This is a genomic window from Deltaproteobacteria bacterium (assembly GCA_016235345.1).
Lineage (GTDB): Bacteria > Desulfobacterota > Desulfobacteria > Desulfobacterales > Desulfatibacillaceae > JACRLG01.
In genome coordinates, this window is the sequence record JACRLG010000020.1 from 57,672 (window position 1) to 115,342 (window position 57,671).

A 57,671-nucleotide genomic window follows, 5' to 3' on the forward strand; every position below is an offset into this window, starting at 1 on the left:
GCCCTTGAATCTTTCCGTGGTTGCCAGGGTGAAATTGGCCACGGTCTGCCCGCTCTGGGTTGTGCGGGTTTCCGGGTCGCGCCCCAGGTGCCCGATAAGGATGACCTTGTTTACGCCGTTTGCCATGCCTTCCTCCATGTTTGGTGTGTATGGCTTTTGTACCGATTTCAAATCCCTGTGTCAAGAACGCTTGAAGACGAAAGTCCGCAGTCGGCAGCAGGCAGTGAAAGACGATGAAATCCGGGCAGGTCAGGCATCGAGGCTGTTTGCACGCTTCGCGTTTTCAGGCTTGCTTCAAAAAACGCTCCTTTTCGCTGTAAATACACCCGCAATACTGCTGGCGATAAAGGCCCAGGCGCTTGGATTCTGCTATGCCCTCCTTCCATCCAGTCCTGAAATCGGCGTAATGAAAGGGGACCCCGTATTCTTTGGCAACGGCTTCTCCGGTTTCTGCGATCAGCTCGTGTTTCTGGAACCTGCTGTACAAAAGCGTGGTGGAAAAGGCGTCGAATTTGCCGTGCCGGGCAATCGCCGCCGCCGCCGAAAGCCTTAAGTGGTAGCAGAACCTGCACCGGTCAGCCTCCCGGAAAGCAATGGCGCGCAAAAAACCTTCGAGATCGTACTCCTTCTGATAAATCACCTTGAAATCCGCCAGTTGCGAGAATGTATCGAGCGCCTCGCGGCGTTTTTGCATCTCGGTGAACGGATGGATGTTGGAGCCGTGGAAATAGCCCGTCACCTCGTGACCTTCGGCCCTCAACACCCCAAGCGGGTAAATTGTGCACGGGCCGCAGCAGTTGTGGAGAAGGATTTTCATGAACTTGAAGTCCGTTTTCAGACAGGATTCAACCCAAAAGAGCGGGATTCAGCGCAGAGGCTGGCTCCGGGTTGTCCGAAAAAAAGGATTCGGCAGCCCAAAGGGCGTCTTCGAGGCTCCAGGCGGTTTTCACCATAATGTTCAACGTGTGGCCGAAGGCGAAGTCCGCCGCCATGTAGCCCGCCACGGTCTTGAAGCGATTCATGGCGGGCCTGGGATCGAAATTTTCCGCGCACAGGGTCGCGAACCGCTTAAGGGCCGCAAGGTGCTCGCCTCCGTTTGGCGTATAGGCCCCGGTCATCTGGGAAAAAATCCAGGGCCGCACCGCAGCCAGCCTTCCTATGGATACTCCGTCGCAGCCTGTCTGATCAAGCATCCTTTGGCAGTCATCAACGCAAAACACGTTGCCGTTTCCGAAGACCGGTATGGAGACGGCCTTTTTCACGATCCTTATATAGTCCCACTTGGGGGGCCTTGTGCGGAGGTCCGGGGCGGTTCGAGGATGAAAGGTGAGCGCGTCGGCCCCCTTGTCCTCAAAAATCCGCGCAAGGTCAGCGGCCTTTTCCGGGTTGTCCTCCCATCCTGTGCGGAATTTCACGAAAAGGGGGATGGAGATGGCCTTTCTCACCGCCGCCACCATGGCCCCGGCCCTTTCCGGGTCTTTGAGAAGGGCCGCGCCGCCGCCTTTTTTGGTGATGGCCGGAGCCGAGCAGCCGAAATTGAGGTCAACCCCGAAAAAGCCCTCCTTTTCCATTCGCGCTGCGGCCCGCGCCATCAAGTCAGGGTCGGCCCCAAGAATCTGCCACACGAGACGCGGCTTTTCATCCTCCCGCCAGCGGAAGACCCTGCTGGTTTTCGGGTTTTCGTTGGGCAGCGACCGGCAGGATGACATCTCCGAAAAGGCTATTCCGACACCGCCGTATTCGGCGGTAAGCCGCCGGAACGCAACGTGGGTTATGCCCGCCATGGGAGCCAGAACCAGGCGGCTTTTGACCACCCTCCCCCCTATCTCAAGGGGCCTGTTCAGAAAATCCGCCAAATCCATCAATTTTTTTCCATAAAAAAGGTGGCCGGGCTTGTCTCCACCCGGCCACCGGAACGCTCGGTCCAAAAACATTTTATAGCTGGCTATCAATCAAGCCTTTCCCAAAACGATGAAATGCAAGGAGAGCGAGGAGCCAACGAGCAAGCGTACTGAAAGTACGTGGCGGAGTTGGCTTTGAAGCTCGACACAGCAGTTCGCGTTTTGGGGAAGGCGACTACACAGGCACAATCCAGTTGAACGGGTCGCTGGCCCGCCCATACTGGATGTCGGTAATGGCCTTGTAGAACCTGTTGGCCACCGGCCCCACGGAGCCGTCGCCGATCTTTATCACCTGGTCCTTGTACCGAAGTTCGCCCACCGGGCTGATGACTGCTGCTGTGCCGGTTCCGAAGCACTCGTCCAGTTTTCCCTTGGCGTGGGCTTCCATGACCTCGTCTATGGAGATGCGGCGCTCGGACACCTTCATGTTCCAGTGGCGGGCGAGTTTTAAGACCGAGTCGCGGGTGACGCCCGGAAGGATGCTGCCCGAAAGGGACGGGGTGATCACTTCGCCGTCCAGCACGAAGAAGATGTTCATGGCACCGACTTCTTCAACATAGCGGCGCTCCACTCCGTCCAGCCACAGGACCTGGGTGTAGCCGTTCTCGTGGGCCTTTTCGCCGGCGTAGAGGCTTGCCGCGTAGTTGCCTGCGGTCTTGGTCTCGCCCACTCCGCCCGGCACGGCCCGCACGTAGCTCGTGGTGACCCAGATTTTGACGGGCGCGAAGCCCTCCGGGTAGTAAGCGCCAACGGGCGACAGGATGATGAAGTAGGTGTAGGTGAAGCTCGCCCGCACTCCCAGGAAGGGGTCTGTGGCTATGATGGTGGGGCGGATGTAAAGCGATGTGCCTTCCGGGCGGGGCACCCACTCGCCCTCAAGCTCCACCAGTTTTTTGAGGCATTCGAGTCCGAAGGCCTCGTCTATGGGCGGAATGCAGAGCCTGCGGGCCGAGTTGTTCAGGCGCTCCAGGTTAGCCTGGGGCCTGAAAAGCTGAATCCTGTTTTCCGCCGTGCGATAGGCCTTGAGCCCCTCGAAAATGGCCTGGCCGTAATGAAAAACCATGGTGGAAGGGTCCATGGAAAGGGGGCCGTAGGGGGCGATCCTGGCGTTATGCCAGCCCTTTTCCTTTGAATAATCCATCAGGAACATGTGATCGGTGAAATAGGTGCCGAACCCGAGCTTGTTCTCATCGGGGCGATTTTTGAGGCTTTGTGATTTTGATATTGAAAGGTCCATTAAAAAGCTCCTTGGTTGTTGACCGTTAGCGGATTTACGCTATTTCCATCATATCGAACCGGACCGTTAAAGAGCGGGTGGGGGAAAAAATTTTACCCGCCACAATTTTCAAGTCGCAGCCCGCAAGCGTTGCGGCAAGATGAACCGGAGAGGAGTCACCCTGTACGATCCGTCCCGAGGCCGACACGAACTCGAAAAAGCCCTCGTATCGCTCGGTGACGGAAACCTCCTGAACCGGGTCCCAAACCCCTACAGTTGCGGGTGAAACAGTGCCGAAGACCCACACCAGGGCTTTTTCAACGCCTTTTTCCAGGGCGAATCGCGAAAGGCTTTCCACCACGTCGCTTCCCCTGGGGATGGCTTCGGAAAAAATCCGGCCTGCCCTTGCGGAATTTTCAAGGGCCTGCGGCTGTATTTTTATTGCAGTGTCCATAATCTTAACTAAATAAACCTGTCCGACGTTTGAATCAACAGGAATTTTTATGGATAATGAGCGGATTTTCAGAACGCGGCCCGGCCAAGATCAGGATTTCACCGCCGTAATGACCGACTGGGTGCCGAACATGAAGCGCCTCACGTTGACGACCCTAAGCCCCGCCTGCCCCATCACCTTTGAGAGGGCTTCCGTGGAGAGAAAATTCTGCGTGGTTTCCGGGAGATAGGTGTAGGCCGACCTGTTTCCAGAAACAAGGCTTCCAAGAAAGGGAATGACGTACTTCAGATGAACCCTGATGAAGGGCAGAAGCGGGGAATCGGGCGGGGGGGAGGTTTCCAGGCAGACCACCCGGCCCCCGCGCTTCAGGACCCTGGCCTGCTCGGAAAAAGCCGCGAGCGGGTCCGGCACGTTCCGCACAAGGTAGCCCGACGTGACCGCGTCAAAGGATTCGTCGGCAAAGGGAAGGGCCGTGGCGTCGGCGAGCACCCAGCTTATGCGCCCGGCCCCCGGCCTCTTGCGGGCGATGGCCAGCATCTCCGGGGAAAAATCGGCGCCGGTGATGGCGGCTTCGGGCCAGCGCCTCAAAAGCTCAATGGAGATTCCCCCGGTTCCGGCCCCGGCGTCAAGGACGCTTCCCCCCTTGGGAGGGGCCGCCATTTCCGCCACGCACCTTCTCCAGGATCGGTCTTGTCCAAGGGTCATGAGAAGGTTCATCAGGTCGTAATTTTTGGATATGCCGTCAAACATGGCCCGGACGTCTTCGGGCCTTTTTTCGATCTTCATTGCGCCCCTTTCGGGTGATTCGTCAGGCGATGGGAAAAACCGCGAAAATCACCACGCCCCACACGCTGTGGGAAATAATGAGGGCCGGAACGCGCCCCAGTTTAAGGAACATGAAGCCCCAGAAAAGCCCGGCCACCACCGCCGCTCCCATCAGCATGAAATTTTTGGCGGGCAGGTTCACCAGGGCGTAAAGGGCCGTGGCGAGTGCTATGCCCTTGTACGGGCCAAGCCGCTCCATCAGGTTTTTCTGGAGGAATCCGCGCCAGTAAATTTCCTCGCAAGGACCGGTCACGAAAAGCAGAATCGGCAGAATGAGGCCCGCCCCGGTTCCCTCGCCCTTCTGATATAGCCCGCCCACCTGGATGTCCGCGAATGAAAAAAGAAGCCTGGACACGGCGTTTCCAGCGAAAAAGATGAAATAAAGGGCCGCCGCTGAGGCGAGTCCCCACAGGAGGTCCTTTTTGGTGAAGGCGAACCACTGCGACGGCCTTTCGCCGAAATACGCAGCAAGGCAGGCCAGGCACGCGGCGGAACATGCTATCTTGATCCAGAAATTTCCCAAGGCCACGTAAAATGAGAAAAACCAAAGAACAGCCGCCACGGCCACGCTGGCGGCAAGAACGAGGCTTGACGGGGCCTTTGAAGCGGAAGACTTTTGAAGAGCAAGCGAAACCATCGGAAAAACCCCGAAGAACGTTCCAGGAAAGTTACCAGGGGGAAAGGTTTCCAACTTTTGTCGCATCGCGTCAACGAAATTTTACCCTGGACGGATTTATGGGGAATTTTCCGGAGAGGCTTTACGATGTGACGTCAATGATCACGTCGGAAGTGTCCAGAGGCCCGTGCATCAATAGATCAATGGCAACATGGGCCGCCTTGGCCTCCTGTGGAAAGACGAAATCCAGCGAGGTCATCTGCCTCAAGTTTTCCGCAACGCGGGTGATGAGCATGGCAAGGTCGCCCTCGGCGATCCGGGCGTTTTTGGCGGTTTCCTCCCAGCTTTTTCCGCTGGCCCAGTCGTAGACGGCGGCGGCGGGCCAGGGCGAGAGCGAGCGCACGGAAAAGCCCCGGCTCATCATGAGGTCGGTCAAAGGCGTCAGGCCCTCCACCAGCCTGTTGTAGGCCACAACGAGCTTTTTGGGGGCGTCGCCCGCGCCCGGACCTTCCTCCATCTCCTTTTCCTGCACGAAAACAGCCACCATGGCGGCCAGGATGCGCGGATCATTCTTCGGAAGAAGGTTTTTCCTGAAGCACTCGCCGATGAAGAGCGGAAGGTCCACCCGGAGCCTGCTGGCCCAGATTCCGTCCTCGGTGAGCCTGTCGTCCGGCCCCACGTAGGAAAGCTCCTTCAGAAACTCCAGGTGCCGCAGAAACTCCCTCCACAGGAAATTCGGGTTGGCGGCGTCCCTGTACCAGCCGAGACGCTTGTCCTTGGCCTTTTTTTCCCTGTCCATCAAAAATCGCGCGAAAGACTGGTCCAGAACGATGTGTACGTCCTCAGGAGTGTGGGACAGAAGAAGGTTCAAGACCATTGAAAAATCGATCTTGAGCCTGGATATCACGGGCCCCGCCCCTGCCGCCACCAGGGCCCCCACGCGCTCCAGGTCCATGTGTGCGCCCGGAACCATGAGGGCAAAACCAATGCTGTCCAGGCCCCTTCGGCCCGCGCGGCCCGTCATCTGGTGGAACTCGGTGGGGGTTAGGGGCATGAACTCCATGCCGTTGAACCTGTCCGAGTTGAAGATCACCACGGTCCTTGCGGGAAAGTTGACGCCCGCCGCCACCGTTGAGGTTGCGAAAACGGCGTCCAGGAGCCCTTCCTCCATCAGTCCCTCAACCACCAGTTTCCAGGCAGGAAGGTGCCCGGAATGGTGGGCCGCCGCAGCGCAGGAGGTGAGAAAGGACACCTGCTTGTGGCCCGCAAGATGAGGGTTGCGCTCGAACACACCAGCGAGGCATTCTTTTATGCGGCGCTGCCTTTCGGGGTCGTACAGAAGGGATTCCGGGCACTGGGTCAGGGCCGCGTCGCAGTCTTTGCGGCTTTTCATGAAAAAGATGGCTGGCAGAAGGTCGAACTCGGAAAGCACCTTCAAGACGTCCCGGACCGGCGGAAGCCCGCGCGAAAACTGGAATCTGCGTCTCTTGTAATCCTGGTTGAAGGCGGAGACCTTGCGGTCCAGGCCACCCAGGACCTTCAAGCCCTTCATGGAGGACAAGGGAAGAAGCTCACCCGAAGGATGCAGGAAAAGGGGAATGAGGGGCACCGGCCTTTGGGTTTCGGCCACCACCACGCAGGGCTCCTGCCTTATTCCGGAAATCCAGCCCGCGTAATCGGCGGCGTTGCCTATGGTGGCCGAAAGCAGAAGCAGCCGCACCCTCTGTGGCAGGTAGATGAGGGTCTCCTCCCACACCACGCCCCGGTCCGGGTCTGAAAGGTAGTGGGCCTCATCCATGACAACCAGGTCAAAGGCGAGGTTTTTTCCCTGGTGCATGGAGTCATAAAGCTGGTTGCGCAGAATTTCGGTGGTGCCAACTATGATGGGCGCGTCGGTGTTTTCCTTGCGGTCTCCCGTGAGGATTCCCACCCTGTCCGGGCCGAATATGCGCCCGAACTCTATTAGCTTGCTGTTGGAAAGGGCCTTCAAGGGCGAGGCGTACCATGCCCTGCCGCCCTGCTCCAGGATGTGTTCCAGGGCTTTTACGGCTATCCAGGTCTTTCCGCTTCCGGTGGGGGCGGTGACCAGGCAGTCGCTTTCCCGCACGGCCTCCACGGCTTTGATCTGAAAGGGATCGGGAACGAATTCGCACGCTTCGGGAACGCCGATTTTCGAAAAGGCGCGTTTCAAGCGTGAATCCGCAGAAGGTTTTACCACGGGACAGATGAATCTTGACATAAGGCTCCGTTATCATATGTAAAAGGAAAGCCTTCATGCTCTCCTTCGAATTTTGGGCAGGCGCATAATCACCTGTAACGCCATAGAATAACACGTTTGACAACAGGAATCAATGACGCCCGCCCCGGTGCAAAGCCTCATCATGCGAATAGTTTGAAAGTCCCTTGATTATTTCTTGATTTCCGTCATTCAAAATGCCAAATAAAAAGTTTGCGATGCAGACAGGCTCCGGCTTTCACGACAGGAACCAAAACCCTCTCCTGGCCGGGCATCGCGCAAATCAGGGCAACCGAATTATCCGGCCTTGGCGGCCCGACCCATATTTTTTGCAACAATATCGGATAACTTAACGTTTCAGCTTTTTGAAAGGCGGACTTAAAATGGCGAAACTGGCGGTCAATGTGGATCACGTGGCCACCCTCAGGCAGGCGCGCGGCGGAGTTGAGCCTGACCCGGCCACTGCTGCCATGATGGTGGAGATGGCCGGGGCCGACGGGGTGGTGGTGCATCTGCGTGAAGACAGAAGGCACATTAACGACCGGGACGCGCGGCTCATCCGGCAGCTTGTGAAAACCAAAATGATACTGGAAATGGCCGCGACTTCTGAAATGCTTTCCATTGCTGCGGAGCTGAAACCCCACCAGGCCACCCTGGTTCCGGAAAAACGCCAGGAGATCACTACCGAAGGCGGCCTGGACCTTCACGCGAACAAAAAATCCGTGGAGGAGGCCATCGTCTTTCTTCACGAAAACAGCATCCTGGCGAGCCTCTTTCTCGATCCCGAACCGGAGGCCATGCGCACGGCGGCAGCCATAGGCGCAGACATAGTGGAGATTCACACCGGCGCTTTCTGCGACGCAAGGCTTCCCCAGGACAGGGAGCGCGAGCTTTCGAGAATCGCCACGGCGGCCAAGATCGCCCACAAGTCCGGGCTTGTGGTCCACGCGGGCCACGGAATCGGCTACCAGACCATTCAGGATTTCGCGGGCATAGGCGAGATAGCCGAGTTCTCCATAGGCCACTCCATCATATCCCGCGCGGTTTTCGCAGGGCTCGACCGGGCGGTGAAGGAAATGTTGAAGCTGGCCCGAAGGGTATGACCGAAAAGGCGTAATCCATGCACCTTGCCACGGCTGCTGAAATGCGGGAGATGGACAAAAAGACCATCGGGGAATTCGGAATTCCCGGGTGCGTCCTCATGGAGACCGCCGCCCGTGGGGCTTTTGGAATGCTTTTGCGCATGAGGCCCGACCTTGCCCAAAAAAGCGTGGCGGTGGCCGCCGGAAGGGGCAACAACGGCGGCGACGGATTCGTCATGGCCCGGTGCCTGGCCCAGATCGGCGCGGACGTCAGCGTTTACCTCCTTGCGGAAAAAGACGAGGTAAAAGGCGACGCGGCCCTCAATCTGGCGCTTCTTCCAAAGATGGGCGTGCCGGTTTTCGAGGTAACCGATTCCGCAGCCCTCTCGCGGCTTTCGGGAGCCATGAGCCTTTGCGAGGCGTGGATAGACGCCCTTTTGGGAACCGGGCTGAGTTCTCCGGTCAGCGGCATTTACCGGGAAATGATAGAATTCATCAACTCCCGGAAAAAATTCGTTTTCAGCGTGGACGTCCCCTCCGGCCTTTTTTCGGACACGGGTGAGGCTGACGTCTGCATAAAAGCCGACGCCACAGCAACCTTCGCACTTCCCAAGGTTGGGCTCTGGGTGGAGCCGGGCGCGTCCCTTCGCGGAATAATGGAAGTCATCGACATCGGCATCCCCACGAGCGTAGTGGAGGAAGTCTCGCCCAGGCATTTCCTGGTGGACCTGGATTACGTGAAGGCCATACTCGTCAAGCGGGACCCATGCGCACACAAGGGGACCACCGGCCACCTTCTTGTGGTTGCGGGCTCACCCGGAAAGACCGGAGCCGCCTGCCTTTCGGCACACGCGGCCCTGCGCGCCGGGGCCGGGCTTGTCACCCTGGCCGGCCCGAAATGCCTGAAGCCGGTTTTTGAGATAAGGGTGACAGAGGCCATGACGGAGGGCCTTTCCGAGACCGACCAGGGCAATCTGAATGAAAACGCTGCGGACGAGGTTCTGGCGCTTCTTGAGGGGAAAAAATGCCTGGCCCTGGGCCCCGGCCTGGGCCCCGGCCTGGGAACCGCCCCGGAAACCGCCGGGTTCGTGGCCCGCGTGGTGGCCGAAAGCCCGGTTCCTGTGGTCATCGACGCCGACGCCTTAAATGCCCTGGCCCTTGATCCCACGGTTCTAAAAAAGGCGAAATCAGCCGTAATCATTACTCCCCATCCGGGGGAGATGGCGAAGCTTAGCGGCTCATCGACGGCTGACGTCCAAAGGGACCGCATGGGGACGGCCCGGAAATTCGCCACGGAATACGGTGTGACGGTGGTGCTGAAGGGCGCTGGCACGGTAATCGCCCTTCCCGGAGGAAAGGTCGGCGTCAATTCCACCGGAAACCCGGGCATGGCCTCCGCCGGAATGGGCGACGCACTAACCGGAATCATAGGGGCGCTCATCGCCCAGGGATACGAGCCCCATGACGCAGCCTGCGCCGGTGTCCATCTCCACGGGCTTTCCGGGGACATCCTGGCAAGGGATAAGGGGCCATGGGGCTTTCTTGCCTCCGAGGTCGCAGACGCCCTGCCCCGCGCCGTCAAACTGGTCTTCGGGTGAGGCTCATGGACCCGGCAACTGCGGCAGGCCGCAGAGTCCTCACCCAAAGCCCGGAAGAAACCCGCGAGGCCGGAAGGGCGCTTGGAGAAACGCTCGCCCCCGGAACCGTGCTGGCCCTGGTGGGCGGCCTTGGGGCGGGCAAGACCTGCTTCGCCCAGGGGCTTGCAGTTGGACTTGGGGTCGACCCGGAGGTGGCGGTCACAAGCCCCACCTTCACCCTGGTGAACGAGTATCCGGGGCGGGTGCCTTTTGTTCACGCCGACCTCTACCGCCTGGAAAACGCGGCTGAGCTGGACACCACGGGCCTTTTCGACGGCCAGGATCCGGACTCGGTAACCGCCGTAGAATGGGCGGACCGGGTGGATGAGGCCCTTTTAATGGCTGACATGGTGGTAAGTTTTGAGATCACCGGCGAGACCAGCCGGGCTCTAACCTTTATCGATGCCGGTCGGGATATGTTCGATCTGGCGGATGACCTGGATTTTTTCTGATTGAAAGCCCCGGATTGATCTATCGGGAAGTCCCCGACGGAGCAGTACCGGAAGTGCAGTGTAACTCAAAGGGTTTCACCAAAAACGAGGTAACGCCATGAGTCTTGTGGTGCAAAAGTACGGCGGAACGTCAGTGGGCGACATGGTGCGCATCCAGAACGTCGCAAAAAAGGTGGCCGCCACCTTCGATGCAGGAAACGATGTGGTGGTGGTCCTGTCAGCCATGTCAGGGGTGACCGATCACCTGATCCAGATGGCCGAGGTCATAACCGAAAGGCCGGACCGCCGGGAAATGGACGTCCTGGTGGCCACCGGCGAACAGCAGACCGTGGCCCTCATGGCCATCGCTCTCAACAACATGGGCTATAAGGCGCAGTCCCTTCTTGGCTACCAGGCCCAGATACGCACGGACAGCGTCTGGTCCAACGCCCACATCACCAGGATCAACCCGGACCCCATCAGGGAACTTCTGGCCCAGAAGAAAATAGTGGTGGTGGCCGGGTTTCAGGGTGTCGACAAGGAAGGCAACGTGACCACCCTCGGGCGGGGCGGCTCGGACACCTCGGCAGTGGCCGTTGCCGCCGCAGTAAGCGCTGACGTGTGCGAGATATTCACCGACGTCAAAGGGGTCTATACCGCAGACCCAGGAGTGGTTCCCAGGGCCAGGATGCTCAAAACCGTAACCCACGACGTTATGCTGGAAATGGCCGACCACGGGGCCAAGGTGCTCCAGATACGTTCGGTGGAATTCGCCAAGAAATTCAACGTGCCGGTTCATGTCCGGTCGTCGTTCTGCGATGAGGAGGGCACCATGATAGTGAGCGAAAAAGAAGGCATGGAATGCATGGTGGTGGAAGGCGTGACTTCCTCCAAAAAAGAGGCCCGCGTAACGGTCACCAAGGTGCCGGACCAGCCCGGAGTAGCATCAAAGATTTTTTCGGCAGTGGCTGACATCGGGGTCTCGGTGGACATGATCATCCAGAACACCCGCTCCGGCAACCTCACGGACATCACCTTCACGGTGCCCCGCACCGAGTACAAGCGCACCATGGAAGTGGTCCGCAAGGTCGCGTCCGAGGTCGGCGCGGAGAGCGTGGCCGGTGACGAAAACGTGGCCACCGTCTCGGTCATAGGCGTGGGAATGCGCACCAACCGGGGAGTCGCCGCGAAGATGTTCGACACCCTGGCCAAGGACGGCATCAACATCATGATGATCTCCACCTCCGAGATACGGATCACCTGCGCCATAGAGGAAAAATACTCGGAGCTGGCAGTTAGAAGTCTTCACACCGCTTTTGGCCTGGACGCCGTCCAGGAGGCGTGACCTGGAGGCGTGAAAGCGATGAAATGCAAGGCGCGCAAGCGAGTGGCGAGGGAGAGTACGTTTTTGTACGTGACCGAGCCGCGAGGCGACGTGCGAACGCTGCCAGTTCGCGCTTTCACGCCTCCAGGACGAGGCTTCGATGAGAAGGGTGGAGCGACGATCGAAAAAATATGACGTGATGCGCTTCATCGGGTTTAATACTTCACAAGAACCGGTCTATCCTCATCTCTCGATCGGACAATGAATGGAAAAGGCCGAAAAACGTTTTCGGGCTGAGTCAGTGGCCGAGCCCCTTGGCGGCATTGCCGATGGGGTGACCGATCTGGAACTGGCTCTTTTTTTCGAGACCGTGGAAACCGGCCTTTCGCAGGAGCAGGAGGAAAGAATCGCCGTTCCGGGCCTCACCTTCCCCCGCCAGGAGGAGGTTCTGGCCGTCCACTGGCACCCAGAACACGTTCCGCTGAATCTCGTTTCAAGGCGCATGGACACCATGTTCCCGGCGCGCCGGGAGGAACTCGTCATCCCCACCCAGCACAACGAGATAATGGAATACGGCGACTATGCAGGAGTCGAGGTTGATTGCTACTCGCGGGGCTTCAACCAGAAGGTCCAGCTTCTGCTGCACTTTCAAAAGGAGCGGGTGAAGGACGCCCCGGTGCTGAAATCCATGCTCGCCCACACCTTCCGTTACCGGGCGACCCAGCTCTTCGATCTGATACACGCCATCACCCTGCCGGACGCCATCATCGTCAGCAAGGCCGCTTCGGAAACCGGGGCCACGCCGGTAATAGTGGATTTCACGCGGGCCATGGTGAAAAAAATCGAGATCATGCTCTCCGAAAACTGGGACCGGGTGCCCAAAGAAGCCCTGAAAAACAAGCTGTTGCCCCACTATTTCAGCCGGTTGAAGCCGATCTACGGCAAGGCTCCAATAGAGCGGGCCGTCAATTTCATGCGAGCGGTAAAGATGGGGGTCAAGGCCGGTTTCAGCCTCCAGTATTTCTACCGCACAAGCGAAATCATAGAGGAGGCCAGGAGCCTTGGCGGCGGCGTGGTGATACCACACCCGGAGCAGTTCTGGCCCATACTTCTGGCCGAATACGACGTTGACGGCTACGAGGTGTGGAATCCCCAGTCAAGGCGCTACACCGACTTTCTGATTTCCGTGGTGAACGAAAAAAACAGGAAATGCGGGATTTCCGGAAAAAGCATCCTCATATTCATGGGCGATGACACCCACATGGGGGAAAAGGTGCTGGACCCCGCCCTCGCCAATCCCGAAAAAGCCTTGAGGGAGGTGGGAGTCCAGCCAGCCTGGGACGACCTCATGATAAGAAAAAAACTCATACTGGCGGGCATGGACAGGCCACGGGTCATAGCCGAGTACAAGGGGCGGCTTGCCATCGACAGGCGGGAGCCTTCCCCCTAACAGGCTGTCGAAAAACGCGATCCGCTGTGTTGTGCGTCAAAGCCAATTCCGTCACGTACTTTTAGTACGCTTGACTCATTGGCTTTTCGCACGCCTTGCGGCTCATCGTTTTTCATCAGCCTTTATAATTCGAGTTTTCAACAGGCTGTTAAAGGAAAAATTGCATGGCGGAAAAAACCAGTTTCACCTTCGAATCCTTTCAGGACGCCCAGAGCATAAGGACTTTCCTGGAAAACCTGACTGAAGGCATTGCTTCGGGCAGGATTTCCTTAGCCTCCGGGGAGGAGAAAATCGATCTCGCCCCCGGCGGTCTCCTGTACTTTCAGGTAAAGGCCAAAAAGAAAAAGGACGAAAGCAGGATATCCATCAAAATAGGATGGAAGGATTCCGCCCCCGCCGGAATCGGGGCCATAACGATATCATCCTGAAATCCGAATGCTTTACCCAAAAGCTGCGCAGAAGGTCATAATGGTCACCTTCGAAGGCATAGAAGAAAATTTCCGCTTTATAGTGATCGAGGTTCAGAACCAGGTGGAGGCCGCGTTCCGCTACCTGACGAGCCCCGATGAAGACGACTCCCTGCGTCGGCGCATCATCGAAAAAGACGACTACATAGACAATTTAAAAACCATCATAGAAAACAAGTGCTTCACCCTCATCCACCGGGAACGCGGCCTTGCCCGCCGTGAAGTGGACCGCATCAGGAGCATTCACATAATCTGCGTCAACCTGGAGCGCATAGCCGATTTCTGCGTCAACATGGTGCGCCAGGTCGAACACTTAAGGGAAAGGGACTTTCTCGGCTGCTTCTCCTACTCGGAATTCTTCACCCAGGCCATAGACAGCCTTTCCAGGCTGCTTCCGGCCTTCCAGCGCGGAAACCTGGCAGGGGCTCTCTCAATCTGCAAGTCGGAGGCGATCCTAGACCGGCTCTACAAGGAAAACTTCGACAGGGTCATGGCGAAGCTGCGCCGGGGAGACTGCGTCGAAGACCTCATAACCATCCTCTTCATCTATCGCTACCTGGAAAGGGTTGGCGATTCCCTCTTAAACATCGGGGAAGCCATCCTTTTCGTGATCCTGGGGGAAAAAATAAAGATCGAGCGGTGGGACGCCCTAAGGCAGACCCTGGAAGACGCAGGCCTTGCCGAAACCCTGTCCCAGGGGGACTTCGAGGCCGTGTGGGGCACGCGATCCGGCTGCAACATAGGCGTGGTGGGCAGCAGAACCTTAAGAGGCGGGGACGGCGAAAACACCCCCAAAATCTACAAGGAGGGCATGGTCCAGAAAATAGAGGCTGAAAGGGACAGCCTTTTACGCTGGAACGGCTTTCTTCCAGGCCTGGCCGCAACCGTCTATAATTTCAGGAGATCCGAGGACAAGGCCGCCCTTTTGGTGGAATTTCTGCCGGGCAGGACCCTGGACGAGGTGATACTGACGGCTGACGACAGAACCCTCTCCACGGCCCTCACCAGGCTTCAGCAGATACTTAGGATAGTCTGGGAAAACTCCAAGAAAAAAGAGGACGTGGCCACTGATTTCGTGGAACAGATAAAGAGCAGGCTGAACGCGGTAACAAGCATCCATCCACATTTTTCCAGGCCGTCCTTCTCGGTGGGAAGCGCCGCAGCCCCCTCGACCGGCGAGCTTCTGGAAAGGCTTAAGCGCGTTGAGACGGAGCTTTCGGCGCCCTTTTCCGTTTTCATCCACGGCGACTGCAACATAAACAACCTCCTGTACAACGAGGAAACCGAGGCCGTACATTTCATTGACCTCTACCGGTCAAGGCAGTACGATTACGTCCAGGACGTATCGGTCTTTCTCGTGTCCAACTTTCGCATCCCCCTTTTCGACACGGTTCTGCGCAAAAGGCTGGACCGGATAATAACCGGCTTTTACGGTTTCGCCACCACCTTCGCCCAAAGAAACGCGGACCCCACCTTCGAGGCGCGGCTGGCCTTGGGCCTTGCCCGGTCCTTTTACACTTCCACGCGGTTCGAGCAGAACGCGGCCTTTGCCCGCAACATGTTTTTGAGATCGCACTTTCTCCTGGAAAGGCTTCTGGCTCATTCTGGCCCCTGGGAGGACTTTTCACTGCCGGAAACCATTCTCCATTACTGACACAACCGGCCAGTCATGCCTGTAAATACGCCAGGGCCGGGGTAAATCCGAGTTTATCGGTACAAAACTTGCATTATAAATGGCGTGGCGATTCAGGAAGGACTCCCGACCCAGGCGGCGTTGGAGGAGTTTTTCGCCAAAGCCTCAGCCACACCGGGAAAAATCCATGAAAAAAGGGTTGCGCATAGGGGTTGTGGGAACGCCCGGAGGCTGGTCCTCCGAGCTTCTGGCCGATACCGTGGAAAGGCGCACCGGCTTTCGGCTTCTGATCGAAATGAAAAAGGCCAGGCTGGAGCTTCCATCCGGCAGGGTGCTTTTCGGTGACCACGATCTTTCCACATTGGATGGACTCATTGTAAAAAAAATTGGCGCAAGGTACTCGCCCAACCTTCTGGACCGCCTGGAAATTCTCCGTCTCCTGGAGGGAAGGGGCCTGCCGATTTTTTCCGCGCCCTCAAAAATCATGAGGGTGCTTGACCGCCTAAGCTGCACGGTTACCCTGAGCCTGGCGGGGATACCCATGCCGCCCACCACCATTACGGAAGACCCCGTCATGGCTGCGGAAACCCTGAAGCAATACGGGGAAGCGGTTTTAAAGCCCCTTTACACATCAAAGGCCAGGGGGATGGTGCTTTATCCCCAAAACGGGCTTTCGGCCCGCGAAACCATAGAAAATTACAGGCGGGACAACACGGTAATCTACATCCAGAAAAAAATTGATCTGGCGGGAAAGGACCTTGGCGTGGTATTTTTAGGTGGCGAGTACCTCACCACTTATTCCCGTGTAAAATTATCCGACGCGTCCTGGAACACCACCACGGAATCGGGCGGGCGCTATGCGTCCTTCACGCCCGAATCCGAAATAATAGCCCTGGCGAAAAAGGCCCAGGAGCCCTTCGGCCTTTCCTTCACCTGCGTTGACGTGGCCCTTGGGCCCACCGGCCCATGCGTGTTCGAAGTTTCGGCCTTCGGAGGCTTCAGGGGAATGGCCGAAACCAGCGGCATGAACGCCGCAGAAATATTGACCGACCACTGTATAAGCATGATCACCCGAAATCACTGATCCGGGCCGCGCCCTGCTCTCCCCCAAAAGCATCCGCCCCGTCCGGAACAGGCCAACAGAGGGTGCATTTGCGGCTGACCCTGACTGATACTCACTATATTACCGGGAGCGCAATTTATTTCCATTTTTAGTTTTCCCGAAAATGACGGGGAAGGAAGACTGTGGCATTTCTTCCTTTTGCCGGATTCCTTAAAAAATGGAAAAGAACCATGCTCCGCTTAATATGCCCCGCTTTGCCAGGCAGCCATTCAACATGCTCCAAAAGGGGCGCTTCATAACCACGCCATCCGGGGATCACGAAAACCTTTCAGCACTTTTTGCGGGCTTATAAAAAAATCGAAGAGGCATCCCATGATAGCGGAAAACATGGATTACATCTTCTTCGTTTACGGCCTCGCGTTTCTTATGCTGGCCTTTCTTCTGCAAGAAAGGCCAGCCGGAATCGAAGCGCCCTTTCCGTGGCTGTGGCTGTCGGGTTTCGGGCTTTCGCACGGCATCAACGAATGGCTGGACATGCTGGCCCTCTCCACGGGGGATTACCTTTGGCTTAAAATCGTAAGGCTTGCGGTGCTTGCGATTTCCTTCATCCTTCTTTGCGAGTTCGGACGCCGGGGCGCAATGTTCCAGGGCGTCAGGATGCCGGGGCCCTGGATTGTGATGCTTCTGGCTGCGGCTGGGGCTATGGGGGCTTTATTGGGCGACTCCGCCGGCGCAAACGCCGGGTTGCGGCACGCCTTGGGCCTTCCGGGCGGAGTCCTGTCCGGCTTGGTGCTGTGGAGGATGGCAAAAAGCGCCTCAGGGGCGCAGAGCAAGGCGTTTAAAGTTTCGGGGGCGGGCTTTTTGGTTTACGGCCTTGCTACGGGGCTTGTAGTGCCAGACGCGGGCTTCTTTCCGTCCTCGATTTTAAACCAGGAACTGTTTCTGGAAACCGCCGGTTTTCCCATCCAGATCATAAGGGCGGTCTGCGCCGCCACGTGCGCCACGGCCCTCTACATCGCCCTTAACCCGCCAGGTGCCCAGGAGGAATCATCCCGCCCCTGGCGCTGGAGCATACCCGCCATTCTTCTGGTGCTCCTTTCCACCGGATTCTGGGCCGTAAACCGCCAGGGCGAACTGATTGATCGTGAATCGCGCCAGTCGCTTCTGCACCAGGCGGCTGCCATCGCCAGGACCATAAATCCAGACCGGGTAAAAGCCCTTTCGTTCACCATAAAAGACAAAAAAAGAAGCGAGTTCCAACGTCTGCGGGCCTACATGGTGGCCTACCGCCAGGCAATAGACTGCCTGGGCATCTATACCATCGCCTTACGGGACGACAAGCTGATTTTCGGGCCGGAATCCTACGATGAAAAGGACCCGATGGCCTCTCCGCCCGGCACGGTTTACGTACAGCCGCCAGCCAGAACATGGGGTATTTTCAGATCCGGCCAGGCCTTCGTCCATGGCCCCTACACGGACGAGTACGGGACTTTCGTCTCGGCCCTGGCCCCGGTCAAGGACCCCCGCGACGGCAAGGTTCTCATGGTGGTCGGCCTCGATATAGACGCCTCCGCATGGAAGGCATCGGTGATGCGGCACCGGCTCATGGCGATTCTGGCGGTGATGTGCCTTGCGACGATATTACTTGCGGGCGCATGGCTTTTTCAGATGCGGGCCCTGATCCCGCCCGAAAAGCAGGGGTGGCTGAGACATTTCGAGGTCTACTTGCTGGCCGCCTTCGGCTTGGCGCTGACCGCCACAATGACGTTAGTGATGCATTCCCAGGAAATCCGGTCGCACAGGGATATTTTCGCACAACTCGCCGAGAGCGACGCCATACGAGTGACGAGCATGTTCCAGAACTTCCGGGACCGTGACCTGAAATCCCTGGCGGGTTTTTTCGAGAGAAGCGATTTTGTGTCCAGGGGCGATTTTCACGGGTTTTCCAGCCACATATATCAAAAATACTACGTGGCGGGGATAGGCTGGGCTCCCCGTGTGCCTGTAATCCAAAGAGCCGCTTTCGAGACCGGAATCAGAGATGCCGACATCTACGATTTCACGATCTTCCAGAAAGACCCATCCGGCAGGACAAACCCCTCGGCCATGCGGGGCGACTCCTACCCCCTGCTCTACGTGGAGCCCTTCGACGAGGCCAGGAGCGCAATAGGCTTTGACCTCACCACGGAACCCGCAAGGTGGCGGGCTGTTTCAACCACGATCAACACCGGCATGGCCACGGCCACCGACGTAATCCGTCGGATAAGCAACAACGAACCCGCCATCAATATCTATGCGCCTGTTTACAGGGGCGAGGCCCATCATTCCGGACGCAGCAGCCCCGACAACACCCTTGGGGCGGTGTTCCTGACCCTTCGCATCAACGAGATGCTGAAGGATACGCTTGCAAGCCACGACCCGGAAAGTTCGGTGACCGTCGCTGATCTGATCCAGGTCAACTACGGAGACGACCCACAGCTTCTGGCGTCAACAAGCCCGATCAATGGCCGCCACAACGGCTCCGTCGCCCGTCCCGTCACCTGCGCCGCCATGAAGGCCCACGAAATCTGCATACTCCACCCGATATTCATGTTCGGGAAAACCTATGTCCTCGCCATTCAGCCGGGCCCGGCCTTCTCAGCCACCTATCCCAGGCGGGCCAAGTGGTCCACCGCCGTAACCGGAGTCCTGATCACGGCGCTTCTGTCAATCCTGGCGTCCTTTCTCACCATCAGGAGGGCCGACCTGGAAACCAAGGTGGCCGCCCGCACAGCCCAGCTTGCAGCCAGCGAGGCCCGCCTGGGCGCCACCCTGCGCTCCATCGGAGACGGAGTCATAAGCACCGATTCCAAAGGCAATGTAAGCAACTTGAACGCCGCAGCCGAAGCCCTCACCGGCTGGACCACCCTGGAGGCCAGCGGGAAGCCCATCACCGAGGTCTTTGTCATAGTATCCTCCCAAACCCGCGCGCCGGTGGAAAATCCAGTGTTCCGCGCCCTGGAGGAAGGCCGGGTAATAGGCCTGGCCAATCACACGGCTCTCATCGCCCGCGATGGCGCCGAAAAGCAGATAGCGGACAGCTGCGCCCCCATCAGGGATATGGAAGGCGGAATAATGGGCGCGGTCCTGGTTTTCAGGGACGTTACCGCCGAATACGCGGCCAGGGAGGAAATCAGGGCCGCCAACGAAAGGTTCCATCAGCTGGCCGTCCAGGGTCGAATAGTTGCATGGGAAGTTGACAGCAATGGGCTTTTTACCTACGTCAACCCGGTCGTCGAGACCGTCCTGGGTTACAAACAAGAGGAAATCACCGGAAAGCTGCACTTTTACGACCTGCATCCCGAAGCCGGGCGCGAGTCCTTTATCGAATCGTCGTTCAAAATATTCGATCGCCAGGCTCCCTTCCGGGACCTGGAAAGCCGTGAGGTCACGAAGAGCGGCCAGGAAATCTGGATATCCACAAGCGGCTTTCCCCTGTTCGACCATTACGGGGTCTTTATCGGCTTCCGGGGCGCCAACATAGAAATCAGGCCGAAGCCGAGATACTGCGGAGCCGGGAGCAGTTCATGCTCGCGGTTGACGGGTCCAACGACGGCATATGGGACTGGAACATAAGGGAAGGCAGCCTCTACCTTTCCCCCAAGTGGAAGCGAATGATAGGCTACGAGGACCACGAGCTTGACAACACCTTCGAATCATTTGAAAAAAATCTGCACCCCGAAGACAGGCCCTACGTTATGGGTTACATTGAAAGGTATCTGCGCGGGGATTTCCAGCTGTACAGCATAGAATTCCGATTCATGAAAAAGGACGGGGATTACCTGTGGATTCTGGCCAGGGGCGCGGCTCTTCGAGATGATGAGGGCAAACCCTGCCGCATGGCCGGTTCCCTCACCGACATCACCGAGCGCAAGCGGGCCGAGGCCCAGCTCATAGAAGCCAACCGAAGGCTTGAGGCCTCCACCGACCTGGCCCGGAGAATGGCCGAGAAGGCGGAAGCGGCCAACCAGGCAAAAAGCGAATTTCTGGCCAACATGAGCCACGAAATACGGACGCCCATGAACGGGGTGATCGGCATGACCGGCCTTCTCCTGGACACGGATCTCAACCCGGAACAGATCCAGTACGCCCAGATAGTGCGCACAAGCGGAGAGGCGCTGCTTGCGCTCATAAACGACATCCTGGACTTTTCAAAGATAGAGGCGAAAAAACTTGATCTGGAGCACCACAACTTCGACCTCCGCGAGACCCTTGAGGACATCACGGACCTCATAGCCGTGAAAGCCCAGGAAAAGGAGCTGGACATTGTCTGCCTCATAGACCCCAAGCTGCCGCTCAATCTGAAGGGCGATCCGGGTCGCCTTCGCCAGATACTGGTCAACCTGGGTGGAAACGCCGTCAAGTTCACGGACAGAGGCGGGGTGACCATCGCGGCCCAGCTCGACCACGAAGAGGGAAACCGGGTCGGGATTCTTTTCTCGGTCACCGACACGGGCATAGGCATACCATTTGACAAGCAGGCCAATCTCTTCAATCCTTTTTTCCAGGTTGACGGGTCCACAACCAGGCGCTTCGGCGGCACGGGGCTTGGGCTCGCCATCTCCAGGCAGCTTGCGGAACTGATGGGCGGAGCGATCGGGGTGTCCAGCGAAGAGGGGCGCGGGGCCACATTCTGGTTCACCGCCATTTTCGCAAAACAGGCGGGGGTGGCGGAAAACGAATACGCTCTCGATGTCAACATAGCCGGGGCCAGAATCCTTGTGGTGGACGATCACGAGGTCAACCGGCTTCTGGTCACCACCCTCCTTGCCGGCTGGGGCTGCCGTTTCCAGGAGGCTACGGGCGCGGGGGAGGCCATCACCCTGTTAAACCAGGCCATAAGGGACAACGACCCCTTTGACGCGGCCCTCTTGGACATGCAGATGCCTGAAATGAGCGGCGCAGAACTGGGCCATAGGATCAAGATGAGCCCCCAGTTGAGGGCGACCAAGCTGATAATGATGACCTCCATGGCCGAGCAGGGCGACGTCCGAAGGCTCACCGGCATGGGCTTTGCGGGCTACCTCACCAAGCCCCTGCGCCAGTCCCTTCTCAGGGAATGCCTGGTAATGGTCCTCGGACGCCAGGAAAGACCCCAGGAATGCATGGCTCCCGTTCAGGAAGCCGCCTCCGAAAGCCCCGCCACCGCCAGGAAACAGGCCCGGATTCTCTTGGTGGAAGACAACGCAACCAACCAGCTTGTGGCGCTGAAGATTTTGGATAAATTCGGCTACCGGGCCGATGCTGTGGGCAACGGCAAGGAGGCCCTGGATGCCCTTGCGGCCATGCCTTACGACCTGGTTCTGATGGACTGCCAGATGCCCGAAATGGACGGTTTTGAAGCCACGCGGGTTATAAGAAGCTGGCGGGGCGAACCCGGAACAAAGATGGACCAGCAGGCGATTTTCAAGGATCAGGTTTCGCGCATACCCATCGTGGCCATGACCGCTCACGCCATGAAGGGCGACCGGGAAAAATGCCTGGATGCCGGAATGGACGATTACGTCAGCAAGCCCGTCAATCCGCGTGACCTTGCCCAGGTCATCAAGCGCCGCCTTGCAAAAACCCGCGCGGCGCATCCGGCTTTTCAGCCGGCCCCGGATTTCCATGAGGCGGATCAGGCCCCCCCCAAGGATTACGACAGGCCGGGTTTCCTGGCCCGCATCATGGGCAAGGAGGATCTGGTAAAAACCATTGCTGACATCTTTCTTGGCGACATGCCCGTGCAGATCGAAAGACTGGCTTCCGCGCTTTTGGCGGGCGATCTTCCGGCAGCCGAACAACAGGCCCACAAGATAAAGGGAGCTGCTGCGAACGTGGGGGGGGAGGCTTTAAGGTCCACCGCCCTTGAAATGGAGGCTGCGGCAAAGGCTGGCGACGCAGAATCCCTGAACCTTTTGATGCCTGAGTTGAAAAAGCGCTTCAACCGCCTGAAAGAGATCATGGAAAAGGAAAACCGGGATGAGTGAAAGCGCTCCTGTCCGTTCAATTCCTCCTTGCGAAAAACCTGGTAAAAGATGTATAATGGCCTTTCCAATAAAAGGATTCCGCCATGAAAGCCCTTATTGCGGAAGATGACGCCACGAGCCGCGCCCTTTTGACCGCGATTATGAAAACATGGGGCTACGATCTTTCGATCGCCGAAGACGGCGGCAAGGCATGGGGGCTCATGCACCGGCTGGACGCTCCCAAGCTGGCCCTCATAGACTGGAACATGCCGGAGCTTGACGGACTTGAGGTGATCCGCAGGATCAGGTCCCTGGAAACCCAGGAACCCCCGTACATCATCCTTTTGACTGCCAGGAAAGAAAAGGGCGACATAGTTCTTGGCCTGGAGGCCGGGGCCAACGACTACCTCGTCAAGCCCTTCGACCACCAGGAACTGAAGGCCCGGCTGAACGTGGGACGCCGAATGGTAGAGCTTCAGTCGTCCCTTGTGCTTAGCATGAGAAAACTGGAAACGGCCCTTGCCGACTTGAAAACCCTTCGGGGCATCATCCCCATCTGTGCAAGCTGCAAGAAAATCCGCGACGATACGGGCTTTTGGAACCAGGTGGAGGAATACATCCGGGACCACTCCGAAGCCCGGTTCAGTCACGGAATCTGCCCGGACTGCATGAAAAGGCTGTATCCCGATGTCTCGTGGGAGGACGCGGAGGAATCGAAATGACCGGCGAAACGGAAAACGGGCGCTCCCCGCTTGTGGCGGTGGTAAACGACGACGCAACCCAGCGCAACATGCTGATCGGGCTCATGCGTCAAAACGGTTTCGAAACACTGGCCTTTGAAGGCCCGGAGGCGGCCTTTGCCGGAATGAGCCACAAGTCGCCGCCGGACATCATAATCACCGATCTTTACATGCCGGGAATCGACGGCTGGCGCTTCTGCCGGCTTTTGCGCTCCCCGGAGTACAAGGCGTTCAACCGCGTCCCTATTCTGGTGGTTTCCGCCACCTTTTCCGGCGAGGAGGCGGCCCAGGTAACCGCCGACACAGGGGCGGACGCCTTCGCCATTATGCCGCCTGACGTTCCCCACCTCCTCGCCACGGTCCACAAGCTCCTGCGCGGCGAAACCGAGGGTTACAGGCCTAGGGTTTTAATCGTCGAGGACAGCAAGGCCCTTGCGCAAATATTGCAGCACACCTATAACACCCACGGCTATCAGGCCCGGACGGCTGCCTCACTCAGGGAGGCCCTGGAAACCTTCCGGCAGGCCGACTTCGACCTGGCTCTCATCGATTATTACCTTTCGGACGGGCACGGAGACACGCTTCTTACAACCTTTTCGTCAATCAGGCCGGATTGCGTCTGCATAATGATGACCGCAGACCCCGACCCCGGCCTGTCCCTGGGCTGGATGAAAAAAGGGGCCTCCGACTATCTGCGCAAGCCCTTTGATCCCGATTACCTCATGGAGGTCTGCGCCCGCGCCCGAAGGGAGACGGCCCTCCTGCGCGTTGAACACATCCTGGAACGCCGAACCCTGGAACTGAGGAAAAGCGAGGCGCTTCTGGCCTCGACCCAGCGCCTGAGCAAGATAGGCGGATGGGAATTCGACGCAAGGTCCCAGACCATGTCCCTCACCGAGGAAGCCCTGCGCATCCACGGCCTTGAACACAAGGACTTCACCTACGGCTCCAGCGATCACCTGGACAAGACCCTGGCGGGCTACGAACCGGAGGACCGGCTCACCCTGATGGAGGCTTTCACCAGATGCCTTGAGTCGGGTGCGCCCTACGACATGGAATTTCCCTTCACCAACGCCATCGGGCAGAAACTCTGGGTGCGAACCGCAGCCAGCGCGATAATGGCGGACGGCATAGTGACAAGCGTGTCGGGCAACATAATGGACATAACCGAACGGAGGCAGGCCGCAGAGGAAAGAGCCAGGCTGGAGGAAAAGATCAACCAGGCCCAAAGGATGGAATCCATAGGCCGCCTTGCCGGCGGGATGGCGCATGATCTCAACAATCTTCTCATGCCCATACTTGGCTACGGGGAAATACTCCAGGGAGAGTTCGACCTTGACGACGAACGCAGGCAGTTCACCGACGAGATAGTGAAGGCGGCCCTGCGTGCAAGGGATCTGGTGCGCCAGCTTCTGGCCTACAGCAGAAAGCAGATACTTGAATTCCGCCCCATAGACTTAAACAGGCTCATCACGAATTTCGAGTTCATAATCAAACGCAGGCTGCCTGCAACCATCAATCTCAATTTCGCCCTTGCGCCCAAACTCCCCCACATTGCAGGCGATGGAATCCAGTTGGAACAGGTGATAATGAACCTTCTGGAAAACGCCAGGGACGCAATGCCGGAAGGCGGCCAAATCACCATAACCACCGGCCAGACCCAGGTTGACAAGGAAAAGGCGGCATTCCACGGCATACAGCCCGGCAGTTACGTCATCCTTACGATAGAGGACTCAGGGACAGGAATGGACGCTTTGACCTGCGCCCAGATTTTCGAGCCCTTTTTCACCACCAAGGAGCAAGGCGCCCGGTCCGGCTTAGGCCTTGCCACGGCTTACGGAATAGTGAGGCAGCACGGCGGGAGCATCTGGGTAAACAGCGAGACAAGCCGAGGCTCGGTCTTCACCTGCCTTTTTCCGGTAACGGAGGAAAAAAACGGAGAGGAATACCCGGCGCCAAGACCCCAGGCCAAATACGACGAGACGATACTTCTTGTGGAAGACAACCCGCAGGTGAGAAACCTTACCAGGGCCATTCTTTTAAGGAAAGGCTACACGGTGCTTGCGGCCCATAATGCGGAACACGCGCTTTCCATGATGGAAAATCATGAAGGCGAGATTCACCTTTTGCTCACCGACATGATGATGCCGGGAATGAATGGAATCGAGCTTTACGGCGAGCTGAAAAAGAAGGCCCCTGGCATAAGGGTGCTCCTGATGTCAGGTTACGCGGCGGGAGTTTTCGATCCCGACAACCAGCCCGAAATCAGGCTCGATTTCCTGCAGAAGCCCTTTCCCCTGGAAAGCCTGGAAAAAAAGGTGAGGGAGCTTTTGGACAGGCAAGACGCCTGAACCCTGAAAAACCGGAACCGTTCAGGCGGCCTCGTCCAGAAGCCTTCTCACGAGGTTGGTGAAATGGTGCAGGTCCAAAGGCTTGAACACGAATTCCTTTATTCCCATTGCCACGAGATCGTCGCTGGCCACACGGTCCTGGTAGCCGGTGCATATCACCACGGGCATGGAGGGTTTGATGGTCATCACCCTCAAGGCCAGTTCATCGCCCGTAAGGTGGGGCATGGTCATGTCGGTGATGACCATGTCGTAGGCTTCGGGTTTTTCGGTAAAGGCCTTAAGGGCCTTTAAAGGGTCGGTTTCGGCCTGCACCCTGTAGCCCAGGCCGGTGAAGGTCTGGCGTATGAGGGCTGAAATCAGCGGGTCGTCATCCACGAACAGGATGCTTTCCGAACCCCTTGGCATGGGAGTCGCCTCCACCACCACGGGAGCCGCGCCCTCCCCTTTTTCCACCCTGAACAGAACGGTGAACGAGGTTCCCCGCCCCACCTCGCTTTCCACCGATATGGAACCGTTCACCCCCTCAACGATGCCCCGCACGATGGCCAGTCCCAGGCCGGTTCCCTGGCCCACCTCCTTGGTGGTGAAGTATGGATCGAAAATGCGGTCCACCACGCTCTGCTCAATCCCCACCCCTGTATCGGCAATTATGAGGGCCGCGTATCGGCCGGGCTCTATGTTTTTGGCCCTGGCCTTTTCTTCGGTTACCGCCACTTCCACAAGGTCCACGGACAGGACCCCGCCCTTTTCGGCCATTGCATGACCGGCGTTGGTGCAAAGGTTCATCACCACCTGGTGTATCTGGGTGGGATCGGCCATTATCCTGGCCCTGGTCTGCAGATTGGTTTCTATTTCGATGGTGGAAGGAAGCCCGGACCGGATGAATTTGACCACCTCCTTGACTATGGGCTGCATTTCGATAACAGCTCGGCCCTTCTCGGTCCTCCTGGTGGAGGAAAGCATCTGCTGAACAAGGTCCCTGGCCCTGTTGCCGGCGTTCAAGATGGCCTTGACGTTGCCGTGAACAGACGAGCCGGGGGTCAGGCGGGGCAGCACCAAATCCGCGTAGCCGATGATGGAGCACAGGATGTTGTTGAAGTCATGGGCTATTCCCGCAGACAGTGTGCCGATGGCCTCCATCTTCTGGGCCTTGCGCAACTGGTCCTGCATCTTCATCTCTTCGGAAAGGTCCTGGGCGGTTATTGTCCAGGCAAGCGGGCCGCCCGATTCGTCCTCCACGATGCTTGCGGACATGCGCGACAAAAACTCGCCGCCCGCTCTTGTTGAGTGCTTTACAAGGGCCTCGGACCGGCCCTCCTTCGACAGCCTCTCAAGAAAGGGGGACATTTCGTCCGCATAGGCCTCGGATGAGGCAAAATCGCTCAGATGGCTGCCTTCAACCCTGTTTTCCGGCCATTGGTGCATCTGTGCCCAGGCCCGGTTGGCGAAAACGATCCGACCCGAAAGATCGGTCACGGCCACGCCGTCAAGGGCCTGGTCCAGGGCCCGGCCAAGAAGCAGAAGTCTTCTTATGCTTTCATGCCGCCTGGTGATATCCTGAAATATGAAAAGGATATTCCCGTTTTCCTCCTCCTGTGAGGGCACAAGGGTGAAACGGGCCTCCACCCGGTAGCGGCTGCCGTCGCTGCGGATCATTTCATACTCGCGGGTGAGAACCGCCCGGCTGCGCCTCAACTCCTCGACATCTGCGAGGGCTCTCCCCCTCGATTCCGGGGCTATCCACAAAAAACCCTGGGAGCCCAGAACGTCCAGCTCGCTTTCATAGCCGCCCATGGCCAGGGCCTGGGAGTTCACGAACAGGATGCCGCCGTCGTGATCCCAAAGGGCTATGCCGTCAGGCGAGGCCTCCACCAGTACCCGGTAGCGGTCTTCGCTTTCGCGCAGCGCACGGGTCTTCTGGGTCAGCATCTCGGACATCTGGTAGGCTTTTTGCTCCTTTTGGGCCTCCAGTATCTCTTTTTCATCCCCTTCCTTCTTGTCTGTCACCGCCTTTTGAACGGTTTCCAGCACCGTTTCCTTGGAAAAGGGCTTGTAGAGATATTCAAAGGCTCCTGAAAGGAGGGAATCCTTGACCGTATCCAGGGAAGGGGCGCCGGTCATCATTATAACCCTGGCGGTGGGAGACAGGCTTCTGATGGCCTTTAGAAGGTCCACTCCGGAAATGCGGGGCATGACGATGTCGGTGAGCACGACGTCGTAGATGTTTTCACCCAAAAGCTCCAGAGCGGATTCGGCGTCCTGGGCCGTGTCCACCTCGTAACCCTCTTTTTTGAGAAAGGAGGCCAGGGTGAACCTTATGCTTTTCTCGTCATCCACCACCAGTATGCGGGCCATGTATCACCTCTCGCGCATCCGCGATTCGATCCTGAAGCGCTCAAAAAGTCCGGCCATGCTTTGAAGGGCGATTGGGTTTCGAAAACCCGGACTTTAAACTTTTTAACCGATAAAACACTATGTTGTAGGCCAAGCGCCATGGCGGGCCACCGGGAGTCCCGAAGGCCTTTAATGGCTTTTTCGCGGACCCGTTAAAAATTGCGTGAAACGGAAAAAATGAAGAAAAAAAGCAGGCGCCGGATTTCAAAAACCGATGCAGCTCTTTCCGGCGGAAGGTTTAAGGAAGGCTTACGACAGAAATTTTTTGGTCACCATGCGCGAGAAGGAGCGCAGCTTGGAGTACTCGTCGTTTTCCCCGGATTCGTTGTTCTCCAGGTATTTGCGCCTGTAATCCAAAAGCGCCACCAGGTTTTCGACCGGTAGGGCGAAGCTGACGTATCCCTTTTCCTCGAATATTCCCGCCTCCCTGATCTTGGCGTAATTCTCCACCAGCTTGCAAAGGCTCTGAAAGGCCACAACCTTGTCCATTCCTTCCGGGAGAACCACGATTATTTCAAACTCGTAGAGCTGCTTTTTTTCGTTGTACCGCTTTCTGCCGGACTTCTTCTGTTCGGTTATGGTGGAAAGGCCCAAAAATGCCCATGTGACGATGTTGAAATCGTCAAATTTCGAATACAGGCGTGGACGCACCTTTTCTACCTCGTCGCCCTTCCAGTATGCATCGCTCATTTCAGTTGCTCCTGCGGCCATGAATTGAATGGCATTTTTCAAAAATCAAAGGTGTCGGAAATGGGTTCCCGAGTCTGCTTGCGCCCCTTGGAACGAACGGTGAAATCCCGCTTAATGAAAACGGAAATCTCGCTTCCCGTGGTGCGTTCCTTGGCTGTGATCTCCAGGCGGCCCTCCCGGTTGATGATGAACACGATTTCCACCGGCGCGCGCACAGGAAGGCCTTTTGGAAGCTCGAAGGTGGCGTAGCCCAGAAGGCGGCCGAACTCGATGGGCGCCCATTCCTCGGACGAATCGTTTTCCACGATCTGGACCACCACGACCTTCTGGTTTTTCTCGCTTGTGTGGAACAGGCGGCGGACGCTTACGGGAGTCTCGGTGTTTTTCAGTACGAGGTTGACTATTCCCTCCTCCTCATCCCGGTTTAGGGCCACCACGCCGAAGCTCTTGCTGGTCACGTCCACAATGTCCACGAGGCTCTTGCGCACGGCGCTTTCGCTGTAGCCGCTCTTCTCGGCCAACTCCTTCGCCACATCCTGGGTGATGCGCTCCAGGTCCTCCAGGGTTACCTCAACCTCGTCGGCGGATCCTTCATGTCCGGCAGCTTTTGCGGCAGAAGCGAAGGCTCCAAAACCCGGCTGCGCGTTTCCGGGCGCCACATGGCCGCCCAATTTTTCGGAGATATTGCCTTCAACCAGAAGTTTCCAGCCGCAAACAGCGGCCCCGCACACAATGGCCTCGTCCGGGTTGTAGAGCCTGGGCTTCTTGCCGAATTCCCGGATCAGACGCTCGTTCACCTGGGGCATCCTAGATGAGCCGCCCACCATTATAATTTCGTTTACGCCGTAATACCCCTTTTTCCTGGCCTCTTCCAGCATTGCGTGGGTGAGAAGAACGGTCCGTTCCAGAAGGTCGCGGGTCAGGTGCTCGAAGGTGCTGCGAGCTATGGTGAAGCGCTCCCGCCGCCCCCCATAGGTGACCGCCACGTCGCAGTTCTCCCTCTGGGACAGCACCTTCTTGGCCCGCTCGGCAGTGGCCACCAGATCCTGGCAGGTCACCGGGTCATCCAGGATATCTTCCCTTATCCCGGTCTTTTGCGAAAACATTTCAGCCATGTAAGCGGCCAGGCGGTTGTCCCAGTCGTTTCCGCCAAGCTGGTGATCGCCTCCGGTGCAGATGACCTTGACGGATTTATGGTCGATATCCATCATGGTCACATCAAAGGTTCCGCCTCCCAGGTCATAGACGAACACGACGCGCTTCTCGTCGCTTTCCAAAAAACCGTATGCGAGGGCCGCAGCTGTGGGCTCGTTCAGGATGTGGCGGACGTTGAGGCCTGCCAGCTCCCCCGCCTGCCGTGTGGCCTCCCTTTCGTTTATACCGAAATAGGCCGGGCAGGTGATTACTACATCCTTAATCTTTTCCCCCAGGGTGAGGGCGGCGTCATCCACCACCTTTTTTAAAATGAGCGCCGAGATTTCCTCAGGCCTCCAGGCCTTGCCCCTGTTTTCAAAAAGAAAATCAGGGTCTCCCATGGAGCGCTTGATGAAATTCACCACGTCGTCGGGACGGGTCAGGATGAACTCCCTGGCGGCGTCGCCCACCACGACCTGATCACCGTCAAACAGCACCACGCTGGGCGTGGTGCGCTTGTTTTCGGCGTTAAGCGCCACCACTGGTTTGCCGTTGGCGTCCACATAGGCGATGGCCGAAAACGTCGTCCCCAGGTCGATTCCATATATGCGTTTCATAGGCCCGGTTTTTCTTCCTGGCGTTAGGGGCATGTTAAAAAATTACTGTTACATTCGGCTGCGGGTGCGATATTCATTTCCTCCGGTTCATCACGCTTCTTATCATCTGGCTCACCTTGTCCAGGGTGGGCGGCTTGCTCACAACGCTGTCCACGTACTGGGCCGCGCCCTGCTCTTCCAGCATCTGGGCGCTCCAGCCCGAAAACATTATCACAGGCGTATCGGGCGAGGCCCCCTTGATGGCCATGGCCACCGCGCGTCCGTCAACCTCCGGCATTCCCATGTCGGTAATGACCAGGTCAAAGGGCCTGCCCGATTCGATGGAGGCTGCAAAGGCATTGATCCCCTGGGAGCCTCCGGCGGCCACCTCCACCTCGTGCTCCAGTGTTTCCAGTATCTGGCGCATGACTTCCAGGACTTCGGGCTCATCGTCCACGTAGAGGATTCTGTGGCGACCGTCGCCTTCCTGGGACTTTGCTGCGGGAGCCTTGAGGCTTTCGCCCGGAATGGGGAAACGAAGGCTTACCGTGGTTCCCCGGCCCTTTTTGCTTTCTATGACGATCTCCCCGCCGTGGCGATGCATGACGCCGTAGGTGACCGCAAGGCCCATGCCCGCGCCTTCCTTCCGGGTGGAGAAAAAGGGCTCCAGGCAGCGCTCCATGGATTCGGCGTCCATTCCGGTCCCGGTGTCGGAAACGGAGAAGACCACCTGATCCTTCTGCCTCGAAAGGCCCACCTTGATCTCGCCGCCCCTCGGCATGGCGTCCACGGCGTTTATAAGTACGTTGGTCATGGCCTGGCGTATCTCGGTGTCATTGCCCACGATGAGGGGCATCTCGGAATCCAGGTCGGCGGTGAGATTAACCTTTACGCCGTTTCTTTGGGGCATGTCCTTCCAGTAGGGCCGAGTCATTTCCAGAACGTCCCTTGCCAGCTCGGATATGGAAACCGGGGGCATTTTCTCGTTGGACCCAAGTTTTCTGGAGAACTGGTCGAGCCTAAGCACCATGTTGCCGATGTCCTTGCCGCTCTCCCGGATGATTTTCAGTGACCTCCGGGCCTGCTCGGAAAGTCCCTTTTCCGAGCGGATCAGCATGTCGGCGTAGCCCGTGACCGGGCTTAGGGCGTTGTTCACGTTGTGCGCGATGCCCATTGCAAGGACTTCCAGGGCCTTGATCCTCTCCTCGTTCATGGACGCCCTCTGGTTTTCCATCATGACCTCGCGGGAAATACGGGCGTCCGAGGCCGTGCGCACCACCATGAGCGCCAGGGCGGTCCATCTGCCAAGGCTTGCTAGAAAGGATTTTTGCGGATCGTCAAAATTTTGCTGCTGGTTAAACCCCACCATGACGCTTCCCAAGGTTCCGTCGATCCCTTGAAGGGAAGCAAGAAATGCGCTTTTGATGCCTGCCTGGGCAAAGGAGGAAAGGCTTGGAGGGCCGCCTGCGACGTCTTCCACAAAAAGGCCCTCGTCCGGCAGGGCCTGATCGTGCGCGGCCTTTAAAATTCCCGCAATTGCGGAATCCGAGCCACCCCCGTCGGATTCGGGAGAATCCAGCGTGCTCGCCAGAAAATCGGAGGGGCCGCCGGAAACGCCTGCGACCTTGATGCTCATGTAATCGACGAGTCCCCTGCGGCTGAGCTGCCGCAAAATATCGCGGCATGCGCTTTCCACGTCGTAGAGTGAAGCGGCTGACACGGCGATTTCGCCGATGGTCTCCAGGGACGCAAGATAACGGGACACGAGTCCTCCTGTAGCATTTTCTGTTGTCGGCCTCTCCCGACAAGGATTACAAACCGGCGGGCGCTGGCGCAGATGCGCCAATCATCAATCAGGCTGCCTGAAAAAACCGGCCAAAATCAGCGTCAGCGGAGTTCTTGCCTTATATGCGGGGCAGTCTCGCCAAAACCGGAACGGGTCTTTTTCCAAACAGGTCGAACCGCCCTTCAAAAAAAGCAGATGGGCTGGTATTTCAGTGAAGTGCGTGGGATCAAAGCTATCATGGGCCGACCTTTCCTGTCAATGGTTCTGGCGTGGGTCGCAACCGGTTCATGCGATTGAAGGCCCTGGCAGGTAAACGAATCGGTCGGAAACCTCCCCATCCAGATTTTTATGTAAATCAGGCCGCCTTTGGTGTAAGAAAGAACACTTACAGGGGCCGTCCGGCCCCGGCCCGGTTATTCAGCCATTAATTTTGAAGCAAGATACGTGCCTGACTCACCCAAGCCAGCATAAAAAACTTACAACCACCGCGAACGGGAACATCTCATGGATTTCTTTGAACTTCTGCGCAACTTCATTTCGATCTTCCTGCACCTCGACAAGCATCTTGGCGAAATCATCCGGGATTACGGCACTTGGACCAATCTCATACTGTTTCTCATAGTTTTCTGCGAAACGGGCCTCGTGGTAACCCCCATCCTTCCCGGAGATTCCCTTCTGTTCGCGGCGGGGACCTTTGCGGCAAGAGGGGATTTGAGCATAGGACTGCTTCTTGTGCTGCTGTACGTCGCCGCCATTTTGGGAGACGCCGCGAATTACACGGCGGGCTGGTATCTGGGACCGCGCATGAACCCGGAGGGCGGGCGTTTCATCAAAAAGAAGTATCTTGACCGGACCCACCGGTTTTACGAGAAGTACGGCAAGATGACCATAATCCTCGCCCGGTTCGTGCCCATAGTGCGCACCTTCGCGCCCTTCCTGGCCGGTGTCGGAACCATGCGCTACGTGGAATTCGCGGCATACAACATAATTGGCGGCATAAGCTGGGTAAGCCTGTTTCTGGTGAGCGGCTATTTTTTCGGAAACATAGACGTTGTGAAGAACAACTTTTCCCTCGTGATAATGGGCATAATCCTGGTTTCGGTGATGCCCATCGCCTATGAATACTTAAGGCACAGGCGGGAGGAGGCCGCGCGGGCCAAGGCGGAGTAACAGGAAAGATGTTGGGTGAACATGGCTCTTCGCGCTTAAACCTCCCGACCGTGCATCGGGTATTTCAATCGGCCTTCAACTTGGTACACGGCAGGCCGATCACAAGCGGCGTCAGATGCAGGCCGATCACAAGCGATGAAATGCAAGGCGGGCGGGTCCGGGCGGGGCGGAGTAGTACAAAACGTAGATGACGACCCCCCCGAACCCGCCCAACACAGCAGTTCGCGCTTGTGGACGGCCTGATTATCTAGAAACAAGGCCGCGCACTCTATAGTTGAACTCATACGCCATGCTGCGGCTCCAGGTGGTGTCGTAGATGGTCTTGTACCGGGTTCCGTCCCTGGGGCCCACGGGCCGCCCGTAGCGGTAGAACCAGTTGATTATGGGGCTTCCGGCAAAACCCATCCCAAGCCAATAGGTTCCGGGCGAAAGAACCGGGCCGTCCTTGCCGAAGGAAAAATCCACCCAGAAATATCCAAGTTTTTCGGGCATTTCCCCAAGGTCCTGCACCTCGCTTGTCGCCACCACCTCGCCAGGCATCCCTCCGGTGTCCTTGAAAACCTCCACCCAAAGCTGGCCCTCTCCGCCGAACTTGTGAAGGGCAAGGCCTAGTTGGGTCAGCTTCATGGGCTTTTCCACCACAAAGGCCTGGGAATACTGGCGGCCCAGGGTGGTGACGTACTCGGCGGTTTCCACCACGAAATTGCGGCGCATGGAAAAATCGTTGTCGCCGGTTTTTTCCGTCGGCCCCTTGGTGGCCAGAAAATCCATGTTTTCAGGAAACTCCACGTTGCCGAACTCGAAGGGAGTATCGAAAACCATTTTTTTGACGACCTCGGGCGGCGGTATCACCGGAGGCAGAGGTTGCGGGGGCGGCTCCACCTTTGCGAAAACCGCGTCCATCTTGGGCCCCAAAAGAAGGGCCTGTGGGCCGTAGGCCGCTTTCTGGCCGGAAATGGCCACCTTGTCGGATGAAAACGCGGGCTGGATGAGTTCCCGGAATTCCGGCCTTCCGTCAGCGCCGGCCATGGTGCTCCATCGGATAAGGCCGTCGTGGCTGGTTTCCTCGTTGTCCACCCCCACCTCTATCCTTATGAAGCGGTTGCTCACGTAAAGCTGGGTGTTCTGGGGGTCGAAGGGCATCCAGCCAAGGTCCGGGAACCACACCTCTATCCAGGAATGGCGTCCCTGGGCCATCTTGAGAGTAAGCACCGAGCGGCCCATGTCGATGTCGTAAGGCTCGGAAAGGGTGACGCCGTTGACTATGCGCGCGGGAATGCCCACTGCCCGCATGAGGGCTGCGGCAAGGTGGGAGTAATTCTGGCAGTTGCCCTTGCCGGAGCCGAAGGAATAGGTGGCCTCGTAACTCTGGGGGGTGAGCACGTAGCTCATGTGATCCACCACCCAGGTGAGTATTTTCTGGGTCGCGTCGAACTGGGTGGTGGAGCTTCTCGTAAGCTCCCTGGCCTTGGCCGCAATGCCCTGGTGCTTCACGTCCACCTGGGCCGTGGAGGAGAGGTAGGGCTTCATTGACGGCGGCGTGTTCGCAAGGGGAAACGGGGCCGTGGACCGGAGCGGGGAGAGCTTGACGGAATTTTTCGCGGTGAGGGTGAGGGTGGTCTGGATTGGCCCCGCCGGTGAATCGAAAAAGGCCTCCTCCACCACGTTCCCGCGCTCGTCCGTGCTTTTTTCGCGGCGGGTGGGCTTTGGGGAAAATTCCAGCGACATGTCCGTGATCCGCTGGACGTAGGTGGGCGACTCGAAGGTATTGGGCGTGACGAAGCTGACCACGAGCCTTTTGGTGGCGGCCTTGGGGACCACCTGCTGAATCAGCTGGTACTCGATGACCGATTCCTGGCCGCCGTTTAACAGGTAGTTTTCCGCGTGAACGGGCGCGAGGGCGGCAAGCCAGAAAAAAAGCACCGCAAGGGACTTTTTCACATCCACCTCCCACGGTATCGATTTTTGAAGAAAAATGGCAGGTTGACCACAAGGCCCCGCCTGACGCAGCATCTCGCGCCCTCAGTCCCTCTGGCGCACACTCAGAAAATCCTTCATCTTCTCGATGAGCTTGGCAAGATCGAAGGGCTTGGGCAGGAAACCGTCAAAACCCGAAGCAAGCAACCGCTCCTCGTCTTCATCGCTGGAAAAGCCGGTCAGGGCCACCACTGGGATGGCCCAGGTCTCCCGGTCATTTTTCAATATCCTGGTGGCGGTGACGCCGTCCATAACCGGAAGCCCAACGTCCATGAGAACGAGGTCGGGCTTGATTTCCTTCACGCGGTCCACGGCCTCCTGGCCATCGTTCGCGGTAACGACTTCGCAATAAAACACCTTTTCCAGAAGATCGTGCAAAAGGTGCCGGTTTATTTCGGAATCTTCCACAACAAGCACGGATTTCAACATCCTTTTACCCCACTGCAATATTCGAACTCATCTCAAAAACATAATTCGCTCAATCCCATGGCGAAAATATTTTCAAGACGGGTTCTACCCGGACCGGAAATAAACGCCTGCGCGAGCCCGCCTTTCGATTCAGTCCCGGCTGAAACGAAAAAACGGCCACGCCAGGCCCGGCAGCTCCGCTGCCTCAAACCTCAGCCAGCCCCCAGAGGCAGCGCCACTATGAACCTGCTGCCTTTGCCCACCCCTTCGCTTTCCACCCACAACCGGCCCTGGTGGAGCAACACAAAACGCCTTGCCAGGGCCAGCCCCAGTCCGGCTCCGGGGGTCTTTCCAGACAAGCCCCGGCGAACCTGGTAAAAATCCTCGAAAATCCTTTCCTGATCCTGTTTGGCCACTCCCTGCCCGGTGTCCTCCACGAAAATTTCCAGTCGGCAGGAGGAAAGTCCGGCCTTTGGATCCCTGCCTTCGGAAGGCGAATGGCGGTCGCCGTCCTCCGCGAGCCTTGCGCCCAAGGTCACTCGCCCGCCGTCCGGGGTGAATTTCACCGCGTTTTGCAAAAGGTTCAGAATCGCGGTTTTCAGTTTTTTCTCATCCGCAAAAATATCCAGGCATTTTACGGAATCGTCGATGCTGGTTTCCAGGCTGATGCCGTGTTTGAAGGCCTTTTCACGGATCATGAGGAACATGGATGAAAGAAGCCCGCCAACACTTACCGGGGACGCATCGAGGGTGTCGATGCCCATGTCCGCGCGGGAAAGGTCCAGAATCTCGTCGATAAGGGCCAGAAGGCGCTTGCCGCTTTCCAGGATGTCGTTTACGTGTTCCTTCTGCTTGGCGTTCAAGGGCCCGAAATACTCGCCCAGAAGCACCTGGGAAAAGCCGATGATGGGATTTAGCGGCGTGCGAAGCTCATGGTTCATGCTTACCAGAAAATCCGTCTTGGCGTCCCTTGCCTGGGCCAGGGAAAGCTCGGTGAGTGACAGCTTTTCCTCGCACCTTTTTAGGGAGTTGCGCAGGTCCTCGTTCCAGGAGGCCGTGGCCTTCCGTGTAAGGGCGCGATCCAGGACGGTTCCCAGAAAAAAACACATCCTGGAAAGGGATTCCATCACGTCCGGGGAGACTGCGGCCCCCGGCTCCAGCAGGGAATGCCATACGCCCACCAGCTTTCCGCCACGGGCCATGATGGGGACGCTGAGGTCGCCGTGATCCTTCGACGTTTTCGGCGTGATCTTGTGGAGCCTGTCATCCGTGACGTTTGCGACAAACACGGCCTTTTGATCGAAGGCCGCCCGACCGCAGACGCATTCCCCCGGCCTTACGCTTCCCCGGCAGGCCATTAGCGTGGCCGGGCCACCCCTGTGGGCGGTAAGGGTTAGGATGCGGTTTTCAGGATCGTAAAGAAAGATGGACGAGGTGTTTTCGGAATAGGGAAGGTCCAGGCGGAGGAAGAAATCCAGGGCGAAATCCAGGATATCTTCCGGCTCGGAAACGGAAAGAAGCCCGGAAAGGAACAGGCTGGTTATCTCGCTCTGGTGGATGAAGCCTTCCTGGTTTTTCAAGCCTTGTCTTCCTCAAGCAACTATTTATCAGCCCGGTAAAAAAGCCGACGCTTGCAGCCTGGATATCAATTTGAACTTGGGCAATGAAGCGCGAAGGTTCGCGAGCGGCGCGGGGAGAAATAATACTTTTCGTATATGATGACCCGCTCCGCGACGTGTGACACAGCGATTCGCGTTTTTAGACAGGCTGAAAATCAGTCGTCATCCATCAGTCCCACCATCTCCACCAGCCTGCTTTTGCTGGCGTCGGGAAACTGGTTCATGATTTCCAGGATTTCATCGATGCCCGAAAAAAAGGCGTCCACCACCGCCGGGTCAAAGCGGATTCCCCTGCCCTCCGAGATGATGGAGCAGGACTCGTCCACCGAGATGGGCTCCTTGTACGGCCTTCGGGAAGTGAGAGCGTCGAACACGTCCGCCACGGAGGTGATGCGGCCCACCAGGGGTATGGCGTTTCCGGCAAGGCCCTTGGGGTAGCCGTTGCCGTCCCATCTTTCGTGGTGGGTCATGGCTATGACCTCGGCGAGCCTTATGAAGCCCACGTCCGAGCCCTGGAGAATCTGGCCGCCTATTATGGTGTGGCGCTTCATGATCTTCCACTCGTCGGGCTTCAGCTTGCGGGGCTTCAAAAGTATCCGGTCGGGGATGCCGATCTTTCCGATGTCGTGCATGGGCGCGGCGTAAAGGATGGAATCGAGGACCTTCTGTCCGAGGCCCATGCGCTTGCCCACTGCCACGCAATAGCGGCTCATGCGCTGGATGTGGTCGCCCGTGTGCTCGTCCTTGTATTCAGCCGCCTTGGACAGGCGATGGATGGTATCTAAGGAGGCGTTCTGAACCTTCAGGTAAGCCAGGTGAAGCTGGGCCGTGCGAACCGCGATGTCGGCTTCGAGCTTCTTCTGGTAGTTCATCATGTGATCGTTGTAAGCCTTGATTTTTAAGGACGAGGCCACCCGAGCCCGAAGCTCCATGGCGTCCACGGGCTTGGTGAGAAAGTCGTCCGCGCCAGCTTCCAGGCCCTTCACCCGGTCCTCCACGTCTTTCAGGGAGGTGACCATGACGATGGGGATGATGCGCTGCAAAGGGTCTGCCTTGAGCCTTCGGGCCACCTCGAAGCCGTTCATTCCGGGCATCATGATGTCCAGAAGAATGACGTCGGGAGGGTTGTTCCTGATTTCCTCAAGGGCCTCCTCACCGTTTCGGGCCATTACCACGTCGTAACCCAAGGGCAGGAGCATGGCCTCCATGAGCCTGAGATTCCGGTCCTCATCGTCAACGGCGAGAATTTGGGGCTTTCCGTCCATCAAGGGCCTACCCCTTCCGCCCGAAGGCTTCGGTGTGGACGAATTCGGAAAGCTCCCGGCGCTTGGGGGCGCTGGTGCCCCTTTCTGGATAGCCGATGGGAATCATGCTGACAAGCTCGCAACCTTCGGGAACGTTCAGCAGGGCCTTGGCCTTGTCGTGATCGAAGAGCCCGGTTATGAGGGTTCCCAGGCCTAACGATTGGGCGCAGAGGCAGAGGCTTTGGGTTGCGATGCCAAGATCGAACATGAACCAGTCGCCGAACTTGGTGGTCACCACGTTGTTGTAGAAGCCGCTGGTTCCCAGCCTGCCGCAGATGACAAGCACCACCGGGGCCTTTAAGATGGCCTTTTTTCCCGGGTTACCCTTGGCCAGGGTCTCGCCCAGGGCCGCCCTGGTTTCCGGGTCTTTCACCACGATCACTTCCCAGCACTGGGTGTTGGCCCAACTTGGCGACCAGCGCACGGCCTCCAGAACCTGGGAGAGCATCTCGTCGGGAATGGGAGTTTCCAGGTAATTGCGGATGCTTCTGCGCTCGGTTATGTTTTTCATAAGCTCGTTCATCGACTCCCCCCTCTAATTCATAGGCATGATGGCCCGTCAAAAAAGACCGTCAAACGGATTATTCCTATATAAGTCTTGCCCTTTTTCAGGCCCCAAAGTCAACGAGATTTTAAGCCGCGCAGCAAGGCATCAAGGCAAGGGCGCACCATTCGCCTGTGTCGTTCACTTCCAGGACCCTCATGCCCAAAGCATCGAGCCTTTCCAGCACCCAGTCCCTCTTTTCGGTGATTATGCCGGAAAGAATGACCACAGCGTCCCTGGAAAGGCGTCCCGCCATCATCTCCATAAGGCTCACCACGGGCTTTGCCTCAAGGTTGGCGACGATGAGGGGAAAGGTTTCCACGTCAACGCCCCTTGCCAGATCAGCAAGGCGAAGGTCGAACAGGGTTTCCGGCACGGAGTTTGCCGCAAGGTTTTCACGCGCCACCATCAGCGCGTCCGGGTCGAAATCGGTGCCAAGAATCCATCCCGCGCCCAGTTTTGCGGCGGCCACCATCAGTATGCCGCTTCCGGTCCCCACGTCCCACACCCTCTGGCCGGGGCGAAGCCATTTTTCCAGAAGTTTAAGGCACATGGAGGTGGTGGCGTGGCCGCCTGTTCCGAAGGCCATTCCGGGGTCTATTTCGATGACTATCTCGTCAGCCGACGCCTTGTAATCCTCCCAGGACGGCTTTATCACCAGCCGGTCGGTCACCTTCAGGGGATGGAAGAAACGCTTCCAGGTTTCGCTCCACTCCTCGTTACGGCGAGTGTCGGTACGGATTTCGCAGTCCACGGAAAGGTTTTCGGCCAGCCGCATAAGGTCGGCGGAAAGGCTTTCCAGTACTTTTCCGCCTTCCGCGTCGTCCGGAAGATGCCCGGTGACCGAGTATTCACTGTCCCGGTCGTCAACAAGCCCGGTCCTTCCGGGCTCGGTAAGTTCCACCTCGTCGATTCCGTGGCCTACGAAGACCTGGGCCGCAAGTTCCTGAAAAATCAGGGCGTTTTCACCCTCGAAAACCGCCTTCACCATAAGCCAGCTACTTGTTTTCATCACTAAAGCTTTCCGTTCCAAATTACCCTCTGAAAAAAATAAGGCGGCATAGAGGCCGATCACAAGCGATGAGCCGCAAGGCGCGCAAGCGGATCGCGCTTTTGGACGGCATCAACGATCCCTTTCGGCTTCCTCGAACCGGGTATACTCGCCGAAAAAGAAAAGGTTCACGGTTCCGGGCGAGCCCTGGCGGTGCTTGGCGATGATGAGCTCGGCGGGCTTCCCCTGGCTTTTGTCCGCTTCGCCGGCAGCGTCCTTGTCTTCCCGGTTTATGAACATCACCATGTCCGCGTCCTGCTCCAAAGCTCCCGATTCCCGAAGGTCCGAAAGCATGGGACGCTTGTTCTCCCGGCCCTCGATCTTCCTGTTCAACTGGGAAAGGGCGATTATGGGGACCGAAAGCTCCTTGGCAAGGCTTTTGAGCGAGCGCGATATGAAGGAGATTTCGAGGTCCCGGCGCTCGGCCTCGGAAGGGCCTTTCATGAGCTGGAGATAATCCACGATTATCATGGAAAGGCCCTTTTCCTTCTTGATCCTCCTGGCCTTGGCCCGGACGTCCAGGGCCGTCAACATGCCGGAGTCATCAAGAAACAGCGGGATGCCGTCCAGGTTTCCCACCGCGTCCCGGAGCCTTCCGTAATCGTCGTTGTTGAGATATCCGCCCCTTACGTTCCAGGCGTTCACCCTGGCCTCGGCGCACAGGACGCGCTCGACAAGCTGGTCGTTGGACATTTCGAGGCTGAAAAAAAGCACCGGCTCGCCCTTTTTGGCCGCATGGGAGGCGAAGTTCAAGGCCAGGGCGGTCTTACCCATTCCGGGCCGGGCCGCCAGAATTATCAGCGCCCCGGGCTGGAAGCCGCTGGTCTTGCGGTCCATGTCTGGAAAGGGCGTGGGAACGCCCGTGAGGGGGCTACGGTCGTCCTTGCGCTTTCCTATCTTTTGGAGGGACTCGTGCAGAAGCGGAGTCACCGGGGAAATTGCGGAGGCGTTCTCGTCGTCGGATACCGAGAAGATGGCGTTTTCAGCGAAATCCACTATCTCGCGCACGTCGTCGTCTTCCTCGAAACAGTGCCGCACTATCCTGTGGGCCTGCTCGATGAGGCGGCGCAAAATGGCCTTGTCCTTCACGATTTTAGCGTAATGGGGGGCGTTCACCGCCACCGGCACTTCTTCGTTGAGGCGCGCAAGATAGGGGTAGCCTCCTATGGCCTCCAGCTCCTTTTTGCGCTTTAACTGGTTTCCTATGGTGATGATGTCGGTGGGCTCGCCCCTGCCGAAAAGGTCCAGCATGGCCCCGAAGATTTTCCTGTTGGCCTCGGAGTAGAAATCGCCCGGCTCCAGGTGCTCCATAATTACCGGAAGAACCGACTCGCCCACCAGGACCGATGCCAGAAGGGATTCCTCGGCCTCCAGGTTCTGGGGCGGAACCCGGCTCAGGGACGGGTCATCCAGGGCGGTCTTCTGCTTTTTCCTGCCTTTTTCGGCCATGACAAGGCTTCCTTGCTGTCGGGGAAAAGAGACTGATTACTTCGCGTACACAGGCGGCATAAAATGATAAAATATTTTATGCTTCTATACTATTCTCAGTTTTCCCGTAAAATGAACAGGTAACTTTCACCCTTGGAGCGCTGGCGGGACGCCCGCGCTCCAAGGAAAAGCGCTTTGCTGAAAATTGTTCGTAGCCACGAAATATTTTGACACCAAAAAATAGTCCGACCGTGTTAAAATTTTGGTCTACTGCTTTTATCGACAAAGGAGCCAACCATGAAGATAGGCCTTATGAACGACCCGGCAAAGCCGGTTGCGGACGAAATCCGGCGCATTGGCCGGGCTGGCTTTGATTTTATTGATCTAACGCTTGAAGGACCATGCGCCTTTTCCATTGATCCCAAAGAGATAAAGCCAATACTGTCCGATTGCGGCCTTTTTGTGGTGGGCCACACGGACCCGCTTCTTCCCTGGGCCTACCCCGTGGAGTCGGTGCGGCGGGCCTGCATTTCGGAATTCGCCAGGGCGGCGGAGACCTTCGCCGCGCTTGGGGCGAAGCTCATGAACATCCACCCCTGCTACGCGGCCCCGGTGCTCATGAGAAACGATGTGGTTGAATTCAACCGCTCCTCCCTGCCCGCCATAGCACAGGCTGCAACATCTTTTAATCTAAGCCTTATGCTGGAAAACTTCATGTTTCCCTTCAATACGGTGGAGGTCATGAAGGGCCTCATGGACGCCGTCCCCGGCCTTCTGCTTCATCTCGATTTCGGCCACACAAACCTTGGCGGCGACGGCCCGGATGTCTTTCTTGACCGGCTTGGGGCGGACCTCGCCCACGTTCATTTTTCCGACAACCGGGGATGGGCCGACCACCACATGCCCCTGGGGGTTGGAACCGTTGACTGGAAAAAAATGGTGTCGGCCCTTAAAAAATCGGGCTACGACGGAACCATCACCCTTGAGGTATTCTGCTCCGACCCGGATATGGGCATGGAATATTGCAAAATGAGCCGGGACTATGTGCGCAGCCTGTGGGATGAGGCAGGCTGAGAGGACCGGCTACCTGTATGGGTCTTTCGTGCCCTTTTTAAAGAACATGAAGCGGTTGCCCTCGGCCTGATGGGTTTCCACGGCTACACCCTTCTGCCTGGAGACCCTGAAAAGATCACGCTGGAAGTCGAAGGGCTTTCCCTGGTACATCACATCCACCTTGAAATTTCCCGGAGACTGGTTGCGCACTAGGGTGTCTTTGACCCCGTCCAGGTTTTCCAGTATGTCGGCCAGGACGAAAAGGTCCTCTTCGGAAAAATTTTTGAACCACACGTCAAGGCGCGCGCCCTGGTGAACCTGCCTCTGCCAGTAGTCCAGAACCTGGCCAAGAAGTTCGTTGGCCGCCCCGCTGGCAGTTTTGGCCGCAGCCTTGGCCGCCTCCTCGTTTTCGTAGTGCTCGCCCTGGTTTACCAGCATGGGCGAAAAATTCCTGCCGCCCTTCTGGGCCAGAATGTCACCGGTTGAGGGAGACACTATCCTGATGGAAAAGACGGTGTCCAGGCCCGCGAAATAGGACGAATCCGTCTTGGCCTTCGCGGTTTTGACGTCATAGACGAGAAGAAGGTCCGCCTGGTACTCCAGGGCCATTTTCGCCAGATCGTCCACGTCCGCCGCTATCTGCCCGGCCCTCTCAATCCTTTTATAAACCTCCGCCGTGAAACGGGGGTCCAGGATAACGCAGCCCTTTTGAAGAAAAACGTCGGTGATGGCCTTTTCCGCCGCCGTCACCGCAGGCGCGCTCCTTGAAAGGGGGTTTTCGGTTTCGGGCAGATATACCGCCATGAACCGGGGGTTGCCCGCGAATTTCAATTGAATGCCTATGGCGTTCAAGTCGTTTGCTATGGAGGCGGTTTCCACCTCGGCCTTTATGGTGATTTCATAGGTCTGACCGTCGGCGGCCGGACCTTCGCCTGTAACCTGATAGGTTTTGACGTAGCCTGATGCCTTGGAATAAATGGAATCCCTGATCACCGTGAAGTTGGCCGCCTGGGTCTGGGAATCGATGAAAACGCCAATCCCCTGCTCAACGGCGCTTCGCAGGGCCTGCTCCAGGGCCTTTTGCCGGGCCGAAGCGGTGTTTCCGTCAACTATGGAGGCTGAGCCCGTTACCTTTTCCACCTTCTCGGCCCACGCGGGCAGGCAGAAAGCCAGGGCAAAGAGCGAAACGGCAAGGAGGGCAAGGATAATGCGTTTCATGGGAAATCTCCTCTTCCGGTAAATTTCTCCCGATCGTTGGAAAACCAGGCCGCTTTTTTCATTTTTCCGTCTGAGACCCCCACTTTACAGGGACCTCCACCAGCTTTTGCGCCTTGTTGGTGAAAAGGAGATGCCCCTTTTCAGCGCCGTATAAATAAAGGTCGCGGGTGACGGCCACGTCCTTGCGGCAGTACTCGACGATCTCGGCCACCCGGCCCTCTTTCCACCATTCCAGGGCCACAAGGCCGTCGGCGGATTTTTCAGTTCCAAGGGTTGCCTTGGCAAGGCTGTTCAAACTTAACCTGTATCCCAGGGTCTTGTAGATTTCGGCCAGCATGTCCAGCGTGGGCAGCTTGCGGAAATTGCCCCGGCTGTGGGCCGAAAGCACCTCGTAGTCAAAGCGCATGATGTTGAAGCCCACCACGAGATCAAAACCCGTAAGCCTTGCGTAAAGCTCCTCAATGCCCTCCTGGGGAAAATCGAAAAATTCGTCCCGCACGGAATCGTAAAGCACGGCTACGCTCACCCCCATTGACCGGGCCTTGTGCCAGCCGCCGACCTCCTCGGCGCTGCGCCTGGTTTCCACGTCCAACACCGCGAAATTGACCGATTTTGCCATCACCCGCCCCATCCCGCCTGTTTCAGTTTTCGGTTCCGCGCGGCTCACACGGCTTTCCTTCAAACCATAAAGGTTCTCCGGCAAAATCGGCTTTCCACGCCCCGCCGTTTTTGAGGGCTTTCCGCCGGAAACCGAGCTTGGGGGCTCCTCATGGGCCGCAGCTTCCGAAATGCCGCTTAAAAACATCCCAAGGGGGCCGGTTTCGTCCAATTTATCACGCTTAACGGTCGGAACCTGCTTTTGAGAAATGTTACGCCCCCCTGCCCCGCCCTTTTGCATGGCGGTAAGAATAAAGAGACTGGCTTTTTTGTCAATAGGCCGGTTTCCGCTGCCGCACTTGGGGGAATGGACGCAGGACGGGCAACCCAGCTCGCACCTGCATGATTCTATCACCTTCCGGGTTTTTTCGAGGAGTTCTGCGGCCTTCACAAAGGCGATGTCGGACAGGCCCACCCCGCCGTGGGCGGAATCGTAAATGAAGACCGCAGGCCCCCCTACCTGGGGGTGCAGGGGCGTGGATATGCCGCCAAGGTCGTTTCTGTCGCACATGACGATAAGGGGCAGAATGCCTATGGCGGCATGCTCCATTGCGTGGATTCCGCCCATGAAATGAAGTTTTTGGGCCTCGGCCTGCCGCATCACTTCCTTTGGAACGGCGAACCACAGGCCACGGGTCTCGAAAACGCTGGGGGGAAGGTCCAAGGGCGTGATTCCAAGGCTTTTGCCGCCCTTCACCTGCTTTTTCTCGTAACCCGTAACCTGATCGGTTACCTTAAGCCTGCCCCTATAGACTCGCGCCCCGCCCACCTGTTTTTCCTCGAAAACCTCAAGGATTTCCGTGTCCTTCTCGGCCCGGACCGTTGTGTAGTAATCGACCCGGCAGGATTTTACCCCGGCGGTCTTTCCGGCAAGGTCCAGGCTTTTCACCAGGTGGGTCTTTCCCTGGTGAAGATAGACCGCGCCCGGATGGGTCTCCCGAAAGACCCGGTTGCCGTCGATATGGCCGATGGTGGGTCCGCTCAGTCCGTCCTCGCCTTCCTGCCCGGTCAGAAGCGCTATTCTGTACTGGTCGCCGGAGCCCCTTAGGTCAACCTCCCGGTGAATGCCCCTTTTGGCGGCGTAAAAGCTTTCCTCAAGATGGTCCCGCAGAAGCCTTCCTTCCCGCACCAGCCGAAAAAGAACGGACTTCACCACGGAGTCGCTCAGAAAAGGGTCGCCCACAGTAAGCGGCAGCTCGCTTGCCGCGCATTCCACGTGCCTTGCCGCAATGATGGGGTTTTCCGGGTTTATGACCGCAGCCTCGGCACCGCGCGAGAAAAAATCATCCGGGTTATTCATGAAATACTGGTCAAGGGCGTCCTCACCCGCAACCAGGATCACCGCCGAATCGGCCATCTGTCGCCCCACCCTGCCTCCCCGCTGCAGGGTGGCCATCACGGTTCCCGGATACCCGGCCAGAAGGCAGAGGTCCAGGTTTCCTATGTCTATGCCAAGCTCCAGGGCGCTTGTGGAAACCACGGCCAAAAGCTCGCCTGAAGCCAGGCGCGACTCGATGTCCCGGCGCTCCTCCGGCAGATACCCGGCCCGGTAGGAGCAGATTTTACGGGAAAAATCCCCCACCCGGCTCGACGTCCACATGGCAAGAAGCTCCGCGAGCTTCCGGGACTGGGTGTCGACGATGGTGCGCATCTGGCGCTTTACTGCGGCCTTCAGAATTCTTATGGCGGCGCGCGGCATTGATGAATCCGGGTTGACGAAAATGAGGTGCTTTTTGCCGGCACCCGCCCCGGTCTCGTTCACCAGTGAGATTTTTTGCCCGATGAGCCGCCCGCCAAGCTCCGCCGGGTTGGCTATTGTGGCCGAGCACAGCACGAAAACAGGGTTTGCCCCGTACCACGCGCAAATTCTCGCAAGACGGCGGAACACCCAGGCCATGTGGCTGCCCATTACGCCCCGGTAAGTGTGCATCTCATCCACCACAACAAAGGCCAGGTTGGAGAAGAACTCCCTCCAGAGGCTGTGAAAGGGCAGAAGCGCCAGGTGGAGCATTTCCGGGTTGGTGAAAAGCGCGTTGGGTGGATTCGCCCGAATCTTCCTCCGGGCCGCGTCCTTGGTGTCACCATCGTAAACCGCCGCCGTGGGCGGGTTGGGAAAAAGCGCCGCCAGGGCCTCGAAGGTCTTCAACTGGTCCTGGGCCAGGGCCTTCAAAGGAAAAAGGTACAGGGCGCGGGCCTTGGGGTTTTTTAAAACCGCCTCCAAAAACGGTAGGTTATAGACGTGGGTCTTGCCGCTTGCCGTGGCTGTGGCTATGGCCACGTTGCGCCCGGCCCGCACCTCGTCGATGGCCTTGGCCTGATGGGAGTAAAGACGCCCGACGCCGATCTTATCCAGAAGAGACGATATTTCATCCGGCCAGGGCTCGGAAACGTCCGCATACCTTGCCTTTTTGGCCGGAATCTCCCTGTGGTGGACCACAAGCCGCCCCATTGACGGTGACGACTGGATGTCCGAAACGAATCTCTCAATTTCATTGATGCGCCTGGGCATGGGGCTGTCTTGGTGAAAAAGGAAAGGCCGTAACGGTCTATTTTCCCTCAAACTTCGCGGCTCGGCGTTCCACGAAGGAGGCCACGCCCTCGGCGGCGTCCCCGGATTTCATTATGGGACGTATGTCCGGCATGAGGCGAGCGAAGGCCGCCCGTTCGCCGTCAAGCCTCGCCATGCGGGAGGACAGAAGGCTAGCCTTTACCCCCAGGGGGGCCTGGGCCGCGATGGTTTGGGCGATCTCAACGGCCCGGTCAAGCTCTTTTCCGACAGGCGTCACTTCCTGCACGAGCCCGATTCGCAAGGCTTCTTGGGCGTTGATCTCGTCTCCCGTCAGAAGATAGCGCTGGGCGTTGCCCCAGCCCACTTCCTGGATGAGCCGGACCGTTCCGCCGCCCACGGGGTAGATTCCGCGCTTTATCTCTATCTGGCCGAACCTCACGTTTTCCGCAGCCACCCTTATATCCGTGGCCAGCAGCAGTTCAAGGCCGATGGTGAAGCAGATTCCCTGAACGGCCATCACTATGGGCTTGGTGAGGGGGCGAAGGTCCGAGCGATTCAAGGGATCGACGCCTTTTTCGGGAAGGTCGGGAAAGCGGCCCGCCGCAAAATAATCCTTCCACTGGGTAAGCTCCACGCCGCCGGTGAAGTGTTTTCCGTGGGCGAAAAGGACCCCCACCCTCAAGTCGTCGTCATCCTCGAGTTCGGCATAGGCGGCGGAAAGCGCCCGCCAAAGCGCGCCGTCAAATGCGTTGGCCTTGTCCGTCCGGTCAAGCCCCATAAGAAAAACGTGGCCTTTTCTCTCGGTTGTCACCTTTCCTTCGCTCATGTCTTTCTCCTTCGGTTTTTCGGATGTTGAAAATTCCTTATAAATGATTCGGGGGGCGAAAGAAACCCGCCCCCCGAAAAAATCCGCCGCAAATTTTTCAATCAATAACACGGGCACCCTTAACCTGGATAAAAACGATGAAATGCCACGGTTGGACGGAAGCGCGGGGAGGAATAATTCTTATCGTATATGACCGGCCCGCGCTTCGAAGCCCGACACAGCGGTCCGCGTTTTTAGACCGCCGCTTAGAAGGTGAAATGTTTCTGCTGCATTTGAAGCGTTATCGGGTCTTCATCAGAAAGCCTAGCGAAAAGCCCCAGGGTCTTTGGAAGCTCGTAGGCGAAAAAGTAGCGGCAGGTTAAAATCTTTCCCTCGTAGAAGTCCTTCTCGCCGCCTGAGGGGTTCTTCCCCAGGGCCGCCGCGGCCGCCAGGGCCTGCTTGAGCCATTGCCATGAAACTGCGATGTGGCCGAAACATTCAAGGAAAAGCGTCGCGTCCGCCAGAAAGGCGTCCGGCCCCTTGGCCTGGGCCCTGCCCACAAGGATCATCACGGTGTTCTGAAGGCTTTCCAGGGCATCCCCAAGCTTTTTTGCAAGGGGGGCCAGGGCGGAAACGCCAAGGCCTTCCGCAACCGTTTTTCCTGCCTCACCCATAAAGGCCATGAAGGCCTTTCCCCCGTTCATCACGCACTTTCTTCCCAGAAGGTCCATGGCCTGTATGCCCGTGGTGCCCTCGTGGATGGGGTGTATCCTCATGTCGCGGTAGTACTGCTCAACGGAGAAATCCTCGCAGAAACCATAGCCGCCAAGGCACTGGATGGCCTGGCTGCACGAGAGAATCCCCATTTCGCTTGGGTAGGTCTTGGCGATGGGAGTGAGTATTTCAAGGAGCATCTCCCATTTTTCCTTTTCCTCGCCCGTCTCGGTCTCGGCCTTGTCGAGGGCCATGCAGCATTCCAGGATGAGGCTGATTCCGCCTTCCACAACGCCCCTCTGAAACAAAAGCATCCGCTTCACGTCCGCGTGCTCGATTATGGGAATCTGCGGAAGCGCGGGGTCCTTGGATGCGATGTTGCGGCCTTGGGTGCGCTTTTTAACGTATTCCAGGGCCTCGTGGTAGGCGGCGGAGGCGATTCCCGCCGCCCCAGTTCCCACCCCCAGCCGGGCCTCGTTCATGAGCTGGAACATGTATTTGAGGCCATTGTTGGGCTCGCCCACAAGGTAGCCCCGGCACCCGCCCTTCTCCCCAATGGAAAGCTCGGTTAAGGGCGCTCCCCGGTATCCCAGCTTGTGGAAGACCTGGGTGACGGTGACGTCGTTGGGAACGAATCCGCCCGCTTCGGGCCGGAGCTTGGGCACCACGAACATGGATATGCCCTTGACCCCTTTGGGCCCGCCGGGAATTTTGGCCAGCATTAGATGAACCACGTTTTCCGCGCCGTCGTGGTCGCCCGCCGAGATGAAGATTTTGTGCCCGGAAATGCTGTACCATCCCTCTTCGGTGGGTTGGGCCTCAGTTGTGATATCCGAAAGCGAGCTTCCGGCCTGGGGCTCGGTCAAGGCCATGGTCCCCTGCCAGCGGCCGGCCAGCATGTTGGGCACGTAGATTTCGTTAAGCTCCTTCGAACCGAAGGACGTTATGAGCCGGGCCGCGCCCGAGGCCAGTTCCGGAAAAATGGCGGCCGAGTAGTTGGCGGCGTTGAAGATGAAATGATTCATGATGGTGACAGAAAATGGCAGGCCGTCGCCGCCCTGCTCGGGAGGAAAGGCCGCGCTGGTCCAGCCGCCTTCCCCAAGCTCCCTCATGATGCGGGAAACATTGGGGTGAACCTTAACCACTCCGTTTTCCAGGTAAGGAGGATGTTCGTCCATCTCGCCGCAGATTGGAAAAAACTGGTCCCGTGCCAATTTGAAGGTGGCGTCCAGAATCATGTCGAATGTCTTTTTCGTGTGCCCGGAAAAACGCTTTGTTTCGCACAGGGATTGGACTCCGAACACCTCGTAGAGCAGAAACCGCACGTTTCGCATACTGACAAACCGTTCAGCCACTTAAAGCCTCCTTTATCGCCTTTTGACCGAAAAAATGACATGGCCGCAAACCCGCCGGTTCTTTCTTTTCCCGTGAGCTTTTTTGAGCTTATCACAACCCGTTTCCGAAATCAAAATTATTACGAGCGCTCTATATATTGCAATATTTTGAGCGCCTTTTCCCAGCCGATTCGACCTTGATTTAATACCTCAACCTGGGCCGTGGATTTTTGGCACGGACTTGAAATATTGCCTTGCCTCAATTTCACTGATCGGAGTATCTGAGTACTTGGAGCCCTTAAAAACTTTTAGAATGGTGAATCGAACCTTTCTTACCGGCTTGTCATATCCTTTTACGGTCAACAACCAGGTTTTTCCTGGAATGTCTTTAAAAGAAAATAGTTCAGTATGCTCGCCGTTGATGCATATCGAAAGTTCCGCTACCCTGTTGTTTGCTTGGTACATGTCCCAGGATTTTCCATAGCCAGGGTACACCGCAAACTGATTTACCGGAACCGGAACCTTGTATTCATAGATTACCGACTCTCCCACCCCATCATTTTTTCCCGGCACCCAGGCCGTATCCAGCTTTCCATCCGACAGATTGCCAGCCCGGTATTCACTGGTATCTTCCTTAAGCGTTGAAGATGCCTTCATGGCTTGCGGCCTGTAAATCAAATAATAATAGTCATCGCCAATCCTATGGTACGGGACAGTGCCTGGATGGCTGTAATGGTGAAGCAGGGATCTTTTTTTCCCAAGGGCCACCGTCAAATCATCGGCAATCGATGGCTTAAGGTCCTTGAACTCCCATACGAGAACGATAGCTTATGCTGATGATCCGTCGTTCGTTTTCCCTGAAAGGAATACTGGATACCAGCCATTCGAACCTGACAAATTCGCCAGCATCGGAAGAGTCCTCCATTAAAAAGTCCAAATATTGATCTTCGATCTGTTTTGCCGCCCTCCTGCTTCCCGTTTCCCTTGAAAATGAAACGGGCGAGCCGTCGGCATCGATATTGTAATCTTCGACCTCTTTCCTGCCCATGAAGCTTGTGAACACGCGCGACGGAAAACCAGCCTTCACCATCACGTCAGGGCCGGTGTTATGAAAAACGTAACGTAAGCTGACCAAAGCGAAGTTCTGCCTGAACTCAATCTTAAGGTCTTCATCCACAAGTTCGACCTGACCGGTTCCAAAAATGTTGAGATTTCCTGTGGAATGCGCGCCTTCAATATATCCGCCCCAGTTTGCCTCGGCTACAAATGGCATCACAACGATTAAAAAGAGAAGACCGGCCTTTTTTAGGTTGAACATTTTTCCTCCTTCATTTCCAAACAAATCGAAAAATCAGAAAACCATAGGAAATTACGTGAGAAAGTCTTTAAGGGTTGATATGGTAATACTATATCAAAAGCCTTAAAAATTGTCCAAGCAAACAGGCCACGACGAAGGATGGAAGCGACGGCCAGTGCCGTATTCCAGATGCACGATAACCTATCGATCTTTTATGGATTATTGGAAACCCCATCCTCCCCGGCCCATCAGATTTCTTGCAAACAGGAAAGCTACGGGCTATATGTCGCGCATCAAGGATTGACTCGATATTAATATTGAATAAAACAGGAGCCTTACCATGAACTGGCAAACAAATGCAGCCCCCGTCGCCCATGTGGAGGAAGAGTGCCTTTCCTGCGGGGCCTGCGTAAGGGCGTGCTCCAGAAATAATTTTTCGTTCGACCAGTCCCGCAAGGTCAGGCTGGCCGCCGATGCCGGTTCGTCCTGCATCATTTGCGGCCACTGCATGGCGGTCTGCCCCCAGGAAGGCGCGATACTGCTTTCGGGCCGGGACGGCTCCGCTCTCAGGAAAATTTCCGAACTGCCAAGCCCGGAGGCCGTCCTCAACCTCCTGGCCTCAAGGCGGAGCATCCGAAACTTCGAGGATACCCCGCTTGCCACGGAGCAGATCGAGGCCCTTCTCGACGCGGCCCGGTACGCCCCGTCCGGCCACAACAGCCAGGATTACCGTTTCGCGGTGGTTCTGGGAAGGGAAAGTGTCGGGGACATCGGCAGGGCGGTTCTGAAGTTTTACAGGAGGATTCTGGGGCTCCTGGACTCAAGGGCCGGGTCGGGCATAGTTCGTCTGGCCGCCGGAAAAAAGACCTACGGGGTTTTGAAGGTCATGGAGTCAAGGCTTCGGCAGCACGTTTTGGCCTATAAAAATCACGGGCAGGTGCACCTGGTGTGGGACGCGCCCTGCCTGGTTTTCATCCACGGGCCCGACCGCGACGATTCAAAAACCAACGCCATCTTAGCCGGTTACAACATAATGCTGGCGGCCCACTCCGCAAACCTTGGGACCTGCGTCCTTGGCCTTTTGAGGGGAGGGATAAAGCACGCTAAAAAGGAGATGGAACAGGCTGGAGCAAGCATCCCCAAGGGGCACGCCATCCACATGATCCTGTGCGTAGGCGTTCCCAAAAATTCCATAAAATTTCTGAAGATTCCCCCCCGGAACCCGCCCGGAGCCTAATTTGCCGGAAACCCGCAGCAGTAAAAACCAGGTGGGCGCAACCTGAAAATTCTTTTTCAGGCTGCGCCACCGCCCTTGTCCTTCCGCCGATTTTCGCCCCCGCCCTCCCCGCCCTTACCCGTCCTTGACTTGCCCTAAGTTTCCATATATTGCCTTTTGGCTTCTTAAATTTAAGTACAACTCAACCAAAACTGCAATTATGGAGTGAGCCATGCCAAAACGCCTGGATATTCAAAAGGTTCTCATCATCGGTTCCGGCCCCATCATAATCGGCCAGGCCTGCGAGTTCGACTACTCCGGCACCCAGGCCTGCAAGGCCCTGCGGCAGGTGGGCTACCAGATAGTATTGGTGAACTCCAACCCGGCAACGATAATGACCGACCCCGGAATGGCCGACTTCACCTACATCGAGCCTTTGAACGTGGAAAGCCTGACCCGGATAATCGAGCGGGAGCGGCCGGACGCCCTTCTGCCCAACCTTGGCGGCCAGACGGGCCTGAATCTTTCCTCACAGCTTGAAAAAGCCGGGATTCTGGACAAGTTCGGCGTGAAAATCATAGGGGTCAAGGCCGAGGCCATCGAACGCGGCGAGGACCGGCTGGCGTTCAAGGAGACCATGACCCGCCTGGGGATCGAGATGCCCCAAAGCAAAATCGCCTACTCTGTTGACGAGGCGGAGGAAATCGCCCGTGAGCTCGGTTTTCCGGTGGTTGTGCGCCCCGCATACACCATGGGCGGCACCGGGGGCGGGCTGGTCTACAACGTGGAGGAGCTTCGCACCGTCACCAGCCGTGGGCTTTCGGCCAGCTTCGTTGGGCAGGTTCTCATCGAGGAATCCGTGCTTGGCTGGGAGGAACTTGAGCTTGAAGTTGTGCGCGACTCCAAAAACCAGCGCATCACCGTCTGCTTCATCGAAAACGTGGACGCCATGGGCGTTCACACCGGGGACTCCTACTGCACCGCACCAATGCTGACCATAGCCCCGGAGCTTCAGGCAAGGCTCCAGAAGCATTCCTACGACATTGTGGAAGCCATCGAGGTCATAGGCGGAACCAACATCCAGTTCGCCCACGACCCGAAAACCGGGCGCGTGGTGGTGATCGAAATCAACCCCCGCACCAGCCGGTCCTCGGCCCTTGCCAGCAAGGCCACGGGCTTTCCCATCGCCTACGTAAGCTCCCTCCTGGCGGCGGGGCTGACTTTGGACGAAATCCCCTACTGGCGCGACGGGACACTTGAAAAATACACCCCCTCCGGCGATTACGTGGTGGTGAAGTTCGCCCGCTGGGCATTCGAGAAGTTCGCCGACGCCAAAGACCTTCTTGGAACCCAGATGAGGGCCGTGGGCGAGGTCATGTCCATAGGCAAAACCTACAAGGAGGCCATGCAGAAGGCCATAAGAAGTCTGGAAAACGGGCGCATGGGCCTGGGGTTCGCGGCGGACTTCAACGGAAAGAGCCTTGCCGAGCTTATGGACATGCTGGCGGAACCGACCTCCGAGCGGCACTTCATTCTTTACGAGGCCCTCAGGAAGGGAGCGGACATAAATGAGCTTTACGCCAAGACCCACATAAAGCCCTATTTCCTTTCACAGATGAAAGAGCTTGTGGAGCTTGAGGAAGAAATTCTGAAAACCAAGGGCGGCATTCTTCCCGACGAGCTTCTTTCGCGCGCCAAAAAGGACGGGTTTTCGGACAAGTACCTTTCAAAAATTCTCGGCATTGACGAAACAGGAATCCGCAAGCGCCGCACCGCCTTGGGCGTTGTGGAAGGATGGGAGCCGGTGCCGGTTTCGGGCGTGGAAAACGCGGCCTACTATTTTTCCACCTACAACGCGCCCGACAAGGTTGAGGCAAGCACGGGCCGCAAGATCATGGTTCTGGGCGGCGGCCCCAACCGCATAGGCCAGGGCATAGAGTTCGACTACTGCTGCGTTCACGCGGCCTTCGCACTGCGCGATTCCGGGTATTCGTCCATCATGGTCAACTGCAACCCGGAGACAGTCTCCACCGATTACGACACCGCCAACCGACTCTATTTCGAGCCTCTCACGGTGGAGGACGTGCTTTCCATTTATGAGAAGGAAAAGCCCGAAGGCGTAATCGTTCAGTTCGGCGGCCAGACTCCCTTGAATATCGCTTCCCAGCTCGAAGCCGCAGGTGTCAAAATCCTGGGAACCTCAGTTGAGGCCATCGATCTTGCCGAGGACCGGGACCGCTTCCGCAAAATGATGGACGATCTCAATATTCCCATGCCCGCATCAGGCATGGCCGCCACCCTCGAGGAGGCCCTCAAGGTCGCGGCCCGCATAGGCTACCCGCTCATGGTGCGGCCCTCCTACGTTCTGGGCGGGCGGGGAATGCAGGTGGTTTACGACGGGGAGTCCCTTGCGGGCTACGTGGCAAAGGCAACCGGCGTCACCCCGGAGAGGCCCATTCTAATCGACCGGTTCCTTGAAAACGCCCTTGAGGCCGAGGCCGACGCCCTGGCCGACGGCTCTGACGCCTTTGTTCCTGCGGTGATGGAGCACATAGAGTTCGCCGGTATCCATTCCGGGGATTCGGCCTGCGTTATTCCGCCCATAAGCATTCCGGCCAGGCACCTTGAAACCATAAGGGAATACACGAAAAAAATCGCGGTGGCCCTCAAGGTGAAGGGCCTTTTGAACGTGCAGTACGCCATCTGCAAGGACACCGTCTTCGTGTTGGAGGCCAACCCAAGGGCATCCCGCACGGTTCCCCTTGTTTCCAAGGTCTGCAACGTCTCCATGGCCCGGCTGGCCACAAGGCTCATGATGGGCGAAAAACTGGCCGACCTTAATCTTTCGCATCACACCGTGCCCCATTTCGGAGTGAAAGAGGCCGTGTTCCCCTTCAGCATGTTCCCTGAGGTTGACCCTATTCTGGGGCCTGAAATGCGCTCCACGGGCGAGGTCCTTGGCATGGCCGCCACCTTCGGGCTTGCTTACGCCAAGGCCCAGTCAGCGGCGGGACAGGGCCTGCCCACCGAAGGGGCGGTGCTCTTTACCGTAACCGACGCCGAAAAGACCTCGGCCCTGGAGGCGGCCCGGCGTTTCCACGACATGGGCTTCAAAATCTTCGCCACCAACGGAACCCAGAAGTTCCTTTCGGAAAACGGGATACCCGCCATAGCCATCAAAAAGCTCCACGAGGGGCGTCCCAACATCACGGACGCCGTGATGAACAAGGAGATAGCCCTTATCATCAACACACCTTCGGGCAAGATGAGCCAGTACGACGATTCCTACATCAGGAAAGCCGCCATAAAGCACAAGATTCCCTACATCACAACCACTGCGGCGGCCATCGCGGCGGCCAGGGGAATAGCGGCTCTCAAAAACTCCCAGGAGCCGCCCAAGAGCCTACAGGAATACCACGGCGACATACGGTAGAATATCTTCAAGCGGAAAAAAGAGAGGGCGGCCCCCGGAAAAGGGAGCCGCCCTCTTGCGTCAATGCGGGATTGACTCGGCTTGCCGCCGCTCAGGCGGAGCACAAACCTTTCAGACGGGATAGCGCCTCCCAGTTGAAGGACGGGCGGCAGGGAAAGACCGAGTTGTTGGTCGAAAGGGGCTCGTTTTCGATATCGTAGCGGGACGAGGCCCTGGCCCGTTCCCACAGGGCGGTGCGGGGCATGGGGCTGAAGTGGGCAAGTATTGGGGTGACGCCGGCCTCCTTAACAACTCTTATGCCTTCCTCAACCTCCCGGTCTTCGTGGTCGGGAAGCCCGCACAAAAGATAGGCTCCCAGCGTATTTTTATCGAATCCCGCCCTCCTGAGATTTTCAGCAGAGCGCCGGAACTCGGACAGGGTCACCTTGCCGTCCAGCCCCTCCCGGCTTGAGGTTGTTTCAAGGCCGAGCCGGAGGGTTCTGACGCCGGCCCGGAACATCTTCTCCGCAAGTTCCGAAGTGATGAACCTTGCGTGGACGGCATTCGGAAGATGGATTCTGATGTTCATCCCCCGCCCGATGATTTCGTCGAAAACCGGGCCGATTCTCTTATCAGCGTCAACCAGAAGGGCGTCGTCGTAAAAGGCGAAATCCGTGACGCCGGATTTCACACGATGCATGATTTCTTCTATGATCGCATCCGCGTTTTTCGGCCTGAACTGGGGTTGAAGGAAATTTGAGGCGCAGTAGGCGCAGCGGTACGGGCAGCCAAGGGAGCCCAGGACCGGCGCGAAACGGGTGTCGGAAAGCCCGATCAGCGGCCAGGACGAGATATCGGAATAGTCGGGGAGGGTTTCCGGTCGCGCTCCGGTGAAGCGCTCCGCGATGGAGAAGATTTCGTTTTCGCAAGCGCCCTGGGCCACGAAATCGGCCCCTGAAAATTGTCCGGCGTGTTCGGGAAACAGAGTGGCGTAGATTCCGCCCAAGACCACGGGAACGGAAGGAAAGGCCTCCTTCACCATTTTAATGACCTCAAAGGCTCCGGGGTACCAGTAGGTCATGAGGCAGGTGACCAGAATAAGGCTTGGCGGGCTTTCAAGGCTTTTGAGATAAGCCAGGAATTCTTCGGGATCAACGCCGTAGCGGCTGTAGGTGCGGGGAACGTCGGAAAAAACGGCGGGTTTCGGGATGGCGGACTTGCGATAAGGCCCCCGCCCGAATCTTGGGGATGACGAATTTTTTGACGGGCTGGCCAGGCAGTCGAAATAATCAACCGGAAAGCCCGCCCTGCGGAGCATGGCGCAAAGGGAGAGGAGGCCCATGGGCCTTGCCCAGAAATCGTAAGCCGCGAAATCGTGAATCCACGGGTTGACGGCGAGGATTCGCACCGTCTCAGTCGTCCTCATCTGCCGGAAAATACCCCATGGAGGTTTTCTTCAACTCCTGGACGGAGAAAAGAACCAGAAAATCGGCCACCTTGACCTTGGCCGTCAGGGAATCCGCCATTTTGCGGCACGCGTCCTCGTCCGGCCCGTGGATCATGGCGTAGAGGTTGTAGGGCCATTCCTCCCTGCCCGGCCTGTGGTAGCAGTGGGTGACCCCGGAAAAGCCCGCCACCGCCTCGCCCACCTCGTCCACCCGGTCGCCGTCAACCTTCATGGCAACCATGGCGTTGGCCCCGAAACCGGCGGACTGGTGAAAGAGAGTGGCCCCAAGGCGGCGCATCACTCCCTTTTTCTGCAGGCCCACAAGGACGCCCAGAACCTCGTCCTCGGTGAGGCCAAGCTCTTCGGCCACTGCGGCGTAGGGGCGATCGCACACGGGGATGTCCCCGGCCATCTTTCCGATCACGCGCTTTTCAAGACTGGTGAGCATGAATCATCTTTCCTGGCGGCTTAACCGCGCTTGACCTTGTCTGGAAA

The 57,671-nt window shown here is 57.5% G+C and carries 44 protein-coding genes (2 of these 44 cut by a window edge); 16 read left to right on the forward strand and 28 right to left on the reverse strand.

Annotation, left to right across the window (positions count from 1 at the left end; all coding sequences use genetic code 11):
- The 8 genes from HZB23_09780 to HZB23_09815 all read right to left on the reverse strand — a co-directional run.
- Nucleotides 1–126, reverse strand: the beginning of a protein-coding gene (locus HZB23_09780; GenBank protein MBI5844944.1) for a single-stranded DNA-binding protein. Its footprint begins 327 nt before the window's first position; 126 of the gene's 453 nt are visible here — the first part of the coding sequence; the start codon lies at nucleotides 124–126; the stop codon falls past the left edge of the window.
- A 157-nt stretch (nucleotides 127–283) separates the two neighbouring features.
- Nucleotides 284–817, reverse strand: coding sequence for an epoxyqueuosine reductase QueH (locus HZB23_09785; GenBank protein MBI5844945.1), 534 nt, complete (start codon nucleotides 815–817; stop codon nucleotides 284–286).
- 28 nt (nucleotides 818–845) lie between these two features.
- Nucleotides 846–1,862 (reverse strand): tRNA-dihydrouridine synthase family protein, encoded by a 1,017-nt coding sequence (locus HZB23_09790; GenBank protein ID MBI5844946.1) that lies wholly within the window; start codon nucleotides 1,860–1,862, stop codon nucleotides 846–848.
- A gap of 214 nt (nucleotides 1,863–2,076) precedes the next feature.
- Nucleotides 2,077–3,138, reverse strand: a complete 1,062-nt coding sequence (locus tag HZB23_09795; GenBank protein ID MBI5844947.1) for a branched-chain amino acid aminotransferase — start codon at nucleotides 3,136–3,138, stop codon at nucleotides 2,077–2,079.
- Between the two features lie 34 nt (nucleotides 3,139–3,172).
- Nucleotides 3,173–3,571, reverse strand: coding sequence for a DNA-binding protein (locus HZB23_09800; protein ID MBI5844948.1), 399 nt, complete (start codon nucleotides 3,569–3,571; stop codon nucleotides 3,173–3,175).
- A gap of 90 nt (nucleotides 3,572–3,661) precedes the next feature.
- Nucleotides 3,662–4,357, reverse strand: coding sequence for a ubiquinone/menaquinone biosynthesis methyltransferase (locus tag HZB23_09805; protein MBI5844949.1), 696 nt, complete (start codon nucleotides 4,355–4,357; stop codon nucleotides 3,662–3,664).
- A 22-nt stretch (nucleotides 4,358–4,379) separates the two neighbouring features.
- On the reverse strand, nucleotides 4,380–5,033 hold the full coding sequence (locus HZB23_09810; GenBank protein ID MBI5844950.1) for a CPBP family intramembrane metalloprotease: 654 nt from the start codon (nucleotides 5,031–5,033) through the stop codon (nucleotides 4,380–4,382).
- Nucleotides 5,034–5,154: 121 nt separating this feature from the next.
- Nucleotides 5,155–7,251: a DEAD/DEAH box helicase gene (locus tag HZB23_09815; GenBank protein MBI5844951.1), complete on the reverse strand. Its 2,097-nt coding sequence runs from the start codon at nucleotides 7,249–7,251 to the stop codon at nucleotides 5,155–5,157.
- Between the two features lie 380 nt (nucleotides 7,252–7,631).
- Between HZB23_09815 and HZB23_09820 the strand changes: the two genes are divergently transcribed.
- From HZB23_09820 to HZB23_09875, 12 genes are all read left to right on the forward strand, one after another.
- Nucleotides 7,632–8,351, forward strand: coding sequence for a pyridoxine 5'-phosphate synthase (locus tag HZB23_09820; protein MBI5844952.1), 720 nt, complete (start codon nucleotides 7,632–7,634; stop codon nucleotides 8,349–8,351).
- Between the two features lie 17 nt (nucleotides 8,352–8,368).
- Nucleotides 8,369–9,928, forward strand: coding sequence for an NAD(P)H-hydrate dehydratase (locus HZB23_09825; protein MBI5844953.1), 1,560 nt, complete (start codon nucleotides 8,369–8,371; stop codon nucleotides 9,926–9,928).
- Nucleotides 9,929–9,933: 5 nt separating this feature from the next.
- A complete protein-coding gene (gene tsaE / locus HZB23_09830; GenBank protein ID MBI5844954.1) occupies nucleotides 9,934–10,419 on the forward strand; it encodes a tRNA (adenosine(37)-N6)-threonylcarbamoyltransferase complex ATPase subunit type 1 TsaE in 486 nt (161 codons plus the stop codon).
- A 97-nt stretch (nucleotides 10,420–10,516) separates the two neighbouring features.
- Nucleotides 10,517–11,743, forward strand: coding sequence for an aspartate kinase (locus tag HZB23_09835; GenBank protein MBI5844955.1), 1,227 nt, complete (start codon nucleotides 10,517–10,519; stop codon nucleotides 11,741–11,743).
- Nucleotides 11,744–11,987: 244 nt separating this feature from the next.
- Nucleotides 11,988–13,172 (forward strand): hypothetical protein, encoded by a 1,185-nt coding sequence (locus HZB23_09840; protein ID MBI5844956.1) that lies wholly within the window; start codon nucleotides 11,988–11,990, stop codon nucleotides 13,170–13,172.
- Between the two features lie 164 nt (nucleotides 13,173–13,336).
- Nucleotides 13,337–13,600 (forward strand): amphi-Trp domain-containing protein, encoded by a 264-nt coding sequence (locus tag HZB23_09845; protein MBI5844957.1) that lies wholly within the window; start codon nucleotides 13,337–13,339, stop codon nucleotides 13,598–13,600.
- A 40-nt stretch (nucleotides 13,601–13,640) separates the two neighbouring features.
- Complete coding sequence (locus HZB23_09850) at nucleotides 13,641–15,293, forward strand: phosphotransferase (protein ID MBI5844958.1); 1,653 nt, start codon at nucleotides 13,641–13,643, stop codon at nucleotides 15,291–15,293.
- Nucleotides 15,294–15,471: 178 nt separating this feature from the next.
- On the forward strand, nucleotides 15,472–16,356 hold the full coding sequence (locus HZB23_09855; protein MBI5844959.1) for a GAK system ATP-grasp enzyme: 885 nt from the start codon (nucleotides 15,472–15,474) through the stop codon (nucleotides 16,354–16,356).
- Nucleotides 16,357–16,707: 351 nt separating this feature from the next.
- A complete protein-coding gene (locus HZB23_09860) occupies nucleotides 16,708–19,950 on the forward strand; it encodes a CHASE domain-containing protein (GenBank protein MBI5844960.1) in 3,243 nt (1,080 codons plus the stop codon).
- Entirely contained in the window at nucleotides 19,902–22,343 is a 2,442-nt protein-coding gene (locus HZB23_09865; GenBank protein MBI5844961.1) for a response regulator, read from the forward strand. The genes HZB23_09860 and HZB23_09865 overlap by 49 nt, the downstream gene beginning before the upstream one ends.
- 83 nt (nucleotides 22,344–22,426) lie before the next feature.
- Nucleotides 22,427–23,044: a response regulator transcription factor gene (locus tag HZB23_09870; GenBank protein ID MBI5844962.1), complete on the forward strand. Its 618-nt coding sequence runs from the start codon at nucleotides 22,427–22,429 to the stop codon at nucleotides 23,042–23,044.
- Nucleotides 23,041–25,413, forward strand: a complete 2,373-nt coding sequence (locus HZB23_09875) for a response regulator (protein ID MBI5844963.1) — start codon at nucleotides 23,041–23,043, stop codon at nucleotides 25,411–25,413. Before HZB23_09870 ends, HZB23_09875 begins: the two co-directional genes overlap by 4 nt.
- Nucleotides 25,414–25,434: 21 nt before the next feature.
- Here the strand turns inward: HZB23_09875 and HZB23_09880 are convergent, their stop codons facing one another.
- The 4 genes from HZB23_09880 to HZB23_09895 form a co-directional block, all read right to left on the reverse strand.
- A complete protein-coding gene (locus tag HZB23_09880) occupies nucleotides 25,435–27,768 on the reverse strand; it encodes a response regulator (protein MBI5844964.1) in 2,334 nt (777 codons plus the stop codon).
- 288 nt (nucleotides 27,769–28,056) lie between these two features.
- Nucleotides 28,057–28,497 (reverse strand): hypothetical protein, encoded by a 441-nt coding sequence (locus HZB23_09885; GenBank protein ID MBI5844965.1) that lies wholly within the window; start codon nucleotides 28,495–28,497, stop codon nucleotides 28,057–28,059.
- A gap of 38 nt (nucleotides 28,498–28,535) precedes the next feature.
- Nucleotides 28,536–30,248, reverse strand: coding sequence for an Hsp70 family protein (locus HZB23_09890; protein ID MBI5844966.1), 1,713 nt, complete (start codon nucleotides 30,246–30,248; stop codon nucleotides 28,536–28,538).
- A gap of 73 nt (nucleotides 30,249–30,321) precedes the next feature.
- Nucleotides 30,322–31,992, reverse strand: coding sequence for a response regulator (locus HZB23_09895; protein ID MBI5844967.1), 1,671 nt, complete (start codon nucleotides 31,990–31,992; stop codon nucleotides 30,322–30,324).
- A gap of 525 nt (nucleotides 31,993–32,517) precedes the next feature.
- Here HZB23_09895 and HZB23_09900 point away from each other — a divergent pair.
- A complete protein-coding gene (locus tag HZB23_09900) occupies nucleotides 32,518–33,183 on the forward strand; it encodes a DedA family protein (GenBank protein MBI5844968.1) in 666 nt (221 codons plus the stop codon).
- A gap of 243 nt (nucleotides 33,184–33,426) precedes the next feature.
- Here the strand turns inward: HZB23_09900 and HZB23_09905 are convergent, their stop codons facing one another.
- The 7 genes from HZB23_09905 to dnaB all read right to left on the reverse strand — a co-directional run bounded on the left by HZB23_09905 (nucleotide 33,427) and on the right by dnaB (nucleotide 41,535).
- On the reverse strand, nucleotides 33,427–35,124 hold the full coding sequence (locus tag HZB23_09905; protein ID MBI5844969.1) for a transglutaminase domain-containing protein: 1,698 nt from the start codon (nucleotides 35,122–35,124) through the stop codon (nucleotides 33,427–33,429).
- An 81-nt stretch (nucleotides 35,125–35,205) separates the two neighbouring features.
- A complete protein-coding gene (locus HZB23_09910; GenBank protein ID MBI5844970.1) occupies nucleotides 35,206–35,589 on the reverse strand; it encodes a response regulator in 384 nt (127 codons plus the stop codon).
- 191 nt (nucleotides 35,590–35,780) lie between these two features.
- Entirely contained in the window at nucleotides 35,781–37,148 is a 1,368-nt protein-coding gene (locus HZB23_09915; GenBank protein ID MBI5844971.1) for a GAF domain-containing sensor histidine kinase, read from the reverse strand.
- Nucleotides 37,149–37,342: 194 nt separating this feature from the next.
- The gene (locus HZB23_09920; protein MBI5844972.1) at nucleotides 37,343–38,452 is read right to left on the reverse strand and encodes a response regulator; all 1,110 of its coding nucleotides are present in this window, start codon (nucleotides 38,450–38,452) and stop codon (nucleotides 37,343–37,345) included.
- 7 nt (nucleotides 38,453–38,459) lie between these two features.
- Nucleotides 38,460–39,014 carry a nitroreductase family protein gene (locus tag HZB23_09925; GenBank protein MBI5844973.1) on the reverse strand — a complete coding sequence of 185 codons (555 nt, stop codon included), beginning with the start codon at nucleotides 39,012–39,014 and terminating at the stop codon, nucleotides 38,460–38,462.
- Between the two features lie 109 nt (nucleotides 39,015–39,123).
- Nucleotides 39,124–40,050 (reverse strand): 50S ribosomal protein L11 methyltransferase, encoded by a 927-nt coding sequence (gene prmA / locus HZB23_09930; GenBank protein MBI5844974.1) that lies wholly within the window; start codon nucleotides 40,048–40,050, stop codon nucleotides 39,124–39,126.
- Between the two features lie 108 nt (nucleotides 40,051–40,158).
- The gene (gene dnaB, locus HZB23_09935; GenBank protein ID MBI5844975.1) at nucleotides 40,159–41,535 is read right to left on the reverse strand and encodes a replicative DNA helicase; all 1,377 of its coding nucleotides are present in this window, start codon (nucleotides 41,533–41,535) and stop codon (nucleotides 40,159–40,161) included.
- A gap of 276 nt (nucleotides 41,536–41,811) precedes the next feature.
- Here dnaB and HZB23_09940 point away from each other — a divergent pair, with 276 nt between their 5' ends.
- Nucleotides 41,812–42,588, forward strand: coding sequence for a sugar phosphate isomerase/epimerase (locus HZB23_09940; protein ID MBI5844976.1), 777 nt, complete (start codon nucleotides 41,812–41,814; stop codon nucleotides 42,586–42,588).
- Between the two features lie 9 nt (nucleotides 42,589–42,597).
- Here HZB23_09940 and HZB23_09945 read toward each other — a convergent pair whose 3' ends face one another.
- From HZB23_09945 to HZB23_09970, 6 genes are all read right to left on the reverse strand, one after another.
- Nucleotides 42,598–43,785 (reverse strand): hypothetical protein, encoded by a 1,188-nt coding sequence (locus HZB23_09945; GenBank protein MBI5844977.1) that lies wholly within the window; start codon nucleotides 43,783–43,785, stop codon nucleotides 42,598–42,600.
- A gap of 58 nt (nucleotides 43,786–43,843) precedes the next feature.
- Nucleotides 43,844–46,951 carry a DEAD/DEAH box helicase gene (locus HZB23_09950; protein ID MBI5844978.1) on the reverse strand — a complete coding sequence of 1,036 codons (3,108 nt, stop codon included), beginning with the start codon at nucleotides 46,949–46,951 and terminating at the stop codon, nucleotides 43,844–43,846.
- 37 nt (nucleotides 46,952–46,988) lie between these two features.
- Nucleotides 46,989–47,777 carry a crotonase/enoyl-CoA hydratase family protein gene (locus tag HZB23_09955; protein MBI5844979.1) on the reverse strand — a complete coding sequence of 263 codons (789 nt, stop codon included), beginning with the start codon at nucleotides 47,775–47,777 and terminating at the stop codon, nucleotides 46,989–46,991.
- A 245-nt stretch (nucleotides 47,778–48,022) separates the two neighbouring features.
- Nucleotides 48,023–49,825, reverse strand: a complete 1,803-nt coding sequence (locus HZB23_09960; GenBank protein MBI5844980.1) for an acyl-CoA dehydrogenase — start codon at nucleotides 49,823–49,825, stop codon at nucleotides 48,023–48,025.
- Between the two features lie 189 nt (nucleotides 49,826–50,014).
- Nucleotides 50,015–50,461 (reverse strand): hypothetical protein, encoded by a 447-nt coding sequence (locus tag HZB23_09965; GenBank protein ID MBI5844981.1) that lies wholly within the window; start codon nucleotides 50,459–50,461, stop codon nucleotides 50,015–50,017.
- A gap of 136 nt (nucleotides 50,462–50,597) precedes the next feature.
- On the reverse strand, nucleotides 50,598–51,122 hold the full coding sequence (locus tag HZB23_09970; GenBank protein ID MBI5844982.1) for a hypothetical protein: 525 nt from the start codon (nucleotides 51,120–51,122) through the stop codon (nucleotides 50,598–50,600).
- A gap of 319 nt (nucleotides 51,123–51,441) precedes the next feature.
- Between HZB23_09970 and HZB23_09975 the strand changes: the two genes are divergently transcribed.
- Together HZB23_09975 and carB are read left to right on the forward strand one after the other, a co-directional pair.
- Entirely contained in the window at nucleotides 51,442–52,338 is an 897-nt protein-coding gene (locus HZB23_09975; protein ID MBI5844983.1) for a nitroreductase family protein, read from the forward strand.
- A gap of 211 nt (nucleotides 52,339–52,549) precedes the next feature.
- Complete coding sequence (gene carB / locus HZB23_09980; protein ID MBI5844984.1) at nucleotides 52,550–55,750, forward strand: carbamoyl-phosphate synthase large subunit; 3,201 nt, start codon at nucleotides 52,550–52,552, stop codon at nucleotides 55,748–55,750.
- 91 nt (nucleotides 55,751–55,841) lie between these two features.
- Here carB and HZB23_09985 read toward each other — a convergent pair whose 3' ends face one another.
- The 3 genes in view from HZB23_09985 to mtnA are tightly spaced (at most 20 nt apart) and all read right to left on the reverse strand, a layout consistent with a single transcriptional unit that may run on beyond the window.
- Nucleotides 55,842–57,155 carry a cobalamin B12-binding domain-containing protein gene (locus tag HZB23_09985; GenBank protein ID MBI5844985.1) on the reverse strand — a complete coding sequence of 438 codons (1,314 nt, stop codon included), beginning with the start codon at nucleotides 57,153–57,155 and terminating at the stop codon, nucleotides 55,842–55,844.
- Nucleotides 57,142–57,624, reverse strand: coding sequence for an Lrp/AsnC family transcriptional regulator (locus HZB23_09990; protein ID MBI5844986.1), 483 nt, complete (start codon nucleotides 57,622–57,624; stop codon nucleotides 57,142–57,144). Before HZB23_09990 ends, HZB23_09985 begins: the two co-directional genes overlap by 14 nt.
- A gap of 20 nt (nucleotides 57,625–57,644) precedes the next feature.
- Nucleotides 57,645–57,671, reverse strand: the final stretch of a protein-coding gene (gene mtnA, locus HZB23_09995) for an S-methyl-5-thioribose-1-phosphate isomerase (protein ID MBI5844987.1). Its footprint extends 1,089 nt past the window's final position; 27 of the gene's 1,116 nt are visible here — the last part of the coding sequence; its start codon lies off the right edge, out of view; the stop codon is at nucleotides 57,645–57,647.

Coding starts and splice junctions, on each gene's coding strand:
- HZB23_09785 (MBI5844945.1), bottom strand. CDS start 817: ATGAAAATCCTTCTCCACAACTGCTGCGGCCCGTGCACAATTTACCCG.
- HZB23_09790 (MBI5844946.1), bottom strand. CDS start 1,862: ATGGATTTGGCGGATTTTCTGAACAGGCCCCTTGAGATAGGGGGGAGG.
- HZB23_09795 (MBI5844947.1), bottom strand. CDS start 3,138: ATGGACCTTTCAATATCAAAATCACAAAGCCTCAAAAATCGCCCCGAT.
- HZB23_09800 (MBI5844948.1), bottom strand. CDS start 3,571: ATGGACACTGCAATAAAAATACAGCCGCAGGCCCTTGAAAATTCCGCA.
- HZB23_09805 (MBI5844949.1), bottom strand. CDS start 4,357: ATGAAGATCGAAAAAAGGCCCGAAGACGTCCGGGCCATGTTTGACGGC.
- HZB23_09810 (MBI5844950.1), bottom strand. CDS start 5,033: ATGGTTTCGCTTGCTCTTCAAAAGTCTTCCGCTTCAAAGGCCCCGTCA.
- HZB23_09815 (MBI5844951.1), bottom strand. CDS start 7,251: ATGTCAAGATTCATCTGTCCCGTGGTAAAACCTTCTGCGGATTCACGC.
- HZB23_09820 (MBI5844952.1), top strand. CDS start 7,632: ATGGCGAAACTGGCGGTCAATGTGGATCACGTGGCCACCCTCAGGCAG.
- HZB23_09825 (MBI5844953.1), top strand. CDS start 8,369: ATGCACCTTGCCACGGCTGCTGAAATGCGGGAGATGGACAAAAAGACC.
- tsaE (MBI5844954.1), top strand. CDS start 9,934: ATGGACCCGGCAACTGCGGCAGGCCGCAGAGTCCTCACCCAAAGCCCG.
- HZB23_09835 (MBI5844955.1), top strand. CDS start 10,517: ATGAGTCTTGTGGTGCAAAAGTACGGCGGAACGTCAGTGGGCGACATG.
- HZB23_09840 (MBI5844956.1), top strand. CDS start 11,988: ATGGAAAAGGCCGAAAAACGTTTTCGGGCTGAGTCAGTGGCCGAGCCC.
- HZB23_09845 (MBI5844957.1), top strand. CDS start 13,337: ATGGCGGAAAAAACCAGTTTCACCTTCGAATCCTTTCAGGACGCCCAG.
- HZB23_09850 (MBI5844958.1), top strand. CDS start 13,641: ATGGTCACCTTCGAAGGCATAGAAGAAAATTTCCGCTTTATAGTGATC.
- HZB23_09860 (MBI5844960.1), top strand. CDS start 16,708: ATGATAGCGGAAAACATGGATTACATCTTCTTCGTTTACGGCCTCGCG.
- HZB23_09865 (MBI5844961.1), top strand. CDS start 19,902: ATGCTCGCGGTTGACGGGTCCAACGACGGCATATGGGACTGGAACATA.
- HZB23_09870 (MBI5844962.1), top strand. CDS start 22,427: ATGAAAGCCCTTATTGCGGAAGATGACGCCACGAGCCGCGCCCTTTTG.
- HZB23_09875 (MBI5844963.1), top strand. CDS start 23,041: ATGACCGGCGAAACGGAAAACGGGCGCTCCCCGCTTGTGGCGGTGGTA.
- HZB23_09880 (MBI5844964.1), bottom strand. CDS start 27,768: ATGGCCCGCATACTGGTGGTGGATGACGAGAAAAGCATAAGGTTCACC.
- HZB23_09885 (MBI5844965.1), bottom strand. CDS start 28,497: ATGAGCGATGCATACTGGAAGGGCGACGAGGTAGAAAAGGTGCGTCCA.
- HZB23_09890 (MBI5844966.1), bottom strand. CDS start 30,248: ATGAAACGCATATATGGAATCGACCTGGGGACGACGTTTTCGGCCATC.
- HZB23_09900 (MBI5844968.1), top strand. CDS start 32,518: ATGGATTTCTTTGAACTTCTGCGCAACTTCATTTCGATCTTCCTGCAC.
- HZB23_09910 (MBI5844970.1), bottom strand. CDS start 35,589: ATGTTGAAATCCGTGCTTGTTGTGGAAGATTCCGAAATAAACCGGCAC.
- HZB23_09920 (MBI5844972.1), bottom strand. CDS start 38,452: ATGGACGGAAAGCCCCAAATTCTCGCCGTTGACGATGAGGACCGGAAT.
- HZB23_09925 (MBI5844973.1), bottom strand. CDS start 39,014: ATGAACGAGCTTATGAAAAACATAACCGAGCGCAGAAGCATCCGCAAT.
- dnaB (MBI5844975.1), bottom strand. CDS start 41,535: ATGGCCGAAAAAGGCAGGAAAAAGCAGAAGACCGCCCTGGATGACCCG.
- HZB23_09940 (MBI5844976.1), top strand. CDS start 41,812: ATGAAGATAGGCCTTATGAACGACCCGGCAAAGCCGGTTGCGGACGAA.
- HZB23_09945 (MBI5844977.1), bottom strand. CDS start 43,785: ATGAAACGCATTATCCTTGCCCTCCTTGCCGTTTCGCTCTTTGCCCTG.
- HZB23_09950 (MBI5844978.1), bottom strand. CDS start 46,951: ATGCCCAGGCGCATCAATGAAATTGAGAGATTCGTTTCGGACATCCAG.
- HZB23_09955 (MBI5844979.1), bottom strand. CDS start 47,777: ATGAGCGAAGGAAAGGTGACAACCGAGAGAAAAGGCCACGTTTTTCTT.
- HZB23_09965 (MBI5844981.1), bottom strand. CDS start 50,461: ATGAAGGCATCTTCAACGCTTAAGGAAGATACCAGTGAATACCGGGCT.
- HZB23_09970 (MBI5844982.1), bottom strand. CDS start 51,122: ATGTTCAACCTAAAAAAGGCCGGTCTTCTCTTTTTAATCGTTGTGATG.
- HZB23_09975 (MBI5844983.1), top strand. CDS start 51,442: ATGAACTGGCAAACAAATGCAGCCCCCGTCGCCCATGTGGAGGAAGAG.
- carB (MBI5844984.1), top strand. CDS start 52,550: ATGCCAAAACGCCTGGATATTCAAAAGGTTCTCATCATCGGTTCCGGC.
- HZB23_09985 (MBI5844985.1), bottom strand. CDS start 57,155: ATGAGGACGACTGAGACGGTGCGAATCCTCGCCGTCAACCCGTGGATT.
- HZB23_09990 (MBI5844986.1), bottom strand. CDS start 57,624: ATGCTCACCAGTCTTGAAAAGCGCGTGATCGGAAAGATGGCCGGGGAC.